General features: G+C 43.1%; 54 protein-coding genes and 1 other annotated feature (2 of these 55 only partly in view). Of the genes, 2 read left to right on the forward strand and 52 right to left on the reverse strand.

Going from position 1 to position 57,671, the window contains the following annotated elements:
- The 5 genes from fapR to D5F11_RS26005 form a co-directional block, all read right to left on the reverse strand.
- A protein-coding gene (fapR, locus tag D5F11_RS05470) for a transcription factor FapR (RefSeq protein WP_120115202.1) crosses the window boundary here: on the reverse strand, positions 1-500 show its 5' portion. 64 nt of this gene lie to the left of the window's left edge; only the first 500 of its 564 coding nucleotides appear in the window; its start codon is at positions 498-500; its stop codon lies beyond the left edge, outside the window.
- A gap of 97 nt (positions 501-597) precedes the next feature.
- Entirely contained in the window at positions 598-2,646 is a 2,049-nt protein-coding gene (gene recG / locus D5F11_RS05475; RefSeq protein WP_120115317.1) for an ATP-dependent DNA helicase RecG, read from the reverse strand.
- 31 nt (positions 2,647-2,677) lie between these two features.
- A complete protein-coding gene (locus D5F11_RS05480) occupies positions 2,678-4,336 on the reverse strand; it encodes a DAK2 domain-containing protein (protein WP_120115203.1) in 1,659 nt (552 codons plus the stop codon).
- 16 nt (positions 4,337-4,352) lie between these two features.
- Positions 4,353-4,715 carry an Asp23/Gls24 family envelope stress response protein gene (locus D5F11_RS05485; RefSeq protein WP_120115204.1) on the reverse strand — a complete coding sequence of 121 codons (363 nt, stop codon included), beginning with the start codon at positions 4,713-4,715 and terminating at the stop codon, positions 4,353-4,355.
- 228 nt (positions 4,716-4,943) lie between these two features.
- Positions 4,944-5,108: a hypothetical protein gene (locus D5F11_RS26005; protein ID WP_185830518.1), complete on the reverse strand. Its 165-nt coding sequence runs from the start codon at positions 5,106-5,108 to the stop codon at positions 4,944-4,946.
- Positions 5,109-5,395: 287 nt separating this feature from the next.
- On the opposite strand from D5F11_RS26005, the gene rpmB reads away from it, so the two are divergent.
- Positions 5,396-5,584 carry a 50S ribosomal protein L28 gene (gene rpmB, locus D5F11_RS05490; RefSeq protein ID WP_120115318.1) on the forward strand — a complete coding sequence of 63 codons (189 nt, stop codon included), beginning with the start codon at positions 5,396-5,398 and terminating at the stop codon, positions 5,582-5,584.
- A 352-nt stretch (positions 5,585-5,936) separates the two neighbouring features.
- Here rpmB and spoVM read toward each other — a convergent pair whose 3' ends face one another.
- The 16 genes from spoVM to D5F11_RS05570 all read right to left on the reverse strand — a co-directional run bounded on the left by spoVM (position 5,937) and on the right by D5F11_RS05570 (position 22,429).
- Positions 5,937-6,017 (reverse strand): stage V sporulation protein SpoVM, encoded by an 81-nt coding sequence (gene spoVM / locus D5F11_RS05495; protein ID WP_018705181.1) that lies wholly within the window; start codon positions 6,015-6,017, stop codon positions 5,937-5,939.
- Positions 6,018-6,120: 103 nt separating this feature from the next.
- A complete protein-coding gene (locus tag D5F11_RS05500; protein WP_120115319.1) occupies positions 6,121-6,771 on the reverse strand; it encodes a thiamine diphosphokinase in 651 nt (216 codons plus the stop codon).
- Positions 6,772-6,791: 20 nt separating this feature from the next.
- A complete protein-coding gene (rpe, locus tag D5F11_RS05505) occupies positions 6,792-7,445 on the reverse strand; it encodes a ribulose-phosphate 3-epimerase (RefSeq protein WP_120115205.1) in 654 nt (217 codons plus the stop codon).
- 2 nt (positions 7,446-7,447) lie between these two features.
- On the reverse strand, positions 7,448-8,329 hold the full coding sequence (gene rsgA / locus D5F11_RS05510) for a ribosome small subunit-dependent GTPase A (protein ID WP_120115206.1): 882 nt from the start codon (positions 8,327-8,329) through the stop codon (positions 7,448-7,450).
- Positions 8,330-8,351: 22 nt separating this feature from the next.
- Positions 8,352-10,310, reverse strand: coding sequence for a Stk1 family PASTA domain-containing Ser/Thr kinase (gene pknB / locus D5F11_RS05515; RefSeq protein WP_120115207.1), 1,959 nt, complete (start codon positions 10,308-10,310; stop codon positions 8,352-8,354).
- Positions 10,304-11,065: a Stp1/IreP family PP2C-type Ser/Thr phosphatase gene (locus D5F11_RS05520; protein ID WP_120115208.1), complete on the reverse strand. Its 762-nt coding sequence runs from the start codon at positions 11,063-11,065 to the stop codon at positions 10,304-10,306. Before D5F11_RS05520 ends, pknB begins: the two co-directional genes overlap by 7 nt.
- 53 nt (positions 11,066-11,118) lie before the next feature.
- Complete coding sequence (gene rsmB / locus D5F11_RS05525; RefSeq protein WP_120115209.1) at positions 11,119-12,456, reverse strand: 16S rRNA (cytosine(967)-C(5))-methyltransferase RsmB; 1,338 nt, start codon at positions 12,454-12,456, stop codon at positions 11,119-11,121.
- On the reverse strand, positions 12,449-13,399 hold the full coding sequence (gene fmt / locus D5F11_RS05530) for a methionyl-tRNA formyltransferase (RefSeq protein WP_120115210.1): 951 nt from the start codon (positions 13,397-13,399) through the stop codon (positions 12,449-12,451). Before fmt ends, rsmB begins: the two co-directional genes overlap by 8 nt.
- A complete protein-coding gene (gene def / locus D5F11_RS05535; protein WP_120115211.1) occupies positions 13,387-13,890 on the reverse strand; it encodes a peptide deformylase in 504 nt (167 codons plus the stop codon). Before def ends, fmt begins: the two co-directional genes overlap by 13 nt.
- A 22-nt stretch (positions 13,891-13,912) precedes the next feature.
- Positions 13,913-16,315, reverse strand: a complete 2,403-nt coding sequence (priA, locus tag D5F11_RS05540; protein WP_120115212.1) for a primosomal protein N' — start codon at positions 16,313-16,315, stop codon at positions 13,913-13,915.
- Positions 16,312-17,517, reverse strand: a complete 1,206-nt coding sequence (gene coaBC, locus D5F11_RS05545; protein ID WP_373316048.1) for a bifunctional phosphopantothenoylcysteine decarboxylase/phosphopantothenate--cysteine ligase CoaBC — start codon at positions 17,515-17,517, stop codon at positions 16,312-16,314. Before coaBC ends, priA begins: the two co-directional genes overlap by 4 nt.
- A gap of 122 nt (positions 17,518-17,639) precedes the next feature.
- On the reverse strand, positions 17,640-17,876 hold the full coding sequence (rpoZ, locus tag D5F11_RS05550) for a DNA-directed RNA polymerase subunit omega (protein ID WP_120115214.1): 237 nt from the start codon (positions 17,874-17,876) through the stop codon (positions 17,640-17,642).
- A 6-nt stretch (positions 17,877-17,882) separates the two neighbouring features.
- Entirely contained in the window at positions 17,883-18,491 is a 609-nt protein-coding gene (gmk, locus tag D5F11_RS05555) for a guanylate kinase (protein ID WP_120115215.1), read from the reverse strand.
- A 9-nt stretch (positions 18,492-18,500) separates the two neighbouring features.
- The gene (gene remA, locus D5F11_RS05560; RefSeq protein ID WP_120115216.1) at positions 18,501-18,758 is read right to left on the reverse strand and encodes an extracellular matrix/biofilm regulator RemA; all 258 of its coding nucleotides are present in this window, start codon (positions 18,756-18,758) and stop codon (positions 18,501-18,503) included.
- Positions 18,759-18,799: 41 nt separating this feature from the next.
- Positions 18,800-19,675 (reverse strand): YicC/YloC family endoribonuclease, encoded by an 876-nt coding sequence (locus D5F11_RS05565; RefSeq protein WP_120115217.1) that lies wholly within the window; start codon positions 19,673-19,675, stop codon positions 18,800-18,802.
- 81 nt (positions 19,676-19,756) lie between these two features.
- The gene (locus D5F11_RS05570; RefSeq protein WP_120115218.1) at positions 19,757-22,429 is read right to left on the reverse strand and encodes a calcium-translocating P-type ATPase, SERCA-type; all 2,673 of its coding nucleotides are present in this window, start codon (positions 22,427-22,429) and stop codon (positions 19,757-19,759) included.
- 213 nt (positions 22,430-22,642) lie between these two features.
- On the opposite strand from D5F11_RS05570, the gene D5F11_RS05575 reads away from it, so the two are divergent.
- The gene (locus D5F11_RS05575) at positions 22,643-24,376 is read left to right on the forward strand and encodes an Rqc2 family fibronectin-binding protein (protein ID WP_120115219.1); all 1,734 of its coding nucleotides are present in this window, start codon (positions 22,643-22,645) and stop codon (positions 24,374-24,376) included.
- A gap of 222 nt (positions 24,377-24,598) precedes the next feature.
- On the opposite strand, the gene pyrE is transcribed toward D5F11_RS05575, so the two are convergent.
- From pyrE to D5F11_RS05730, 31 genes are all read right to left on the reverse strand, one after another.
- Positions 24,599-25,222 carry an orotate phosphoribosyltransferase gene (gene pyrE, locus D5F11_RS05580; protein WP_120115220.1) on the reverse strand — a complete coding sequence of 208 codons (624 nt, stop codon included), beginning with the start codon at positions 25,220-25,222 and terminating at the stop codon, positions 24,599-24,601.
- A gap of 4 nt (positions 25,223-25,226) precedes the next feature.
- A complete protein-coding gene (pyrF, locus tag D5F11_RS05585; RefSeq protein ID WP_120115221.1) occupies positions 25,227-25,940 on the reverse strand; it encodes an orotidine-5'-phosphate decarboxylase in 714 nt (237 codons plus the stop codon).
- A complete protein-coding gene (gene carB, locus D5F11_RS05590; RefSeq protein WP_120115222.1) occupies positions 25,940-29,140 on the reverse strand; it encodes a carbamoyl-phosphate synthase large subunit in 3,201 nt (1,066 codons plus the stop codon). The genes pyrF and carB overlap by 1 nt, the downstream gene beginning before the upstream one ends.
- Positions 29,124-30,224, reverse strand: a complete 1,101-nt coding sequence (locus D5F11_RS05595; protein WP_120115223.1) for a carbamoyl phosphate synthase small subunit — start codon at positions 30,222-30,224, stop codon at positions 29,124-29,126. Before D5F11_RS05595 ends, carB begins: the two co-directional genes overlap by 17 nt.
- Positions 30,224-31,510 carry a dihydroorotase gene (locus D5F11_RS05600; RefSeq protein ID WP_120115224.1) on the reverse strand — a complete coding sequence of 429 codons (1,287 nt, stop codon included), beginning with the start codon at positions 31,508-31,510 and terminating at the stop codon, positions 30,224-30,226. The genes D5F11_RS05595 and D5F11_RS05600 overlap by 1 nt, the downstream gene beginning before the upstream one ends.
- Before the next feature lie 15 nt (positions 31,511-31,525).
- Positions 31,526-32,410 carry an aspartate carbamoyltransferase catalytic subunit gene (locus D5F11_RS05605; RefSeq protein ID WP_120115225.1) on the reverse strand — a complete coding sequence of 295 codons (885 nt, stop codon included), beginning with the start codon at positions 32,408-32,410 and terminating at the stop codon, positions 31,526-31,528.
- Positions 32,411-32,563: 153 nt separating this feature from the next.
- Positions 32,564-33,109: a bifunctional pyr operon transcriptional regulator/uracil phosphoribosyltransferase PyrR gene (pyrR, locus tag D5F11_RS05610; RefSeq protein ID WP_120115320.1), complete on the reverse strand. Its 546-nt coding sequence runs from the start codon at positions 33,107-33,109 to the stop codon at positions 32,564-32,566.
- A gap of 178 nt (positions 33,110-33,287) precedes the next feature.
- Positions 33,288-34,199 (reverse strand): RluA family pseudouridine synthase, encoded by a 912-nt coding sequence (locus D5F11_RS05615; RefSeq protein WP_120115226.1) that lies wholly within the window; start codon positions 34,197-34,199, stop codon positions 33,288-33,290.
- Complete coding sequence (gene lspA, locus D5F11_RS05620; protein ID WP_120115227.1) at positions 34,186-34,662, reverse strand: signal peptidase II; 477 nt, start codon at positions 34,660-34,662, stop codon at positions 34,186-34,188. The genes D5F11_RS05615 and lspA overlap by 14 nt, the downstream gene beginning before the upstream one ends.
- A gap of 372 nt (positions 34,663-35,034) precedes the next feature.
- Positions 35,035-37,794 carry an isoleucine--tRNA ligase gene (ileS, locus tag D5F11_RS05625; RefSeq protein WP_120115228.1) on the reverse strand — a complete coding sequence of 920 codons (2,760 nt, stop codon included), beginning with the start codon at positions 37,792-37,794 and terminating at the stop codon, positions 35,035-35,037.
- A gap of 60 nt (positions 37,795-37,854) precedes the next feature.
- Positions 37,855-38,087: a binding site (T-box leader), on the reverse strand.
- Between the two features lie 61 nt (positions 38,088-38,148).
- Entirely contained in the window at positions 38,149-38,664 is a 516-nt protein-coding gene (locus D5F11_RS05630) for a DivIVA domain-containing protein (RefSeq protein ID WP_120115229.1), read from the reverse strand.
- A gap of 87 nt (positions 38,665-38,751) precedes the next feature.
- Positions 38,752-39,528 (reverse strand): YlmH family RNA-binding protein, encoded by a 777-nt coding sequence (locus tag D5F11_RS05635; protein ID WP_120115230.1) that lies wholly within the window; start codon positions 39,526-39,528, stop codon positions 38,752-38,754.
- 353 nt (positions 39,529-39,881) lie between these two features.
- Positions 39,882-40,145 carry a YggT family protein gene (locus tag D5F11_RS05640; protein WP_120115231.1) on the reverse strand — a complete coding sequence of 88 codons (264 nt, stop codon included), beginning with the start codon at positions 40,143-40,145 and terminating at the stop codon, positions 39,882-39,884.
- Between the two features lie 5 nt (positions 40,146-40,150).
- Positions 40,151-40,594, reverse strand: a complete 444-nt coding sequence (locus D5F11_RS05645) for a cell division protein SepF (RefSeq protein WP_120115232.1) — start codon at positions 40,592-40,594, stop codon at positions 40,151-40,153.
- Positions 40,595-40,611: 17 nt separating this feature from the next.
- Complete coding sequence (locus D5F11_RS05650) at positions 40,612-41,286, reverse strand: YggS family pyridoxal phosphate-dependent enzyme (RefSeq protein WP_120115233.1); 675 nt, start codon at positions 41,284-41,286, stop codon at positions 40,612-40,614.
- Positions 41,287-41,378: 92 nt separating this feature from the next.
- Positions 41,379-41,654, reverse strand: coding sequence for a YlmC/YmxH family sporulation protein (locus D5F11_RS05655; RefSeq protein WP_120115234.1), 276 nt, complete (start codon positions 41,652-41,654; stop codon positions 41,379-41,381).
- 149 nt (positions 41,655-41,803) lie between these two features.
- Positions 41,804-42,586 (reverse strand): RNA polymerase sporulation sigma factor SigG, encoded by a 783-nt coding sequence (sigG, locus tag D5F11_RS05660; RefSeq protein WP_120115235.1) that lies wholly within the window; start codon positions 42,584-42,586, stop codon positions 41,804-41,806.
- A gap of 71 nt (positions 42,587-42,657) precedes the next feature.
- Positions 42,658-42,840, reverse strand: a complete 183-nt coding sequence (locus D5F11_RS05665) for a hypothetical protein (protein WP_126646508.1) — start codon at positions 42,838-42,840, stop codon at positions 42,658-42,660.
- Positions 42,841-42,910: 70 nt separating this feature from the next.
- On the reverse strand, positions 42,911-43,630 hold the full coding sequence (sigE, locus tag D5F11_RS05670; RefSeq protein ID WP_120115236.1) for an RNA polymerase sporulation sigma factor SigE: 720 nt from the start codon (positions 43,628-43,630) through the stop codon (positions 42,911-42,913).
- A 227-nt stretch (positions 43,631-43,857) separates the two neighbouring features.
- On the reverse strand, positions 43,858-44,784 hold the full coding sequence (gene spoIIGA / locus D5F11_RS05675) for a sigma-E processing peptidase SpoIIGA (RefSeq protein ID WP_120115237.1): 927 nt from the start codon (positions 44,782-44,784) through the stop codon (positions 43,858-43,860).
- Between the two features lie 252 nt (positions 44,785-45,036).
- Positions 45,037-46,173 (reverse strand): cell division protein FtsZ, encoded by a 1,137-nt coding sequence (gene ftsZ, locus D5F11_RS05680; protein ID WP_120115238.1) that lies wholly within the window; start codon positions 46,171-46,173, stop codon positions 45,037-45,039.
- Between the two features lie 37 nt (positions 46,174-46,210).
- Positions 46,211-47,503, reverse strand: coding sequence for a cell division protein FtsA (ftsA, locus tag D5F11_RS05685; RefSeq protein WP_120115239.1), 1,293 nt, complete (start codon positions 47,501-47,503; stop codon positions 46,211-46,213).
- Positions 47,504-47,877: 374 nt separating this feature from the next.
- On the reverse strand, positions 47,878-48,660 hold the full coding sequence (locus tag D5F11_RS05690; protein ID WP_120115240.1) for a cell division protein FtsQ/DivIB: 783 nt from the start codon (positions 48,658-48,660) through the stop codon (positions 47,878-47,880).
- A gap of 482 nt (positions 48,661-49,142) precedes the next feature.
- Positions 49,143-50,054 (reverse strand): UDP-N-acetylmuramate dehydrogenase, encoded by a 912-nt coding sequence (murB, locus tag D5F11_RS05695; protein WP_120115321.1) that lies wholly within the window; start codon positions 50,052-50,054, stop codon positions 49,143-49,145.
- A gap of 12 nt (positions 50,055-50,066) precedes the next feature.
- Positions 50,067-51,170 (reverse strand): undecaprenyldiphospho-muramoylpentapeptide beta-N-acetylglucosaminyltransferase, encoded by a 1,104-nt coding sequence (gene murG, locus D5F11_RS05700; protein WP_120115241.1) that lies wholly within the window; start codon positions 51,168-51,170, stop codon positions 50,067-50,069.
- Positions 51,171-51,318: 148 nt separating this feature from the next.
- A complete protein-coding gene (spoVE, locus tag D5F11_RS05705) occupies positions 51,319-52,419 on the reverse strand; it encodes a stage V sporulation protein E (RefSeq protein WP_120115242.1) in 1,101 nt (366 codons plus the stop codon).
- 49 nt (positions 52,420-52,468) lie between these two features.
- Positions 52,469-53,830 (reverse strand): UDP-N-acetylmuramoyl-L-alanine--D-glutamate ligase, encoded by a 1,362-nt coding sequence (gene murD, locus D5F11_RS05710; protein WP_120115243.1) that lies wholly within the window; start codon positions 53,828-53,830, stop codon positions 52,469-52,471.
- A 1-nt stretch (position 53,831) separates the two neighbouring features.
- Complete coding sequence (gene mraY, locus D5F11_RS05715; RefSeq protein ID WP_120115244.1) at positions 53,832-54,806, reverse strand: phospho-N-acetylmuramoyl-pentapeptide-transferase; 975 nt, start codon at positions 54,804-54,806, stop codon at positions 53,832-53,834.
- A gap of 3 nt (positions 54,807-54,809) precedes the next feature.
- A complete protein-coding gene (locus D5F11_RS05720) occupies positions 54,810-55,250 on the reverse strand; it encodes a hypothetical protein (RefSeq protein WP_120115245.1) in 441 nt (146 codons plus the stop codon).
- Positions 55,244-56,704, reverse strand: coding sequence for a UDP-N-acetylmuramoyl-L-alanyl-D-glutamate--2,6-diaminopimelate ligase (locus D5F11_RS05725; protein WP_120115246.1), 1,461 nt, complete (start codon positions 56,702-56,704; stop codon positions 55,244-55,246). The genes D5F11_RS05720 and D5F11_RS05725 overlap by 7 nt, the downstream gene beginning before the upstream one ends.
- Before the next feature lie 376 nt (positions 56,705-57,080).
- Positions 57,081-57,671, reverse strand: the 3' end of a protein-coding gene (locus D5F11_RS05730) for a stage V sporulation protein D (RefSeq protein WP_120115247.1). Its footprint extends 1,323 nt past the window's final position; the window shows 591 of its 1,914 coding nt (coding positions 1,324-1,914); its start codon lies off the right edge, out of view — the gene reads right to left on this strand; the stop codon is at positions 57,081-57,083.

A 57,671-nucleotide genomic window follows, 5' to 3' on the forward strand; every position in this document is an offset into this window, starting at 1 on the left:
TCAACATCCACGATTGTGCGTTTATCGTTTTTTTTATAAGGGCGCACCTTCGCTTTTGCCACTACCCTCTCCCCCACTTTTACAGACCGGTTAAAATGGATTTTTGCTCTAACGGTTAAAGCAAGCTCCTCATTAATCACCGCAACTGCAAGTGAGTTAGCTTGGGCAAACAAATGGTGGCCACGAGCGATGGAATTGCGGGTAAAAACATGCTCCTCCCGGACATCAAATATGGAAATCGCATTTTGATCCAGGTTGAGGTCTATCACTTCTCCGATCACTTCACTCATCGGAAGTGATTTCACCTCATTCTCCACATGTTTTTCTGCCACAGTTTTTATTCTTTCCCTCAATTCGGGTATTGCCAACTCCATACGATCCAGCCTGATTGTCTGCACGCTCACCATAAACTTTTCGGCGAGCTCCTCATCCGTAACAAAAGGGTTGGCCTCTATCGTCTCTATGAGCAATCTCTGTCTTTCCTTTTTCGAAGGCTTCATTTGATTCACATCATTTCCCGATATTAAGACTTGGTACTAATAGTAGTATATAAAATGCTCTGCCAGCTTGCAACTATTAAATCGGCAGCTATACTACTTAGTCAAGTTTTTCTTCGGACAGAGCTCCCGACTCTTCCAAATGGTTTCTTAACGAGGAAAATTGCTCATCTTTCCAAAAAGACTCGGATTTTATCAGCTCCACCGCATCATTTCTTGCGATCTCTAAGACACGGTAATCGTGAACCATATCAGCCACTTTAAATTCCGGAAGACCGCTTTGTTTTTTTCCAAAAAAATCACCCGGGCCCCTCAATTCCAGATCACGCTCACTTAAAACAAATCCGTCATTTGTTTCAGTCATGATCTGCATTCTTTCTTTCCCAATTTCCGTTTTCGGATCCGCAAGCAAGATACAATAAGATTGGCTACTTCCCCTTCCAACCCGGCCACGCAGTTGATGAAGCTGAGCCAATCCGAATCTTTCCGCATCATAAATCATCATAAACGTCGCGTTCGGCACATTCACTCCAACTTCCACTACAGTTGTAGACACGAGCAGCTGAATCTCATTTTTGCTGAATGCTTTCATGACATCATCTTTTTCGGCTGCAGGCAGACGACCATGCATCAGGCCTGTCTTAAAACGGCCTTTGAAATGATTGGACAGCATATCATAAACATCAATGGCATTTTGGACATCCAGTTTGTCGCTCTCCTCAATTAATGGACAGATGACGTAGGCCTGCCTTCCTTCACGAAGTTCTTTCTCCATGAAATCTAATACCCGATCCAGCATGTCATGCTTGGCCCAATACGTTTCAATCGGCTTTCTTCCTTTTGGAAGCTCGTCAATAATTGAAACATCCATTTCCCCGAACACTGTAATAGCTAATGTCCGAGGAATAGGCGTGGCTGTCATGAACAAGACATCCGGGCTTTCTCCCTTCTCCTTTAAGACTCGGCGCTGCTCCACGCCAAAGCGGTGCTGCTCATCCGTAATAACAAGGCCAAGATGATGGAAGTCTACATCTTCCTGTATCAAGGAGTGAGTACCGATCATGATATCTATTTCACCGTCCCGAAGACGATTTAATATGTCTTCTCTCTTTTTCCCTTTTACAGAGCTTGTCAGAAGTTCAATCGATAAATCCGTATGGGAAAAAATATTTTGAAGCGACTCCACATGCTGTTCTGCCAATATCTCAGTCGGCACCATGAGGGCCCCCTGGTAACCAGCAGTTACACTGGCAAAGAGCGCCACGGCGGCAACAACTGTTTTACCTGAACCGACATCTCCCTGGAGCAGCCGGTTCATTTTATAAGGGGATTTCAGATCAAAACAAATTTCATTCACTGCTTTTTTCTGAGCATTCGTAAGGGAGAAAGGAAGGGAAGATAGAAAGGTTTTCAGTTTGTGAATGTCGTAGTTTTGCCCGACACCCCGGGTACCTTCTCTCCTCTTCCTGCGAAGAGCTTGCATTTTCAGTTGGAATAAAAGAAATTCCTCGTACACGAAACGTCTGCGCCCCTGTTTCATTTCGGTTCCCGATTCCGGGAAATGCATAAACTTCAATGCATCAGCAATGCCAGCTAGCTTGTATTTTTCCAAAAAAGATGTAGGAAGGGGTTCCTCAATGTAGCCGTTGAAAGTTTCAAACCCCTCTTTAATAAAGCGGCGCAAAGCTTTCACCGTTAATTGGCCTTTTACAGCATATACCGGCTGAAAATCCTGAACTCCTTCATGGGGGCCGAGCACTACCTCATTGCAAGTGATGGTTTGGCGGTGTTTATCCCATTTCCCGGTAACAGTGATCGTACTTTGCAGCTGCAGCTTCCCTTTCAGGTAGCCGCGATTAAACATGACCGCTTTCACTAAATATCTTCCAACAAGCAGACGTACAGTCAGCCGATTACGTTTCCTTCCATAATAGACAAGGGAAGGTTCACTATGAACCTTCCCTTCAATCGTAATGCGCTCATCATGTTCTACCTCGGACAGATCACGCAGCCTCATGTCATCATATCGATAAGGAAGATAGTACAGTAAATCGCGGATTGTATGAATACCCAGGTCTGCTAGCTGAGCGGCGGTCTCATCGCCTATTCCTTTTAAAACTGTCACATCTTGATCCAATGGATTATTCATGATCTGCAAACTGCCCTCCTCAATCAGTAATTTATTCAACAGAAAAAATGTAGGTATATACCGGCTGCCCTCCATCATGAACTTCCACTTCAACGTCTTGAAAATTTTGATGAACAAACTCGACGAGCTGATCCAGCTCAGACTTGTCCGCATCCTCGCCATAAAGAATCGACAAAATTTCCGAGTCTTCATCAATCATTTCGTTCAGCAGGTTTTTAGCAGTATCCAATAGCTGGGGGCCAGACGTTACAATTTTGCCATCTGCTATTCCCATATAATCATCTTTAGAGATTTTTACCCCATCAATGGTGGTATCTCTCACTGCATAGGTAACCTGCCCCGTTTTTACATCCTCCATTGCTTCCGTCATACCGTGTTGATTATTTTCAAGTGAAGCGGTCGGATTAAAAGCAAGAATCGCTGCCATTCCCTGAGGCAGTGTCTTTGATGTAACAACGACAACATTCTCTTCCGCAATTTCAGCAGCCTGCTCGGCAGCCATAATGATATTTTTATTATTTGGCAGGATAATGATGTTTTTTGCATTTACCGATTTTACAGCTTCTACGATATCTTCGGTGCTTGGGTTCATCGTTTGACCGCCTTCAATAACAGCAGAAGCTCCAATGCTTTTAAGCAGTTTCTTGATGCCTTCTCCCATGGAAACGGTAATAATGGCATACTCTTGTTTTTCCTTCACAGGAGCTTGTCCCGCCGGATTTTCTTTCGTGAGGGCGCTATGTTGTTCCCTCATGTTTTCAATCTTCATGTGGATCAAAGGGCCGTATTGCTGTCCGTACGATAACACCTCGCCGGGACGTTCCGAATGAATATGGACTTTCGCCACATCATCATCTGAAATCACAAGAAGGGAATCACCGAACTGGCTAAGGTCCGAGCGGAATTCATCTTCATCATAAGGCCGTTTGCCATCTTCCAGCCGCACCATGAACTCGGTGCAATACCCGAATTCAATATCTTCTGTATCCATAAAGCCGTGTACACTTTGATGATGCTGTGCGTTGACCAGCTCTTCCATTGATGGGACGGCCGGCCCTGGTCCGGGAAGTTCCTTCCCTGTAAGGGATGATAAAAAGCCTTCATAAACGAATACAAGTCCTTGGCCGCCGCTGTCTACGACTCCAACTTCTTTCAGTACTGGCAGAAGGTCCTGCGTTCGTTCCAGCGACTTTTTTGCCTCTTCTAATGTTCTTTCCATGATTTCTATGAGATCATCCGTTTTTCCAGCAGCATGAACAGCTTTATTCGCAGCATCCTTGGCCACTGTTAATATGGTACCTTCGACAGGTTTCATGACCGCTTTGTAGGCAGTTTCCATGCCAGCTTTCAATGCATGGGCAAATTCCACTCCTGTGATGGTTGACTTATGCTCTATATCTTTAGAAAATCCCCTGAAAAGCTGGGACAGAATGACACCCGAATTCCCCCGGGCCCCCATCAGCAGACCTTTGGCAAAGGATGCACCAACCTTTCCTATATGGTCCTGCTTATTCGCCTGGGCCTCTTTTGAACCGGAAGTGATGGATAACTTCATATTCGTACCCGTATCACCGTCCGGTACGGGAAAAACATTTAGAGCATCAACGATTTCAGCATTTGCTGACAAATGATTCGCCCCGCTTAAAATCATTTCAGCAAAGCGGTTCCCATCCAAAGATGTTATCGACACAAACTTTTCCTCCTCATTACGGATTCGTCACACGAACCCCCTGAACATAAATATTGACTGTATCGGCAGACATTCCGATAGTTTTTTTCAAAGTATATTTGACTTTTGATTGTACATTAAAGGCCACTTCAGAAATTTTCGTTCCGTAGCTCACAATAATGTACATATCAATATGCAGTGCATCTTCTTCCTGACGAATGACAACTCCTCTGGAGAAGTTTTCTTTTCTAAGAATTTCGGTCAAGCCGTCACGAATCTGGTTTTTAGAAGCCATCCCGACGATACCGTAACAATCGATGGCAGCTCCGCCGGCAATCGTAGCAATCACTTCATTGGAAATATCAATTTGGCCAAATTTTGTTTTCATTTCAATGGACACAAAATATCCCCCCTATTTTAATGATCACGTACCTTTTTGTTCCTTTTAGTGCGTGTTCAAAGAGCAAAACTCAGAAGCAAGAAGGTCGTGCAGCAAAGTTTCAAGCAGCTGACTTCCAGCGGTTATGGTGACTTTCAGTGCCCCACTGGACGTGGGTGTTTTTAGGGAAGTTCTCCCTGTTAAATACATGAGTAACACAGAAATAAGCCAACGAAAAGATGGCGTTTATCATTTAGTGACTTTATCAAATGCGCCTTGGCGTATTTGCGCCCAGATTTTATCGAGCTCCTCTCGATAAATTTCCTCTGAAAATCTGTGGCATCCGCCGGAGGCTTTAACTTTATTCAGCCGGGGTTTGTACCCCCACTGAATGGAGTACCAATATCCATTCATCTCACCACTTGCAGAAGTGGGAGACTTCTGCTGAATGAAGTTAAATATCCATTTTTGTGCTAGAGCTATGATTATATTACTATAACGGGTTCCATTTTAAAAGCGGAAACACAGAGGCAATTTTCAAGCCGGTAGCTGCTGTCAAGGAAAGAGGCATGACAGAGTTGAATGATTTGTTGCATTGCGGGCCTTTCTATGATAAATTATTAAAGTATCTTTTCATAAAAAAGGATGAAATAATCATTCGATTATTTATGGTAATGCCAGTGACAGGAGGGGAATCATCAATGCCTAAAAAATGTGTTATTACAGGACGTAAAACAAGCACAGGCAACAAACGTTCACACGCAATGAATGCCAATAGACGCACTTGGGGTGCAAACCTTCAAAAAGTACGCATTTTGGTCGATGGAAAACCAAAGCGTGTATGGGTTTCAGCTCGCGCTCTTAAATCAGGTAAAGTCGAAAGAGTATAATACAAAAGTGTAAACCATTCAGCCTTAGGCGACAATCAAGACGAATTGTGAGCAGGTACTTAATCACTTTATGTGAAGCATCCCTATTGCTTGCATGATCCTTGTGCTGGCCTGAAGCTGAACGGAACTGTCAAAAAGAAACCTAAGTTTAGAACACAAAAGAGGCACCTTCAGAACAGGTGCCTCTTTTCCTTTCCAAACTTATTTGCAAGAAAAATATAGCATTCAGCCTAACTTACATCCAGCTTCAGCGCCTATCGACTAGCAGACTTCGTGCCGTGTTTCTTTTATCTCGTCGCAGGTACTCCAGTCTGTACGTGTACGCCGATGAACAGGCGCTCACGCTTTTAAATTAATCTTTCTTAAACGTTCCTAGCATTGCCCTCACAATTCCCCCTAAAAACCTCGGAAGCTTGATTGTATAGAACTTCATACAGGTTCCCTCCTCATAACTATCAAGAAACTGACATTTTCTCACTCATATCATATTCATGATCTATACATAAGTACACATGCCCGATTCATTCAAACCAATATTAATCCTTGCTTCTTATCATCATAAGTATGCCTTTTTCGAATGAAAAATGACCAGTTTCCTGAATAAGTTCATTGCTGATGCATAAGGAGGAACCGACTGGAACGTAATGATGATTGAGGGGATATTTGAATCCTTCCAATGTCACTCCGGATACGTCTGAAAAAACCGGTATGAAGGAGACAAACTTCTTCCTATCCTGTTTTATTTCATAACTGCCCGGCAAATACACCGAAAGATTGTTTTGAACATCAATCATTTCAAAATGGATATCAGGATGAACCTGCTTGAATTTAGCCAACATCAACGCATTAGCCATGAAATGATCAAGACGGCCTCCTGTTCCTCCGAAAACTTTCACAGTAGATGCGTTCATTTCCAATGCCCACATGATGGCTAATTCCATATCCGTCTCATCTTTCTCCGGCTTAAACCGTCGTAGTGACGCTACTTCACGTTCAATCTTTTCCCATTCTTCTTGACTAATCGAGTCAAAATCGCCAACAGCCAAATCCAGATAGAGACCCGCACGCATAATCGTTTGGACTCCCCTGTCAACACCAATCCATACGATGTTTTCATTTTTGTTTTCCGATAAATCCGGAATTAATGGTTCCGGTCCTCCGGCAACGATATGAATTGTTTTTTTCAATTGACCCGCACTGCCCGTCATCATTGTCCCAGTTGCTTTCGAATGTCTGCTATCGCTTTTTTTCGATCAGTCTGATTAAAGATGAAAGAACCGGCAACAAATACATTCGCACCTGCTTCCTGACACAAACGGGCAGTTTCGGAATTGATTCCTCCATCCACTTCGATTTCCAAATCCAGTCCTTTCTCATCCGCCATCTTTTTAATTTCTGTTATTTTAGGAAGGACTGATTCAATAAATGACTGTCCACCAAAACCCGGGTTGACCGTCATTAATAAAACCATGTCGATGTCTTCCAAAACATATTTGATGGATTCGGCTGGAGTGGCTGGATTCAATACAACCCCCGGCTTGACACCGTGTTTTCGTATCTCTTGGAGCGTCCGATGAAGATGCGGATCGGCTTCAACATGGATTGTTAAATAATCCGCTCCTGCTTTGGCAAAGTCTGCTATATACTGATGGGGATTGTCTATCATCAAATGAACATCAAGCGGCAGATCCGTCACAGATTTGATGGCAGCAACAGTACCGGGCCCCATCGTGATGTTTGGAACAAAATGTCCATCCATGACATCAATATGAATATAATCCGCTCCCGCCGCTGCCACTTCCTTTATTTCTTCCCCTAGTTTCAAAAAATCTGCTGCTAGAATCGATGGTGCTATCTTCATCGTTAATACCTCGGCTTTCTATTCTTTATTTCATAATAAAAGTCCTGATAATGATCATAGCGATATTGGCGAATTTCTCCTGATTCGACTGCCAGCTTCACCATACAACCCGGTTCATTTATATGCAGACAACCCCGAAATTTACAATTTTCTCCGTATTGTTGTATTTCCGGAAATGAAAACGGCAAATCGGCTGCTTCCATCTCTGGAAACTCCAATGAACTAAATCCCGGGGTATCGGCCACGAGGCCTCCCCCTATTTGAAGAAGCTCAACATGGCGCGTCGTATGCTTACCTCTGCCAAGATGATCGGAAATGTCCGCTGTCTTTATTTCCAATGAAGGATGCAGCGAGTTGAGCAGAGAAGATTTTCCGACACCTGATTGTCCAGCCAACACGCTGATTTTCCCATTAATTAATGGGTCTAACTGTTTCAGCCCATCTCCGGTCACCGCCGACAACTGAAAAACCTCATAGCCGATCGACCGGTACCCATCAATGTACCAGTCGATCTTTTCCTTCTCCTCCTTAGATAGCAAATCCATCTTAGTAATGCAAATGACAGGAGTAATGTCATTCGCTTCAATGACTGCTAAAAAACGGTCCAGAAGCAGCGAACTAAAATCCGGCCGAGCTGCGGAAAAAACCAATATCGCCTGATCGATGTTGGCGATCGGGGGACGGATGAGTTCATTTTTTCTCGGCTTCACTTCCATGATGTATCCATCCGTTTCATTTTCAGATTGAAAAACGACATAATCCCCGACAAGAGGAGTCACATTTTTTTTTCGGAAAACTCCTCTTCCACGACATTGAATAATACTCTCACCAGAAAGCACATAGTAAAATCCGCTCAATGCTTTAATAATCTTTCCTTCTGACATGGCATCCTTCCTTTCTAAATGATTAGTCGTCCGAATACGGAACTTCTTCATCCAATATGACCGTACTATCCCTTACAACTTTATAACCGGCTTTCTTGCCCTTTTCAATTGTAAATTCCAGTTGTTTTTTCACAGTTGAATCAATTGTGAATGTTTCTGCTGGTACTGTCATACTGTGATTCATGTCTTCAATAAAGATTCGGACCTCCTGAGGCTTGCCCTCCTCCTCTGGTTCATATGGTATGGTGATCTCTTTGTTCACTTTTCCAGGTGGAATTTCTTCCTGCCCTTTTGACATGGTCACTTTAACGGTAGAACCTTTCATTACCTCAGTACCTGGAGCGGGATCCTGTCTTATGACTAGCCCCTCTGGTACATCATCTGAGTATTCCTCCTCAGAAAAATCAATCTTCAATCCTGATGACTCCTCATAATTCTCGAGTCCCTTTTGATTGTTGCCTGATAAGTCTTTCACTGTAACCAATTCTTCACCGAGGCTCACTTTAAAAACGAGTGTGGTTTCAGATGGGACCACTTTAGTGCCTGGAGAAGGATCTTGCGCGATGATTGTACCCGGAGCGGCAGAATCATATTCTTCTTCTTTATCAATAACGAAGTCTTCTTTTTCAAGCTGTTCCACAATTTCATCATAGTCCCGACCCTTGTAATCGGAAAGTTCAAATGTTTCCTTGCCGGTGCTTAAATAGATATTGATCAAACTTCCTTTTTTCACTTCCCGGCCGGCTTTCGGGCTTGTCTTAATCACTTCACCCTCCGACACATCTTCATCTGAAATTTCAATGGTTTCACCGATTACAAATCCTTCTTGCACTAGGCTTAAAACAGCGTCTTCATACATTTCCCCACTCACATCAGGCACCTTGACTACTTTGGCCCCCATTAGTGATGGCATCAGAAAAATGAGCAATGTAGCGGCTATTGCCAGAATAGCTACTATCCCGACAATCCAGGGCCACTTTTTTCTTTTCTTTTTAAGTTCACCATTGTCTTCCTTGTCTGGCTTCACTATATCCTTGTTATCTATTTGATGGATCATCGTGTCGTCATCGAGTGATTCAACATGCTCATCCGTTATAACTGGAATGGCCTTTGTTGCTTCATTATCTTCAGGAATAATGAACTTGGGTTCTTGCAGACGATCGGGATCAAGAGACGTTTCCAAGTCTTTTTCCATTTCCTCAATGCTGTTATAGCGGAGAAATGGATCCTTCGCCGTTGCCTTCAGCACAATATTTTCCACGCTCTGCGGAATATCGGGGTTCCATCTCGTCGGCGGCGGAGTTTCCGATTGCAAATGCTTTAGGGCTATAGAGACAGCAGACTCGCCGGAAAAAGGAAGCCTCCCCGTCAACAGTTCAAACATGACTATTCCCAGTGAATATATATCCGATTTTTTGGTCGCCATTCCCCCCCGTGCCTGCTCAGGGGACAAGTAGTGTACAGAACCAAGCACAGCATTTGTATGAGTGATAGACGTGGCACTCAATGCCATAGCAATACCAAAATCCGTTATTTTCACATTTCCGTCGTGGTCAATTAAAATGTTTTGAGGTTTGATGTCACGATGGATGATATGGTTATAATGGGCGTGTTCAAGAGCGGAAGTCAACTGTTTGACAATATCAATCACTTTTTCGACCGAGATGGGATAATAGTTTTGTATGTATTGTTTTAAGGTCATTCCATCAACATATTCCATGACGATGTAGTAAATATTATCTTCTTCCCCTACATCGAAAACGTTCACGATATTCGGGTGATTGAGGCTTGTCGCTGACTGGGCCTCCCTCTGAAACCGGCGAATGAACTCTTCTTCATCCGCAAAATCCAACCTTAATATTTTCACCGCAACATCGCGGTCCAATATCATATCACGGGCAAGATAGACGTTGGCCATTCCGCCGCCGCCGACCATTTTGATGATATTATAGCGCCCGCTGATTCTTTTACCGCTTAGCATTCGTTGCACCTGCTTTCATCGCAGGTTCCATATTCTATTAAGGCAAGTGATATATTATCTTCTCCGCCGTATTGATTGGCCAACACAATCAAGCGTTCAGCCTTCTCTTCTTTTGCCAAAGATGCTTTTAATATTTCTTCCATTTCAGCTTTGCTCACTTTATCGGACAAGCCGTCCGAACAGAGCATTATTTTGTCCCCTTCTTCAAAAGTGATGGTTTTTATATCTATTTCTACTTCCTCTTGTGTCCCGGCCGCTTTTAATACGATATTTTTCCTGGGATGATGCACAGCATCTTCTGGTGATATTTGGCCAGTTTTGACAAGCTCGTTTACAAATGAATGGTCTTCCGTCAATTGATTATAACCTTGATCATTCATGACATAACAACGACTATCACCCACATTCGCTACAGTAGCAAACCGATCAGTGCAGATTGCAGTGACAATCGTTGTCCCCATTCCTTCACACTGTAGATTTTCTTTCGAATGATCAAAGATTTTTTTGTTGACTTCAGTTACATGGTCCTGAAGCCACTGTTCCGCTTCTGCAGGAGAAAGCGATGTGTCGACTTCTTGCCAATGCCCCTTTAATTCATTCACTGCAATTCCGCTCGCCACTTCACCTGCTTTGTGTCCCCCCATTCCGTCAGCCACAATCGCAAGCATTTCCCCCTGCCCATTGATGAAGATTCCACCATTATCTTCATTGTGCGGTCGGACCTTTCCCTTATCTGTTTTAAAAATCGCAAGCATTTCCAATCACCTCACCCTTCAATACACAGTCCGCTACTGTCATTATTTCCATCCTATGATCCTTTTTTTCTGAAAGAGGCTATAAAAAACCCGTCTCCGCCGAAATCCTGCGGGAAAATTTGCAATGAAAATTCATCATCCTTCAGAGTGAGTGCTTCCGGCATTTGGAGAACATTCGGTTCAAATTCAGGGTGTTGTTCCAGAAAACTGGCGGCCGTTTCAACATTTTCCTCTTTATCGACAGTACATGTACTGAAGACAAGCAATCCGCCTTTTTTTACCAGCTTGGACGTTTCATGCAGAATATCCATCTGTACGCTTTTTAGTGCATAAATATCTTCTTTGGTCTTTGAATATTTGATGTCAGGTTTCCTTCTCAATACGCCTAGCCCAGAACATGGGGCATCAACAAGGACTCTGTCAAATGACTCTGCTTCAAAGACCTCCCCTGCCCTCCGACTGTCCATGCTCTTGGCCTCCACATTCTCCAAATGGAGCCTATCGACCTGGTCCATTATCAGTTTCAGTTTGTGGGGATGGAGATCCAAGGCTGTCACTTGTCCTGTGTTATCAAGTATTTCTGCAATGTGAGTTGTCTTCCCTCCTGGAGCTGCGCATGCATCCAGTACTCGCAGATCGGGTTCAAGCTCCAAAGCATAAGCCACCAGCATGGAGCTTTCATCCTGGATCGTAAAGAGCCCTTCCTTATACGCTTTTGAACGCGCAAGGTTTCCTTCCACTGCCCGGATCGCGGTTGGCAGAAATGGACTCGGAATTGCTGTAATCCCCTCGTCCTCTAATCGTTTAATGACCTGGTCCCGGTGCGCGCGAGTCCCATTCACTCTGGCTGTCTGTACAGGGGCCAGGAGATTTTCTTCACACATTTTTTGGGTATGCTCAAAACCATACTGACTGATCCAGCGTTTGATCAACCATTCAGGATGACTTGTTTCGATGGAAAGCCGAGCCGCTGGATCTTTTATTTCTTCAAGGGAGGGGATTCCCTCTCTTTGAACGGATCTTAATACCCCATTTACCAGTCCTGCTATCCCTTTATGGCCGCGCTTTTTTGCAATTTCAACCGCTTCATGGATGACTGCCCGGTCAGGTATTTTGTCAAGAAACACCATCTGATAAACGGAGATCCTTAATAAAAGGCGAACCCAATGCTCCACTTTCTTTTTCAGGAAGGGAGCCAGATAATAATCAAGCGTCATTTTTCTTTGAATTGTACCATAGCTGATTTCGGTTAACAGTGCCGCATCCGGTCCTGAAAACTGATGCTTTTTTATTGTTTCATTGAGAAGCAAGTTACTGTATGATTGATTCTTTTCAACCGCTTCAATGATATCCAGTGCTGCTTCTCTCACGTTCTTTTTATGTTTACTCATCATAACCGCCCAATTTCAGCCCTGGTTCGATGAACGAGCCGGCTCCCGTTAAAAACTGGGCGGCGGCCATTCTTTTCTTGCCGGCAGGCTGAAGCTCCATAATCTTTATAGCTGTATCGTCCCCTGTAGAAACAGTGAACCCGTCTTTTTCGACTTGTACAATCGTTCCCGGTTCCTCAGCTTGTCCGGCCTGTTTTTGTGCTCCCCAAATTTTTACCACATCGTTGTTGAGTTTTGTATAGGCTACAGGCCAAGGTCGCAACCCGCGAATCTGATCATAGATTTCCTGCCCTGTCTTGTTCCAATCGATTTTCTCTTGTTCACGTTGAATATTCGAAGCAAATGTGGCTAGTTCATCATTTTGTGGAATTCTTTCCGCTTCACCCAAGATTAGCTTTGGAACTGTTTCAGAAAGAAGCTTTGCGCCCGCCGAACTCAATTTATCATGAAGAGAACCGACATCATCCTCATCTTCAATCGGGACTTCCACCTGACTAATCATATCCCCCGCATCCAATTTCTCAACCATATGCATAATGGTAACGCCGGTTTTATCTTTCCCTTGTAAAATCGCATAGTGAATAGGCGCTCCTCCTCGAAGCTCAGGAAGGAGAGAAGCATGCACATTGATGCAACCAAGCTTTGGATAATCCAAAATTTCACTTGGCAAAATTTGTCCATAGGCTGCCGTAATGATCAAGTCAGGATCAATTGCCAATATTTTCTCCAATTCTTCAGCGGTACGTATTTTTTCTGGCTGAAAAACAGGTATGCCAAGATTGACTGCTTCTACCTTTACAGGTGGAGGGGTCAGTACTTTTTTTCTTCCAACAGGGCGGTCAGGCTGTGTGACGACCGCTCTAACATCATATCCGTCATCAACAAGTTTTTTCAAAATGGGCACGGAAAAGTCAGGCGTGCCCATGAATATTACCTTTGTAATTGTTCTTCACTCCAATCCGCCAATTCCGATTCATTGACATACTCAACCACTTTCGTTGTAAAAAGAACCCCTTTTAAATGGTCGACTTCATGCTGGATGGCTCGCGCCAAATAGCCTTCCGCCTCCAGAATATATTCCTCGCCGTGCCGATCGCTTGCTTTGATTTTAACCATTTGTGCCCGGGGGACTCTTCCATAAACACCTGGAAAGCTCAAGCATCCTTCAACGTCAATAACAGTGCCTTTTTCCTCTAAAATTACCGGGTTGATCATTTCAAACAGTTCTGATTCTTCCCCTTCACCAATATCTACTATGGCAATTTGGCGGGGAATGCCTACTTGCGGGGCCGCAAGGCCGACACCATCTTCAGCAATCATTGTGTTATACATATTATCTAACAAACAATGAAGATCCTTATCAAAGTTTTTCACCTGTTCACATTTCGTTTCAAGAATTTCATTTGGGTGATGAACAATGGGAAGTATAGGCAAAGTTGTCCCTTCTTTCTATTCGCTACATCATGTTATATGGATTTATATCAATCGTGATGGATAATCCGTCTCGAGAAGCTTGCGGATTATAATGTTCCAGTATTTTTCTCAATGCTGAAAAAAGGTTTGGTTCACGTTTGTATTTTATCAGACATTGATAACGATATCTATTATTGATCTTTGGTATAGGTGAAGCAACAGGTCCCAACAGAATCGCTTCTCTGGAGACATTTGACTTCAGGAAATTTGAGATTTTCTCGGTAACGGTCACCGCCTGCAGCAAGTCCTCATGAATAACGGTCACGAGCGCCAAGTAATAAAAGGGCGGGTAAGAACCGATCTTTCTCATTGACATCTCTTCGTTGTAAAAACGTTGGTAATCCTGCATGGCCGCCAATTGAATGCTATAATGTTCGGGAGTATACGTTTGAACAACCACTTCTCCTAACAGTTCATGCCTTCCCGCCCTTCCGCTAACCTGAGTAAGAAGCTGAAAAGTTTTTTCTGCAGCCCGGAAATCCGGCAAATGGAGCATCGTATCTGCACTAAGCACTCCTACAAGAGTGATATTCGGAAAGTCTAGGCCTTTGGCAATCATTTGTGTACCTAGTAATATGTCAGCTTTACCAGATTGAAAGTGTTCAAGAATCCGCTCATGTGCCCCTTTTCTAGTCGTTGTATCCACGTCCATCCTAACGATCCTTGCCTCAGGAAGCAGCTTTACTAGCTCTTCCTCAACCTTTTGCGTACCCATCCCGAAATATCTGATATGATTGCTGCTGCACTCGGGGCATTCTGTTGGAACGCCTGTCTGGAAACCGCAATAGTGGCACTTCATTTCACTGGATGAACGGTGATAGGTCATGGAGATATCGCAATGAGGGCATTGCATGACATACCCGCAATCCCTGCACATGATGAAAGTGGAATGGCCCCGCCGATTCAGGAAAAGGACAGTCTGCTCCTCTTTCTGAAGACGGTCCTTAATCTTTTCAAACAGCTCTGTTGAGAACATCGACCGGTTCCCGCCCCGGAGTTCCTCTCTCATATCAACAACTGATACAGGCGGCATTCCTCTGTCATTCATCCTTTTTGAAAGGGTGAGTAAATGATATACCCCTTTTTGAGCTCTCGCAAATGACTCAAGCGAAGGTGTGGCACTGCCCAAAATAACCGGACAACGATGGTATTCCCCTCTTTTGATGGCAACTTCCCGTGCATGATATCTCGGTATCTCTTCCTGTTTATAACTAGACTCATGCTCTTCATCGATAATGATAATGCCCAAGTGTTCAAAAGGTGCAAAAACCGCAGACCTTGCACCGACAACCACCTTTACTTCCTTCTTTTGAATCTTTCTCCACTCATCATATTGCTCTCCTATTGAAAGCCTGCTATGCAGAACGGCAACATCGCTTCCGAATCTTCCCTTGAACCGTTCAACCATCTGGGGAGTTAATGCGATTTCAGGAACAAGGACAATCGCTTCTTTTCCCTGTTTAATCACTTCCTGGATCGCTTGGAGATAAACTTCTGTTTTCCCACTTCCAGTTACACCATATAGCAGAAATGTCTCATGAGACTGATGCTCAATAGAATGCAAAATCGGCTTCATCGCAGCTTGCTGTTCCTTTGTGAGCGGGAGAGGGCTTGTTCTTTCAAAGTTCTTATGCTCATAGGGATCGCGGTATTCCTCCACCATATGCTCCGAAAGAACACCCTTTTTGATCAGAGCCTTTATGGTAGATGCTGGAACCTCAGCTTTCTTGGCTAAATCAGCCGCTTCAATCATACCCTGATTTGATTTTAACAAGTGATATACAAGCTTTTTTTGGTTGAAGGCATTAGAGGGAAGTGCTTGAAGCATCTCCTCCATTTCATCTTTCCGCACTATCGGTTCAACGACCCTTTTCAACTTTTTCCTTGCCCTGTCTTTCACAAAATAAATCACTTCGGCGTTGCCGCTTTGAATTTCTTTATACAGTGCTGGAAGGAGGTTCCGTTTTTCAGCTTCCTTCCATGAAATCTCCTGCTTGTTCTTAAGTAATTCCTCAAGAAGCAGAGGTGCGCCGTCTTTTTTTCTGATCATTTTTTCATATTTGGCTTTCATAGCAACTGGGAGCATCGCATGAAAAACAGATACTTTGTAAGATATGGTTTCCCGAGCCATCCAGTCTCCTAGTTGAAGCAGTTCTTCATTCAAAACAGGAGTCAGATCCAGCGGCTGGATAATATCCTTTATTTTTCCTATATCTGTATGATCAATCAACCTAATGACAAAGCCCTGTATGGACCTCGGACCGAACGGAACAGCAACGCGCATTCCCGGTTGAATCATGCCATCCCACTTTTTCGGAATTCTATAATCGAATACCTTGTCTGTTCCCAAAGAAGGGACATCAACAATGACCTGTGCTATCGTCATAAACGGTGATCATCCCCCAACTTTTCCGAAATCTCCAATAGAATCCTTCTTGCTGTTTCCTTTTTGCTCAACAGCGGAAGCGGAGTGCTCGAAAGATCCTTATGAAAAATCGTCACGATATTCGTGTCCCCTGCAAACCCTGCCCCCTCTTTCGTTACATTGTTTGCCACGATCATATCCGCATTTTTTCTGATCAGCTTGTCCCTGGCATACTCTTCCATATTGTCAGTTTCCGCTGCAAACCCAACGAGAAATTGGTGCTTTTTCTTTTTTCCCAGCTCTAATAAGATGTCCTTCGTCCTTTCCATTTCAATGGCTACATTCCCCGGCTGCTTTTTCATCTTTGAATCAAACACCTGCTTGGGTCTGTAATCTGCAACTGCAGCACTCTTGATAATCACATCGGATTGATCCAGATTGGCCATAACCTCATCGTACATATCCGCTGCACTTTCAACATGAATCACTTTGACTCCCTTAGGGTCCGGCAGTGCATTTGTCCCTGAAATCAATAAAACATCAGCTCCTAATAAAGCTGCCTGCTCAGCCAGAGCATACCCCATTTTGCCGCTGGATCTATTGGTGAAATATCGAACAGGATCGATTTTCTCTTTTGTCGGTCCTGCTGTAATTAAAAATGTCTTGCCTTTAAATAACAATTCCGTTTCAAAATGGCCTTTTACCCTTTCCAATATTTTTTCTGGTTCTTCCAGTCTCCCTTTTCCGACATAGCCGCAGGCCAAATACCCTTCTCCTGGCTCAATGAAGTTACAGCCCATCTGCAACAGTATGTCAATATTCCTTTTGACGGCCGGATGGCTGTACATATGGACATTCATGGCTGGAGCGATCCAAACAGGGGCAGTCGATGCCAGCAATGTGGTGGTGATCATGTTATCGGCTATCCCGCTTGCCAGCTTGCCAATTGTGTTAGCCGTTGCTGGTGCCACCAAAATCAGGTCAGCCCAATCAGCAAGATCTATATGAGCAATCACCTCAGGATCATTTTCGATAAAGGTATCTATATAAACTTCATTCCTTGATAAGGCCTGAAACGTCAGAGGAGTGACAAACTTTCTTGCAGAATCACTCATCATCACTTTCACATTAAAGCCTGACTGTACAAGCTTGCTTGTCAAATCAGCCGCTTTATAGACCGCAATGCCTCCTGTGATACATAATAAAATATTCTTTTTCGCCACAGTCAATATCCCCTTTTTCATACTAGTTCGTTCAACTCTTTTAATTTCTATTATGAATGATTTCCGTTCCTTATAAAAGAAAAAACAACCTATCTTGTCGACAGGTTGAATTTGTTGAATGATTATGCCAAATCTTCTTTGATTTCATCTTCAGGCTCATCGCTTGCCAATTCTTTCATTACCAAGACACCGCTATGGATCTCTTCCAGCGATTTTCCGACAAACTTATGTGATTTGTACTTTTCAAGCTGCGGATTATTCTCTTCCTGCAACTTGCGCGCCCGTTTGGCAGCAATCGTCACAAGCGAGTATTTTGAATCAATGACATTCATTAATTTATCAATAGAAGGATATAACATGCTATTTCACCTCTGGATCCTGATATATTTATCTATGACACGTTCAGTGCGGCAATGCTCAGCTTGAACTATCGCATTGATTTTGTCAACTGCCCGCTCAACATCATCATTTACAACAATATAATCATACATACTTGTCAATTCAATTTCTTTCCTTGCCGCTTCCATGCGATTGTTAATCAATTCCTCCGACTCCGTTCCCCTGCCGACAATCCTGTTTTTCAGTTCAGCAAGGCTTGGAGGCATCAGAAAAATGAAGAGACCATCAGGGAATTTTTCCCGGACCTGTTTGGCACCTTGGACCTCAATCTCCAAGAAAACATCCTTCCCGGCTTCCAATGTTTCCTTTACATAATCGACAGGAGTGCCGTAATAATTCCCTACGTATTCAGCATATTCAAGGAGCTTCCCTTCTTCAATCAGCTGTTCAAACTTCTCTTTTGACTGAAAAAAATAGTCGACTCCGTCTACTTCCCCTTCACGAGGCTCTCTCGTCGTCATGGAAATAGAATATTCAAATTTGGCATCCGGCCGAGAGAAAACCGCCTTTCTGACGGTGCCTTTCCCTACTCCTGATGGGCCGGATAGCACAATTAATATCCCTTTATCACTCATCTAACAATCCTACCCTTCTTCCTGGCCATTCGATATTAAACGTTGAGCAACCGTTTCAGGCTGCACCGCTGAAAGAATGACGTGTTCACTATCCATGATAATAACTGCACGCGTCCTTCTTCCATAAGTGGCGTCTATCAACACTGCACGCTCTCTGGCATCCTGAATCATTCTTTTGATTGGGGCAGACTCAGGGCTCACAATGGATATGATACGGTTTGCAGAAACAATATTTCCAAATCCTATATTTAAGAGCTGTATCGACATGCTGCTCCTCCAGTCAACTTAGGCTGCTAAGCCTTATTCATTCACTCAATATTTTGTACCTGTTCACGCAACTTTTCAATCAACACTTTCATTTCAACCGCTATAATGGCAATGTTTGAATCACTCGCTTTGGAACCGATCGTATTCACTTCCCGATTCATTTCTTGTATGATGAAATCCATTTTTCTTCCAATTGGTCCACTCGCAAGAAACGCTTCCCTAAATTGGGATATGTGGCTTATAAGTCTTGCCATTTCTTCACTTATATCGGCCTTTTCAGCAAAGATTGCAGCTTCGGAAACAATCCTTGCTTCATCTATTTTGTCCCTAATCATTTCAGATAATTTGGTTTGAAGCCTTTCAAAATATGTTTTTTGAACTAATGGGGAAAGTTCCTTTATCCTCTTAACAAGTTCTTCCAAGGAGTTTATGTAGGTTTCCAATTCAATTGATAATGAGTTGCCTTCCGTTTCCCGCATTTTCAATACTTGGCAGGATGCATCATCGGCAGCACTCAATAATAAAGAAAAAACATCGCCATCAATATCGCCTGTTTCTCCAACCATGATGGCGCCTTCCATCCGCAGCAAGTCTGATAACACTGCTTCTTCGGGCAATTGATATCTCTTCTTTGCTTCCTTTATAAAATGATAATAACTGTCCATCAAATTCCAGTCAATATGCAATTCTTTGGTTGGTGAGATGTTACCTGACAATTTGACATTCAGTTCAACCCGCCCTCTGTTAAATTGCTTGCTGAGCCGGTTCCGAAGCGGGATTTCAGCTTGGGAAAGCTGTGGAGGCATTTTTATGTGGAATTCGCGGAAGCGATGGTTTACAGTTTTGATTTCGACCTGCACCATACATTTTTCTGTCTGTTTAACGCACCGTCCAAAACCGGTCATGCTCATTACCATATGAGTCACCCCGTTTACGTCACTATTGAATGAAGAAAAAGGCAATAGATTCCTCTATCACCTTGTTGATTATAACATACACTATCTTCTTTTTCTTGAAAAAAAAGTCCCAGCCAGCAAAAAAGTGGGAACTGCACTCAATCCAAGGATCAACAGCCAGTCTCTTGGCTCAATTGCCACAGTATGGAAAATCGGTTGGAATATTGGAACATAAATGACCACAAGCATCAATAATGCAGAAGAAACGACCGCCCAGACCAAATACTTGTTTCCAAAAGGATTCCGGGAAAAAATCGATATTTCGCTTCGACAGTCAAATACATGTATGAGTTGAGCCATGACAAGTGTGGCAAATGCGATTGTCTGTGCATATGGCAAATCACTTGGATCGCGATGAAACACAATGACAAAAGCAGCCAAAGTGACCACTCCGATCAAAAATCCACGCGAAAGAATTTTCCAGCCAAGTCTGCGGGCAAAAACTCCTTCTTTTGGATGCCGCGGATTCCTTTGCATGACATTTTCCTCAGGCTGATCCAATCCCAAAGCCATGGCTGGCAATCCATCAGTAACTAAATTGACCCATAGTATTTGAATTGGAACGAGCGGCAAGGGCATTGACATCAACATGGCAAACAGCATGACAAGTATTTCTCCCACATTCGATGCCAGCAAATACCGGATAAACTTCCGGATATTTTCGTAAATATTTCTTCCCTCTTTGATTGCAACCTTAATCGTCGCAAAATTATCGTCCAAAAGTATAAGGGAAGATGCTTCCTTTGCCACGTCCGTTCCAGTAATCCCCATCGCGATTCCAATATCGGCCGCTTTGATGGCAGGCGCATCGTTGACCCCATCCCCTGTCATCGCTACAATATGTCCTTTGTTTTGCAGGGCATTGACTATTTTCAATTTATGCTCTGGAGATACTCTTGCAAAAACGTGTATATTATCCACTACGGATTCAAGCTCTTTAGCAGAGAGTTCATTTAGCCTGCGCCCATCCATGACTGCCGAATCTCCCTCATCTTTTGCTAGAATGCCCAGCTGTTTAGCAATGGCACATGCAGTATCCACATGATCACCAGTGATCATCACCGTCTTGATACCTGCTTGTTTACACTCGGCAACAGCGGCTTTTACTTCCGGACGTGGAGGATCGATCATTCCTTGTAGGCCAATCAATGTCAAATTTTGCTCAATTTCTTCGGCCCTTTCTGGAATGGGGCCTTTCAAAGGCTTATAAGCAATGGAAATGGTTCTGAGTGCCATGGATGCTAATTGCTTTATAGCTCCGTTAACTTCCTGTAGCAGATGGTCGCTTAAAGCTTTTTGTTTCCCTTCCCATAAAATGGTATTACTTTTCAACGACAGCACATCTGGTGCTCCTTTAGTGATGACGAAACGATCTCCTGATGGACCCTTCACTATAACGCTCATCATTTTGCGGGCGGAATCAAATGGATATTCTTTTTCAACGGAGAACTGTTTCTCCAGCAGAGCTTTTTTATCTATCCCGGCCTTTGCCCCTGCAAGTAATAATGCTCCTTCTGTTGGATCCCCTTCTACAAGCATTTCTTGACCGGTAATTTTTATTTCAGCGTTATTGCACAGGGTCCCAAAAGTGAGAAGCTGGTAAAGTGTTTTCTCCTTATCAACTTCAATATTCTTTCCCACAGTGGAGAATTCTCCTGTATCTGTCACAGTCCATGTTTTACCACCGCCCCATAAATGGGTGACAGTCATTTTGTTTTGTGTCATCGTTCCTGTCTTGTCCGAACAGATGACAGAAGCGCATCCGAGTGTTTCAACAGCCGGAAGCTTTCGGACGATGGCATTTTTACGGATCATCCTTTGGACGCCAAGGGACAAGGCAACTGTAACAATGGCTGGCAAACCTTCCGGGATAGCCGCTACTGCAAGAGATACTCCTGCCAAAAACATTGTATAAACGTCATGACCATGAAAAATACCTGCCAATACGACCGCCACTGTTAGCAGCAGTGCAACCGTAATTAGAATTTTGCCAAGTTGATCAAGCCTTCTTTGCAACGGGGTCATAATCGTTGCGGCAGTTTGGATCATCCCGGCAATTTTCCCCATGGCTGTGTTCATTCCGGTTGCGGTTACGACGCCTATACCATTACCACGGGTGACCAATGTTCCCATGAATGCCATATTATTTAAATCCCCAAGAGATGGATTTTCATCTAAAATGGGATCTGAATGTTTTTGTGCAGGTATCGATTCCCCTGTCAGAGCCGACTCTTCTATTTCCAAGTCGTTGGATACGATGATCCGCATATCGGCACCTACACGGTCACCGCTTGAAAGCTTGAGAATATCGCCCGGCACCGCATCTTTTGAATCCAGCTTCATCCAGCGCCCGTCCCTGAGAACAGTGATCTTTGGTGCTGACAAATCCTTTAATGCCTGCAAAGATTTTTCCGCTTTCCTTTCCTGAATGAAACCTAAAAATCCATTGATTAAAACAATGACCATGATGGCGACCGCATCGATATATTCCCCTAGAAGGCCAGAAATTAATGTAGCCGCCAATAACACAAGCACCATAAAATCCTTGAATTGACTGAAGAAAAGAAGGATGGCAGATTGTTTTTCCCCTTCCGACAGTTCATTTCGGCCAACCTTTTTTCTTCTCTCATCAGCCAGCTTGGTGGACAAACCTGTCTTTATATTTGTTTGAAGCGATACTGCCGCATCATTTTTATCCATTTGATGGTATATCATTGCACACCGCCTTCCCCTAAAACAAACAATAGTTGTCCTTATCATTGCAAGCTTATTCAGGATGAAGAACATTCATGATATAATTTTAAAAGAAAAACTCAAGACGCTTGATTGGCGAAGTACGGACTAGACGAATCCTAATTCAGCATGAGGAAGAGGAAGTCCACCGCTTAAAAATAGCGTACTATCATTTTAAAGTAGAGGATGTTTTCAATGGCTTTTGATGGACTCTTTACCAGAGCTATGACAAATGAACTTTCTAATAGATTGATGGGCGGCAGAATCAATAAAATTCAGCAGCCATATAAAAATGAAGTGATGATAACTGTCCGGGCGAAAGGGAGAAATCATAAACTTCTTCTTTCCGCACATCCCAGTTATTCTAGGGTTCAGCTGACTCAGGAACCATCTTCCAGCCTATCCGAACCCCCAATGTTCTGCATGATGATGAGAAAACACCTGGATCGCGCGATTGTTCAAAACATTTATCAAGCTGATCTTGACAGAATCATCATATTCGAATTGAAAGGAAAAGATGAGCTTGGAGATGAATCCATCAAGCTTTTAATCACAGAGATTATGGGAAGGCACAGTAATATTATTCTTGTGGATAAGACAAATAATAAAATCATCGACAGCATCAAGCATATCCCTGCTTCCGTAAACAGCTATCGGACCGTTTTGCCTGGTGGCACCTATATTTATCCGCCCGCACAGAATAAATTGAATCCATTGGAGGCGGATACGGATGATATTTTAAGGAGTATCGATTTTAACAGCGGGAAAATTGACCGGCAGATAGTTCAACATTTCGCAGGAATTTCTCCTCTTCTTGCCAAAGAAATCACCTTCCGTTCCGGCATTACAAATCGAAGCACCTTACCTCCCGTTTTCATTGAAGTCATGGAACAACTGAAATCACAACAATATAGTTGTTCTATAATGACTAATAAAGACAAAAGTGCTTTTTACTTGCTTCCGCTCACGCACATGAATGCAGAAGTCAAATCTTTTTCAACTTTAAGCGACATGCTTGATAGCTATTATTTTGGCAAGGCTCAGAGGGACCGGGTCAAACAGCAGGCGATGGACCTGGAGAGATTGATGAAGAATGAGAAAGAAAAAAACGAAAAGAAAACCATCAAACTTGAGGCAACGCTGGAAAAAGCGGAACAAGCGGATGAGTACCAACTATTGGGTGAACTTTTAACTGCAAATATGCATTTGGTCAAAAGAGGGATGAAGAACATATCCGTCGTAAATTATTACAGCCCTGAACAGGAAATGATCAACATCACGCTCGATCCAAGAAAGGGGCCGTCAGAAAATGCACAAAGTTATTTCTCAAAATACCAAAAGGCAAAAAATGCCATTGGTGTAGTCAAACAACAGATTCAGCAGGCTAAGGAAGAAATCACTTATTTTGATGGACTGCTGCAGCAATTATCCTCTGCATCAGTAGAAGATATCGATGAAATTCGGGATGAGCTGACTGAAGGAGGCTACATTAGACGTCGGCAAAACAGAGCAAGAAAAAAGCCGTCAGGTAAGCCTTCTATTGATAAATACGAAGCAAGTGACAAAACCGAAATCCTAGTCGGAAAAAATAATACTCAAAATGATTTTTTGACAAACAAATTGGCACGAAGGGACGAAATCTGGCTCCATACAAAAGATATACCGGGATCACATGTCGTGATCCGTAGCACCGAGCCGGATGATGCCACGATTCTGGAAGCAGCCATGCTCGCCGCATACTTTAGCAAAGCAAGGGATTCTTCCTCTGTACCCGTTGATTACACGAAAATCCGCCATGTTAGAAAACCGAATGGCTCAAAACCGGGATTTGTTATTTATGAAGAACAAAAAACGGTGTTTGTCACACCAAATGAAGATTTGGTCAGGTCCATGAAGGTTGATCAGAAAAAGCAAAGCGCGAAGCCTTGATGGCAAACACAAGACGGGTTGTCTGGGAGGCAACTTTTCAGCTATCACAGTAATTTGGCCGACTCAAAGTGCCACGTCTTGTGGCGTCGTCGGTACTAGGATTTTTTGTCCTTCAGAGCTAGACATATCACATCATCAATCTGTATAGAAGATATTGGTCCTCATTCCTTACCTTTAACAATCAGAAAAAGGCTGCCTTGTCAGACAGCCTTTTTCCATGAACTATTTTCCCCAGTCTTCGGGATTTTCGCGCCAACTGCGCAATGTTGCAAGATCTTCTTCTTTAATCAGGTCATTTTCGAAGGCTGTTTCAATCAAGTCCGAATAGCCCGTTAGCGAAAAGGCTTTGATGCCTTCTTCATCGATAGATGTCTTCGCTTTGTCCAGCTCATAAGAAAAGATGCTGACAACTCCCAAAACATCACAGCCTGCCTCTTTAAGTGCCTTGACAGCAACGATTGAGCTTCCTCCAGTTGAAATTAGGTCTTCAACCACAACAACTTTCTGCCCTTTCGAAGCTTTTCCTTCTATCTGATTGCCTTTTCCATGAGATTTGGCTTTTGATCTTACATAGCACATGGGTAGCTCAAGAATATCACTTATCCATGCTGCATGCGGAATGCCTGCAGTAGCGGTCCCCGCAATCAGCTCCGCTTCAGGAAAATTAGTTTTAATCAGCTCCGTTAGGCCTTCGGCGATTTTCCTTCTGACATCTGGATAAGACATCGTTAATCGATTATCGCAATAAATGGGCGCCTTCATCCCAGACGACCAAGTGAACGGATCGTTCGGCTGTAAAAAGACAGCTTTTATATCAAGTAAATGTTTAGCGATTGATTGGCTCATCACTTTACCTCTCCCATTCTGTCAACACTTTTTTATAGGATAAAACCGAATCGCCCGCTTGTGTAACTGGACGACCGATTACGATCATCGATGATCCCATTTCGCGAGCATCCGAAGGGGTCACGATTCGCTTTTGATCATCGCTTTTGCTCCCCGTCATCCGAATCCCTGGAGTCACTCTCAAAAAGTCTCCTCCTGCTTCCTTTGCAATGGAGGCTGCTTCAAAAGCAGAGCAAACAACCCCGTCGAGGCCAGATTCCTTGGCAAGCAATGCATAATGGAGGACGGATTCATCGATTGAGCGGTCTATCAATTGCTCTCGCTGCATTTGTTCTTCGCTTGTGCTCGTCAACTGTGTGACAGCGATCAAAGCAGGGCGGGTTTGCCCCGCCTTTGTCCCTTCTTCCAACCCGGAAAGAGCTGCTTTCATCATTTCTGTTCCACCAGCTGCATGGACATTGACCATATCGATCGAAAGTCCAGCAAGAACTTTCATTGACCGATGAACCGTATTGGGAATATCATGAAGTTTCAAGTCAAGAAAAATCCAATGTCCTTTTTCTTTCAAAGATTTGAGCAGATTTGCTCCCTCTTGATAATAGAGCTCCATCCCAACTTTCACAAATAACTGTTCTCCGTCAAATCTGTTCAAAAAATTCCATGCTTTTTCACTATCCGGAAAATCAAGTGCTATAATCGGCAAATTTTTTTCTGGCATTATTGAGCCGCCTTTTTCCCAGACGGCATTGCTTCAGCGGAAAGGACCATTGATTCAAGGACGTCGAGGATGGCTTTTGCTGTATCCAACGATGTTAAACACGGTATACCATTTTCAACGGATTCCCTTCTGATACGGAAACCGTCTCTGCGTGGCTGCTTTCCTCTTGTAAGTGTATTGATGACAAGTTGTGCATCACCCTGTCTGATCGTATCAAGCAGATTATGTCCGGACGCCCCAATTTTATCGACCGTTTGAACCTTAATACCTGAATCAGTAATAGCTTTCGCTGTACCGCTTGTAGCCATAATCTGGTAACCAATGGCAGAGAACCGCTCAGCGAGCTTCACCGCTTCGTCCTTGTCTTTATCCGCCACTGTGATCAATACAGTACCATGTGTCTTGATTTCTATTCCGGAAGCTACTAATCCTTTATACAGTGCTTTTTCCATCGTACTGTCTTTCCCCATGACTTCCCCAGTGGATTTCATTTCAGGTCCCAGAGTGATATCTACCCTTCTCAGCTTGGCGAATGAGAAGACCGGCACCTTGACATAAACTCCGCTCATTTCCTGGCTTAGTCCGGTTTCATAGCCAAGTTCAGGCAGTTTCTTGCCCAAAATAACTTTCGTAGCAAGATTTGCCATTGGAATCCCTGTGATTTTGCTTAAAAATGGCACTGTCCTGCTTGAACGCGGATTTACTTCGATGACATACAATTCATTATTTGAAATGACATATTGGATGTTCAACAATCCGATAATCTCAAGACCTCTAGCAAGGCGGATAGTAGCATCTTCAATCTTCTTGATCATTTCCGCACTGATATTTTGCGGCGGGTAAACTGCTATTGAATCCCCAGAGTGAACGCCCGCTCGTTCAATATGCTCCATGATGCCTGGAATCAACACATTTTCCCCATCGGAAATCGCATCGACCTCTATTTCTTTTCCAGTCAAATAACGGTCTACAAGCACCGGGTGTTCAGGATTAATTTTCACTGCATTTTCCATGTAATGAAGGAGTTCTTTTTCTTCATATACAATTTCCATCGCTCTTCCCCCAAGGACGTAGGAAGGGCGGACCAATACTGGGTAGCCGATATTCGTAGCAATTTTTACAGCTTCGTCTACTGAAAAAGCTGTCTTCCCTTTTGGCTGCGGAATATTCAATTCGGATAGAGCCTGCTCAAATTGTTCTCTGTCTTCGGCTCTGTCAAGACTTTCAAGAGAAGTCCCAAGAATATTGACGCCGCGTTCGGAAAGGCCTGATGCCAGATTGATTGCTGTTTGTCCGCCAAATTGGACAACGACACCGAGTGGTTGCTCCAAATCAATGATATGCATGACATCTTCGAGCGTAAGCGGCTCGAAATACAGCTTGTCTGAAATACTGAAGTCTGTCGAGACTGTTTCAGGGTTATTGTTGATGATAATCGCTTCATATCCCGCCTGCTGAATTGCCCATACACTGTGTACCGTTGCATAGTCAAACTCAATTCCCTGTCCAATGCGGATAGGCCCGGATCCTAGTACAATAACACTTTGTTTGCTGGTACGTTCTGATTCATTTTCCTCTTCATAAGTTCCGTAAAAGTACGGAGTTTCGGATTCGAATTCCGCAGCACACGTATCTACTTTTTTATACACTGGCACTAGCTCATTGTTTTTGCGCCATTCATAAATTTCTTTCTCATTGCTTTCCCACAATTTTGCAAGAGTGATATCCGCAAAGCCCATTTTTTTCGCTTGAACTGCCAATTCAGCATTAAACGGTTCTTTTATCAACCTATTTTCAAGCTCAATGATTTTATTTAATTTGTGTAGGAAAAATAGATCGATCTTACTCCAATCATGGATAGTCTGTATTGAAATTCCTCTTCGTAACGCTTCTGCCACAATGAAAAGCCGTTCGTCAGTAGCATTTTCAATTTCGGACTGCAATTCGGACTCTTCCATCGTTTTAGCTTCTTCATTTTCTAAATGATACAAGCTGATTTCGAGGGAACGTACCGCTTTTAACAACGATTCTTCGAAGCTGCGGCCAATCGCCATGATTTCGCCTGTCGCTTTCATTTGGGTTCCAAGACTTCTGTTCGCAGATTCAAATTTATCAAAAGGCCATCTTGGAATTTTAGTGACAATGTAATCAATGACAGGTTCAAAGCAGGCATAAGTTTTTTCTGTCACAGGGTTCATAAGTTCGTCCAATGTATATCCAGCGGCTATTTTTGCAGCCAATTTCGCAATCGGAAATCCTGTTGCCTTGGAAGCAAGCGCAGATGAACGGCTGACACGCGGGTTCACTTCGATGATATAGTATTGGAAACTCTCTGGGTCAAGAGCAAGCTGGACATTACATCCGCCCTCTATCCCAAGGGCACGGATCAATTTCAAAGAAGTGTTTCTCAGCAGCTGAATTTCCCTGTCGCTCAATGTTTGGCAAGGAGCCACTACGATGGAGTCACCGGTATGAACACCAACCGGATCCACATTTTCCATGTTGCATACGACAATCGCATTGTCATTTGAGTCTCTCATTACTTCAAATTCTATCTCTTTGTATCCAGCGATGCTTTTTTCAATCAAGCATTGGTTGACAGGGCTATTTTTTAAACCGTTGGACACAACGGACTCAAATTCCTCGCTGTTGTTACAAATACCCCCACCTGTTCCGCCAAGTGTATACGCAGGTCGAACAATGACAGGAAATCCAATTTCTGCTACGAAATCTGTCGCTTCTTCCAGCGTGTGTACGATCGCACTTTCAGGCACCGGTTCATTCAATTCATTCATCAAGCTTCTGAATTGATCCCTGTCCTCCGCCTGTTCAATGGCTGAAAGCTTTGTACCAAGTATTTCGACATTGCATTCTTCAAGGACTCCTGCTTTAGCCAACTGCATAGCAATGTTCAATCCGGTCTGTCCGCCAAGTGTTGGCAGAATAGCATCTGGCCGTTCTTTTCTGATAATGCGGCTTACAAATTCAAGTGTCAGCGGTTCGATATAGACAGCATCTGCAATCTCGGAATCTGTCATAATTGTCGCGGGATTTGAATTTATTAGGATGACCCTGTAGCCTTCTTCTTTCAGAGCTAGGCAAGCCTGGGTGCCAGCATAGTCGAATTCAGCAGCCTGTCCAATTATGATAGGGCCTGACCCCACTACTAAAATACTATTGATATCAGTTCTTTTCGGCATGGTCATCCGCCTTTCTTTTATTTTCATCCATTAATCTCAGAAATTGATCAAATAAATACTTAGCATCTTCTGAGCCTGACGCGCCTTCCGGTTCAAATTGTACGGAGAAGGCTAAATGATTTTGATGGGACAAACCCTCGATGGACCCTTCGTTCAATTCCATATGTGTGATGGTCAGATTATTTCCATCCACCGATTGTTTATCGACTTCATATCCATGGTTTTGGGAAGTGAAAACTACTTTTCCCGTTTCAAGATCCTTTACTGGATAACTTCCACCTCGATGGCCGACAAACATCTTCTTCGTTTTGCAGCCATTCGCGAGGGCAAATAATTGATGGCCTAGTCCAATTCCAAATAAAGGAACTTTCCCCTGAATTTCACGAATCGTCTCAATTGCTTCGGGAACATTTTCTGGACTTCCAGGACCATTAGACAAGATCACACCGTCCGGCTGCAAGGAAAGAATTTCTTCTGCGGATGTTTGGTAAGGAACAACCGTTACATCGCACCCCCGCTTAGTAAGCTCGCGCAAAAGTCCATGCTTCAAACCGAGATCGATGACGATGACACTGTTTCCCCGTCCCGGTGCCGGGAATGGTTTTACAGTTGACACCTGCTTGACCTGATCAGGCAAACTTTCGACAGCGTGCAGGCGGGAAAGATGCGTTTCAATACTTTCTCCAAATCCGCATATGACTCCCTTCATCGTTCCTTTCGATCTGATAATCCTAATCAATTTTCTAGTGTCAATACCAGTGATACCTGGGATATCCTTTGCTTGTAGAAATTCACCAAAAGAGATGTTGCTGCGCCAGTTTGACGGGTAGTCTGCGGCCTCCTTAACAACAACTCCTTTAATGACTGGCTGGATGCTTTCAAAATCGTCACGGTTGATTCCATAGTTTCCAATTTGCGGAAAACCGAAAACGATGATCTGACCATAATTCGACGGATCCGAAATGATTTCCTGGTAACCAGTCATACTTGTGTTAAAAATGATTTCACCAGTTGTCTCCTTTTCACTACCGATTGCTTCACCTATAAAAACTGTACCATCTTCTAGAATGAGCTGGCGTTTCATCAATTGTCACGTCCTTCCGACCATTTGATCTCTCCATTGACAAAGGTGGCTGCAGGCCATCCTTTGCATGTCCATCCGCTAAACGGAGTATTTCTTCCTTTAGATAAAAACTTGCTTGGATCTATTTTCTGCTCTTTTTCCAAGTCGATCAGGGTAATATCTGCAGGCCTTCCTACATTTAAAGTTCCAGAATCCAATTTAAATGTGTTAGAAGGAGCGACTGTCATCCAGTCAACCAATTGTTTCAATGTGAAATGGCCTTTTTCAACAAAGTGCGTATAAAGAAGTGGGAAGGCTGTTTCAAGGCCGACGATTCCAAAAGGAGCCTCCGTCACTTTCTTTGCTTTATCCTCTGCTGTATGCGGGGCGTGATCCGTTGCTATGAAATCGATGGTTCCGTCAAGCAATCCTTCAATCAAAGCTTCACGGTCTGCCTTTGCTCGAAGGGGTGGATTCATTTTAAAATTCGTGTCATTGGCATCTGTGATATCTTCATCACATAAAATCAGATGATGCGGGCTGACTTCCGCTGTGACTTTAATACCTGCTCTTTTCGCATCCCTTACTGTCCGAACAGACTCTTTTGTACTAATGTGGCAGACATGGTAATGACAGTTTGCCGCTTCTGCGAGCAGCACATCCCGTGCAATATGGACAGACTCGCAAATGGACGGAATTCCTGGAACTCCCGATTTTCTTGAAAACTCTCCTTCATGAAGGGCACCGCCATAAATAAGCGAATTATCTTCACAGTGTGCGACAACCGCCATATCAAGGTTTGCTGCTTGCTGCATAGCTTCATACATTTTTGCTGCAGTCTGTACACCGTAACCGTCATCCGTAAAAGCGAATGCACCGGCTTCCTTCAGAGCTTTAAAGTCAACAAGTTCCTCTCCCTGCTGGCCAACGGAGATGGCTGCATAAGGCAGAACTTTCACTTTGCCTGTTTCTTCGATGCGGTTCACCAGCCATTCCATCTGTTCGGCATTATCAGGGACCGGTCTCGTATTCGGCATAGGCGCCACAGTAGTGAATCCTCCTCTAGCAGCAGCCATCGTTCCTGTTTCTATCGTTTCTCTTGTTTCACCACCCGGTTCACGAAGATGAATATGCAAATCCACTAAACCAGGTGTGACAAGAAGCCCCGCTGCATCATACTCTTGCTCTCCATTGTTTTTGAGATGACTGCCAACTTCAGCAATAAGGCCATCTTTCACTCTTATATCCATCTCTTTCAATTCACCATTATCTCGCAGCATCTTTCCATTTTTAATCAGCCAATTCATGCGGGATTCCTCCTTTTATTTATCGAGAATGTTTCTTAAAACTGCCATTCTTGCGTATACACCATTTTCCATTTGCTTAAAAATCCTTGATTTGCCGCTTTCTACAAGACTGTCTGCTATTTCAACGCCTCTGTTTACAGGTCCAGGATGCATGATAATGCTTCCCGGCTTCATTCTTTCTTCCCTTTTTGGCGTTAAACCGTATCTTTCATGATATTGCTCAGCACTCAGATCCATCATTGTATCGTGTCTTTCATGTTGGATTCTCAAAAGCATAAGTACATCCGAAAACTCAATCGCTTCATCAATATCCACGTAATTTTCGGCATTTCCAGCGTCACCTACAAACCATTCAGCCGGCCCCGAGTAAAAAACCTCAGCTCCCAACGCAGTTAAAGCTTCTGTGTTGGACCGCGCAACCCTACTATGACTCAAGTCGCCCACAATTGTCACTTTCAAGCCTTCAAACTTTCCAAATTCCTGCTTGATTGTCAATAGGTCGAGTAATGACTGCGTCGGATGCTGGCCGCATCCATCTCCCCCGTTGACAATTTTCATTTGAAATTTTCCTGCAAGTGATTCATAGTAAGCATCCTGCTTATGGCGGATAACAGCAAGATCTACACCAATCGATTCAAGTGTTTTCAGTGTATCCTCAAGCGTCTCCCCTTTTAAAATGCTTGAGGATCCTGTTTCAAAAGGGATGACATCAATGCCCAATTTGCGTTCAGCTATTTCGAAGCTTGTTTTTGTTCTAGTGCTCGGTTCAAAAAACAGGTTAACAGCGAAGGTTTGTTTTGCGGGGGTCCAATTTTCTCCCTTTGCAAACGATTCGGCTGTATGCAATATTTCATGTATTTCCTCAGTGGATAAGTCCTTCATGGTAAAAAGATTGTTCATGACAGCTCACCATTCTTCCTAAAATTGTCAAAAAGAAAACCCTCTATGCCTTTTTGCCGGAAAAGAGGGTTTGCAAAACAAAGCCTGGCATCGTCTGCCAGCTTCACATTGAAGCCCCCTTTGCCAGTCTCACAGGACTGAATTAAAAGGGTATTATTCACTTTCATAAATTCCTACCTGGTCATGCTCATCTGTTTCCATAAGTTCAACAACAATTCTCTCAAGACTTGAAGTAGGAATGTTTTTCCCAATAAAATCTGCCCTTATCGGCAGTTCTCGATGGCCTCTGTCAACCAAGACAGCAAGCTGAATTTGGGAAGGGCGCCCGATATCGACCAAAGCATCCATGGCGGCTCTTACTGTTCTGCCTGTATACAAAACATCATCCACCAATATGACTTTTTTATTATTGATGTTGACGGGAAGGCTCGATCCCTTAACCTCCGGTTCTGCGCTTTCCGTTTTAAAAGTCAAATCATCCCTGTACAGCGTGATATCCAATTCACCGACAGGTATATCCTCGCCTTCAATGCGTTTAACCCGATCGGCTAATCTCTGCGCGAGATAAATTCCTCGTGTTTTGATTCCCACTAGCACACAGTTTTCAATCCCTTTGTTCCGTTCAATAATCTCATGAGCAATTCTTGTCAATGCCCGATGTATTGCTTTCTCATCAAGAACAATCGCTTTTGGATCCACCGTTTTCACCTCATTTTCATGAAAAAAGCCCTCCCGCGGCTGGGCAGGAGGGCAGAAACGATGACCATAGAACAAGTTGCACTTTAATGCAGCTTTGCCGTACCTTCCCGGCCTCACGGGACCGATTTAAAGGTTCAATATTCAACTATTATCAATATAGACTTCTTCTCAAAGGTTGTCAATGATTTTGTCGTAGTCTATGTAACAATTCGGTGAAATAATCCGGCAGCGATGCGTTGAATTCCATGTACTCTCCCGTTCGCGGATGCTGAAATCCGAGTATTCCTGCATGCAAAACCTGTCCATCAGTGGAAAGGGTATTGCGCGGACCATACTTTGGATCTCCAACGAGCGGATGCCCAATATACTTCATATGGACCCTGATTTGATGAGTCCTTCCGGTTTCTAGGACACATTCCACAAATGTATAAGGTTCAAGCCGCTCCAATACAGTAAAGTGGGTGACTGCCGATTTTCCTTTATCGCTCACGGCCATACTTTGGCGTTCAACCGGATCTCGGCCAATCGGGGCATCTATTGTTCCATGGTCATGGGGAATCACTCCATGAACGATGGCAAAATATTTCCGCGTTACTGTTTTATCCACAAGCTGCTGAACAAGCTTTTCATGGGAAATATCATTTTTTGCTACCATTAAAAGACCTGACGTATCTTTGTCAATCCGGTGGACGATTCCGGGTCTCAGTACCCCATTGATACCCGATAAATCCTTGCAATGAGCCATCAGCCCGTTCACTAACGTCCCTGAAAAGTGTCCCGGTGCCGGGTGAACAACCATTCCTCTTGGTTTATTGACAACGAGCACATCCTGGTCTTCATAATAAATATCAAGCTCCATTTCCTCCGGCTCTACATCAAGAGGCTCTGGCTCCGGTACCTCTATGACAATGAGATCATTAGGGCTGCATTTATAATTCGCTTTGATTGATTCGCCATTTACAGTGATATGTCCATCTTTTATCCATTGCTGGACTTGAGAACGTGACCAGCTTTCGTCAATACCAGCAACCAGTCTATCAATCCGCTCCCCACTCTCTTCTTCCCTTATCTGGTAATCAATTTTTTCCATGTGCATTCACCTTTTCCTTCCGTTCTTCTTTAAACACTTGGATAAAAAGGAGGATAACACCAATCGTTAGGGCTGAGTCGGCAATATTGAAAATTGGAAAATTATATCCAAAAATATAGGTATCCAAAAAATCAACCACTTCTTTTCTAAACAACCGATCAATGAAATTGCCGACAGCGCCTCCCAAAATAAACGCCAGACTTACTTGAAACAACGGCTTGCCTTTAGCTTGCGTCTGCATATAATAGATAATTCCTGCGGCAACGACGAGCGTAATAATATAAAACAGCCACATTTGGCCTTCCAGCATTCCCCAGGCTGCCCCTTTATTTCGATGGGAGGTGAGGTGAAAAAAATTGTCGATAATCTTAATACTCTCTCCGATTTCCATATTTCGGACAACTGTCCATTTCGTAATCTGATCCAACACTAGGACAAACAATGCAATCAAGTAATATCTCACGCGTAAACCCCCGAATCGTAAAAGTCGTTCTTTTGAATTTTAGCATAAAGCTCAAAGGAATTGTATTAAGAACAGTAGAAAGCGCGCAGCCTTAAGCAATAAACACTTCAGATAAGGGAGCTTTTTGGTCTCATGATCCAGTATCTGAATAATGGCATTTGAATTTATTTCATGCCGCTTTGCTATGATGTTCTGCAGGCTTTCTCGTATAGCTCGCTTAAGGAGCATATTTTTTTAAAGTAAGCTGCCCTTTCGACTGATTTTACAGCAACAGTTCTCCGATGCGTAGCAATCAGACCTCTATCATTCAAACAATGTTACACTTTCAATGAAATGAGATAAGCCCTCCGCTTTGGAGGGCCCAGTTCTTACTTATTTAAGTTGTTCAACAACAGATGCGCAACGCGGGCAAATCGTAGGATGCTCCTCTACTTTTCCCACTTCAGGCGTTACGACCCAGCAGCGTTCACATGTTTCGCCATCGGCTTTTTCAACAACAACGGCCGCTTTATCAAGTTTCAAAGCTTGCTCCGGCGCTTCGTCATATGCTCCGGCCACTTCGAAACCAGAAACGATAAACAGCTGTTTCAAGCTTTCAGATATACTGTTGAGCAAACTTTTCACATCTTCATTGACATATAATTTTACTTTTGCAGTCAATGATTTGCCAATCACTTTTTCATTCCTTGCTTCTTCCAATGCTTTTAAAACATCGTCTCTGACGAGAAGGAACTCTTTCCATTTCTTCTCAAGTTCTGAACTATTCTCAAACTCTTTCACTTCCGGCATATCAGTAAGCTGCGCACTCTCTTCCTGAACTCCCGGAATATGTGACCAAACTTCGTCCGCCGTATGAGGTAAAATTGGCGTTAATAGTTTTGCCAAAGAAACGACACAATTGTACATGACCGTCTGCATTGCTCTTCGTTCAAAGTTGTTTTCCGCTTCAATGTAAAGAACGTCTTTTGCAAAATCCATATAGAACGAACTCAAATCAACTGTACAGAAATTATTGACAGCATGGTAGATATCAGCGAACTCAAATTCGTTATACGCGTTAAGGGATTCTTTGACCAAATTGTTTAATCTGATCAACATAAATTGGTCCACTTCCCGAAGTTTTTCAAACGGAACTGTATTTTCTTCCGGATTAAAATCAGCCAGGTTGCCAAGCAAAAAGCGGAATGTGTTTCTGATTTTGCGATACACTTCACTGACCTGCTTTAAAATGGCATCTGAAATTCTTACATCTGATTGATAATCAACAGACGATACCCATAGACGAAGAATTTCCGCTCCATACTGGTTTGTCACCTTGGCGGGAACAATGACATTACCAAGAGACTTACTCATTTTATAGCCCTCGCCGTCAAGAACAAATCCATGGCTCAAGACACCTTTATAAGGAGCTTTTCCTGTAACGGCCACAGCAGTTGTCAATGAAGAGTTAAACCAACCGCGGTATTGGTCCGAACCTTCTAAATATAGATCTGCTGGGCGTTGTAAATCATCTCTTTCCATTAACACTCCCTGATGTGAGGAACCGGAATCAAACCAAACGTCCATGATATCCGTTTCTTTTGTAAAGACCCCATTCGGGCTTCCTGAATGAGAGAATCCTTCTGGCAATAACTCAGAGGCTTCTTTCTCAAACCAAATGTTTGATCCATGCTTACGGAAAAGCTCTGATACATGAGAAATCGTTTCATCCGTAATAATCGCTTCACCATTTTCAGCATAAAATACTGGAATCGGCACTCCCCATACCCTTTGGCGGGAGATACACCAGTCTCCACGGTCTCTGACCATATTATAAAGCCTTGTTTCTCCCCACTCAGGAACCCATGCAACTTCATTGATTGACTCTAGGAGCTCCGCTCTAAAATCTTTGATGGATGCGAACCATTGAGGTGTAGCTCGAAAAATAACCGGTTTTTTAGTCCGCCAGTCATGCGGATAGGAGTGAGTGATAAAATCAAGCTTCAATAAAGCGCCCACTTCTTCTAGTTTTTCGGTAATCGGCTTGTTGGCTGCATCATAAAACAGCCCTCCAAATCCCGGAGCTTCTTCTGTCATATAGCCTTTGTCATCAACAGGGCTTAAAGCATCCAGGCCATATTTTCGACCAACATGGAAGTCATCTTCACCATGCCCTGGTGCAGTATGGACGCACCCAGTACCGGAGTCCATTGAGACATGCTCTCCAAGAATGACAAGTGAATCTCTGTCATAAAACGGATGCTTGGCAACTACATACTCAAGTTCCGCTCCCTTCAATGTTTTAACAACCTTGGCATTCGGCCAATCGAATACTTCCTTCAAGTTTGAAACGAGCCCTTCTGCAGCTATATATTTCTTTCCGTCCTGTTCAATTACTGCATAGGTTATGTCAGGATGAACAGCAATAGCCAGGTTAGCAGGGATTGTCCAAGGAGTGGTTGTCCAAATGATGATATTGGTTTGATCTTCTACGGCACCTTTTCCGTCTGTTATTGTGAAGGACACATAGATGGAAGGTGATCGTTTATCCTTATATTCGATTTCCGCCTCAGCAAGAGCTGATTCACTGGAAGGTGACCAGTACACAGGCTTCTTTCCTTTATAAATATAGCCTTTTTTAGCCATCTCTCCGAACACTTTGATTTGTTCCGCTTCATACTCGGGCTTTAAAGTAATATATGGATTTTCCCAATCCCCTCTAATTCCAAGACGTTTGAATTCAGTTCTCTGATTGTCAATTTGTTCATAAGCATATTGTGCACATTTCTCTCTGAATTCTGCCACCGACATTTCCTTGCGGTTGACTCCTTTTTTAGTAAGCGCATGTTCAATCGGAAGTCCATGTGTATCCCAACCGGGAACATATGGGGCGCAAAATCCCGCCATTGATTTGTAACGGACGATAAAGTCCTTCAATGTTTTATTAAGAGCATGGCCCATATGAAGATCACCGTTTGCATATGGCGGTCCATCGTGCAATACGTAAAGCGGCCTTCCTTTCGTTCGCTCTTGAACTTTTTGATAGATCTTTTCTTCTTCCCATTTCCCCTGCATTTCCGGCTCTCTTTTCGGCAAATTTCCACGCATTGGAAAGTCCGTTTTCGGCATGAGCAGCGTATCTTTATAATCCAAATCAGTATCCTCCTTGTATTAAAACATATTGTCCAAAAAACAAAATCCTTCCCGCCCCACAAAAGGGACGAGAAGGATTTTTTCCCGCGGTACCACCCAAATAGACAATTACACAGTGTAATCGCCCGCTCATAAATCCGTATCGTGGATGAATCGCTCTCTTCTACTTGCTAGGCTTTCGAATCAAGTACTCAAGGGTGATTTTCCAAATCCCTTCCATTACTAGGCTCTCACCATCCCCAGCTCGCTTTCAACAGAAAATGAGATTGTACTCTCCCTCTCATCGTTTAACAGATATAAATAATTTTATTACATTATATGAGAATCGCAAATGCAGAGTCAAGTTTCGAGTTTTTACTCTAATTCTTCGACTTCTTCCAGAGAATTCAATTCTGTTGCATCCAGTTCAAATCCCATGAGCTGGTCCCAATCGTCATTATTAATCAAGTCAAGCTGGGCTTCAATCAGCATTCTAAACCGCGTGCGGAATACCTTCGACTGCTTCTTTAATTCTTCGATTTCAAGCGCAATTCTGCGTGCCTTGGATAACGATTCATTGACGATCCGGTCGGCGTTTTTCTCCGCTTCTCTGATGATAAGTTTCGCTTCCTTCATTGCGTTGCCCTTGACTTCCTCCGCAGCTTCCTGAGCTACCACAATTGATTTATTGAGCGTTTCCTCAATGGTGCTGAAGTGCCCAAGCCTCTCATTCATCGCGGCAATTTTCTCTTCAAGTTCCTCTTTTTCTCTAAGGACTAGCTCATAATCTTTTATGACCTGCTCAAGGAATTCATTGACTTCATCTTCATCATATCCCCGGAACCCTTTGCTGAATTCCTTATTATGTATATCGACCGGTGTTAACGGCATCTTGCCACCTCCATTACTATATAAGTCTATTCTTCATATTATACTCGAATTTCGTCTAAAGTTGGCGGGTTTCTTTATTATTTAATATTATTTTAATAATCCTATTTTCAACCGTGATTTGCTTTTCTTAGTATAGCCGAGCAGCTCGATGATTTTGCATCTGCCAAGCCTGCGTGCTGAAATCAGGTCTCCCTCCATACATTCAGCAGCAGGATTTTCAACTGTTTTCCAATTTAATTTAACAAGCTTTTGTGCAATCAAAGCTTGAGACTTTTGTCTGGATAAATTGAAGGCTGCAGAAATGATTGCATCAAGTCTCAATGATGCTGCCGATATTTCCAGCTCTCTCCATTGTTCTGGCTCTTGGATCGCTTCTTCAAACGGAATCCTTCGAAGATGGACTGATGCGCGCCCTATTTCTCTCAATTCCGTCATTAAAAATGATTCAATCTCTTCGTTTGAAAAAAATTGAATTCGATCTTCATTTACCAGAATATCCCCGAACTTGTCCCTCCTTACTCCCAAGGACATTAAAGAACCTAAAACCATCGGGTGTTCAAGCTTCATAAATTTCCGAGGATATTCTATTTCGTATAGACCAACAAGAAAATCCTTTTCTTCAGGCTGAAAATATTCCGGATACAATAGGGCCCTTTTTCGCTCGCTTTGTGCCCTTCCTCCAAAAAAGCCACACCGGACATCTACTCCATCTCCAATGATGGACTGCAAAATAAACTGTTGGCGAGGATCCAGAAAGTCGGTCAACTTGGGTGCATATGTATTTTCAACTTGTTCTTTCCAATCCAGGACCGTATCAATGAATTGTTTTTCTTCAGGCCTGAAATGCTGATAGATTGATGACATTTGGATACAACTCCTATAGCAAAACAACGGGGAAGCGCTTCTTAATCTGCATCAATCTAGACAAGCTCTGAAGAAGGTGTCGTTTGCCTGCGTTGGCTTAAATCCTTGCAATGGCCTCGGCGCCACATACTGTGGCTTCGGTTGGCATTAGGACCTCCTATACGTCGTCAGACTCAAATAACGACTCCCTGTTACTTCACTTACACTAGTCTTCCTGTACGTCAGCGGCACTAGACTATTCTACCCGTCGGTGCCAGACCTAACATCATTTTGTTAAATAATATTTATCAATCTGAGCTAGCCTTTATCCTTCTTAGGCGATAAAAAAAGGAAAGCTGTACAGCTATCCTCTTTTAGCTTACCCATCTGGAGATTTCCCACAGACCCGCTGTAGCCAGTTTAAGGACTAAAAACGCAACAATCGGGGAAATATCAATCATTCCAAGCGGAGGGACAATTCTTCGGAAAGGTTCCAAATAAGGTTCACATATCCTTCCTAGAAGTTGGCCTATCGATGATTCCCTGGCATTTGGAAACCAGGACATCAAAATATAAATAATCAATGCCCAAGAATACAGGCTTATCAGTTGTACTATAATCGCTATTACAAAATTCATACCGTTTATGACCACCTCGGATCTTCATAATTCTCATTATCAAACATTTCGGTAATGTTCCCGGATACTTCCACATTATCCGGGGTGCAAAGGAAAATATCCCTGCCGACTCTTTGGATATCCCCGCCTATCGCATAAACCGTACCGCTTAAGAAATCTACAATTCTCACTGCCTGGTCATGCTGGATCCGCTGTAGGTTGACTACAACTGCACGGCGATTGCCAAGATGATCGGCAACTTCCTGTGCTTCTGCATACACTCTCGGTTCAATCAGGACAACCTTTGAAGCTTGCTGTACACTTTGAAGGCTGACAACATTTTGTTTTCGGTTGGCTGCTGTCTTCATCGGTTCTTTTTCTGCTTGAGGTTCAACTTCATTTTTTTCTTCTTCATATTCATATTCATCTTCTAATAGGAAAAAATTTTTGAACTTTGATTTAATGCCCATTTTTGGCCTCCTCAGCATCATTCTCCGACAAGGGCAGAACCTATTCGTACGAATGTTGCCCCTTCTTCAATGGCTATTTTAAAGTCATTTGACATCCCCATCGATAACTCATGACATGGCGCATGCTTTAATCCCATCCCTTCAACTTCCTCTTTAAGGCTTCTTAAACGGCGGAAGCATGTCCGCAATACTTCTTCGTCATCCGTATGCGGGGCCATAGTCATCAAGCCGACGACCTCTATATTTTCATAAGCCTCAAGCTGTCGTATAAATTCTACTGTATCCTCAGGCTGGAGGCCATGTTTGGATTCCTCACCCGAAACATTGATCTGAATAAAGCATTTGATCTTTTTGCTGGCACGTTTATTAATTTCTTTTGCCAAAGACAAGCGATCGAGTGAATGGATATACTCCACTTTATCAATTATATTTCTAACTTTACGAGATTGAAGGGTTCCAATAAAATGCCATAAGGGCCTGTCCTTCAATACCTCCCACTTACTCAATAAACCTTCGGCACGGTTTTCTCCAAGATTCTGTATGCCGGCTTCCAAAGCTTCGGCAGCTCTTTCAACCGATACATATTTCGTAACCGCCACGATATGAACATCTTCCGGATTACGGCTTGACCGTTCGCATGCTTCTGCTATCTGACCTTGAATAAAAGCTAAATTTTCTTTTACATCTTTCACGTTGATTACTCCTATTGTATCTTCTTGTTTATCCTAAGAAAAGACATTTTCTTAAGTGTACCACAAAAATATGCGAACGGCACCCGAATTATCTAGTCTTTTGGTGTTCCAAGCTGCTGCTGTGTATATTGGGACCCGCTGTACCTGACCAGAATGACATCCTCTCCGATTTTAATAATTTGGTTCCATGGGATGACCACTTCATCCTCTTTTCCGAAAAAACCCAATAACTTTCCTGCAGCGCTTATAACAATTGACTCTATCCTACCTGTATCCAAGTTTATCTCAATATCACTTATATTCCCCAGCTTTCTCCCATCTGAAATATTAACAACGTCTTTTATTTGGAACTCCGAAATTCTCACCATACTCATCCCCCGCTTCCGTCATTCATTTAGACAGGAGCACACTCCTTCTTAATCCATTATATGCTGTTAGTCCCGCCATTCATGATATAGAAAAGAGCAGGGGTCAGACCCCCTTTACTGTAGTAAAGGGGGTCTGACCCCTAAAAACTTTATTGAATATTAATATTCTTATTCATTTGTTTGATGGCAGCTTTTTCGAGACGGGACACCTGCGCTTGTGAAATCCCAATCTCCTCCGCCACTTCCATCTGTGTTTTACCTTGAAAAAAGCGCTTTCGAATGATCATTTTTTCCCTATCATTGAGCCGCTGCAGCCCGTCATGTAAAGCAATTTCCTCGATCCACTGACTGTCACGGCTCCTCTCATCACTCAATTGATCCATGACGAATATCGGATCGCCGCCGTCATTATAAATCGGCTCAAATAATGATACAGGGTCCTGGATAGCGTCCAGCGCAAAAACAACTTCTTCATGCGGTATTTCCAATTCCCTCGCAATTTCTGCCGCTGTGGGTTCTTTGGAGGTTTTTGCCATGAGGCGTTCCCTTACATGGAGTGCTTTATAAGCGATATCGCGCAATGACCGTGAAACACGGATGGGATTGTTATCCCGCAAATAACGGCGGATTTCTCCTATAATCATCGGGACGGCATAGGTGGAAAACCGGACATTCTGGCTTAGATCAAAGTTGTCGATTGATTTCATCAAACCGATGCAGCCGACCTGGAACAAGTCGTCCACATATTCTCCCCTGTTGTTAAACCGCTGAATAACACTTAATACCAGGCGGAGATTCCCATTGATCAGTTTCTCTCGTGCTGTCAAATCTCCCTCCTGCATTTGCTTTAAAAGTTCCCGCATTTCCACATTTTTAAGGACAGGTAGCTTTGAAGTATCCACACCGCATATTTCTACTTTATTTCGCTTCACTTATTTCCCTCCTAGCAGGAGCTGCTAGAAATAAGTATCTCCGCAGAAGGAAAATATATGCATAGCTAAACTCATGGAAATATGAAAAAAAGCATGCCGATCCGATCAAATGCGCCTTGGCGTATTTGCGCCCAGATTTTATCGAGCCCCGCTCGATAAACTTCCTCTGAAAATCTGTAGCATCCGCCGGAGGCTTTAACTTTATTCAGCCGGGGTATGAATCTCCACTGAATGGAATGCCAATATGCATTCATCTCACCATTTACAGAAGTGGGAGACTTCTGCTGAATGAAGTTAAACTGTCCAGATATTAAACAAATCGAATTATATCATTTTGTTAAATTCCTTTCGAAGCCGTTTGATGATCCTTTTTTCAAGTCTCGATATATAAGACTGTGAAATACCTAAAATTTCAGCCACATCTTTCTGCGTCTTCTCTTCCTCTCCAGCCAGGCCAAATCGTAATTCCATAATTTGTTTTTCACGTTGAGTAAGTTTTTGAAGGGCAGTCAGCAAAAGCTTCTTGTCGACATGAGCCTCTATATCCCTTGTAATAATATCATTATCAGTCCCCAAAACGTCTGATAAAAGCAGTTCGTTCCCATCCCAGTCAATATTTAATGGCTCATCAAAGGATACTTCAGACCTGATTTTATTATTTCGTCTCAAATACATTAATATTTCATTCTCAATGCATCTTGATGCGTATGTAGCAAGCTTTATTTTCTTTTCCGGGTTGAATGTGTTGACCGCTTTGATCAGACCGATTGTACCAATGCTTATTAAATCTTCAATATTAATACCCGTATTTTCAAATTTTCTCGCAATATACACTACCAGTCTGAGATTTCTTTCAATCAACATGGATCTCGCCGTCTTGTCTCCATTTGGGAGCTTCTTAAGCAAGATCGCTTCCTCTTCCCGAGAAAGAGGCGGAGGTAACGCTTCACTCCCTCCTATATAATAAATTTCATCAGATTTCCATCCCAGTTTCTTAAGCACCTTATACCAATAATAGGTAAGATGCAGGCGAATTCTTTTCACTCAATCTCCTCCTCTCAATCAAATGCGCCTTGGCGTATTTGCGCCCAGATTTTATCGAGCTTAAGCTCGATAAATTTCCTCTGAAAATCTGTGGCATCCGCCGGAGGCTTTAACTTTATTCAGTCGGGGTTTGAACCCCCGCTGAATGGAATACCAACATGCATTCATCTCACCACTTACAGAAGCGGGAGACTTCTGCTGAATGAAGTTAAATTTGAAACATGTATCTAAGAGGCTGTTTGCACAACAGCCTGTTCCACTATTGCGGGGTGAACAATGCATTGGAAGCGGCCGTCACTGGATAATTCTTGGTCTGTAAAAATAATCAGGGCCTTCTGGGCTGCCTTCCGTTCGTCCTCCATTTGAAGATATATAGCTTCAGGCTTGAATGCGCAAAGCAATTGATTATTCGTTCCAAGTGTTTTTGCAGGAATCAGCCTCATTCTTTCACTCCAAGCTTCTGGAATTTTATCAGCCAGTTCGATAGGATTGTTGTTCTTGTCTGCCAACAGTAGAATCTCTGCCGGCAATTGATTCTTTAAATTTGATACCGCAGCAATCATTACAGGAGTTTTGGAAATAGGGTCATACAATTGATTTCCGCTATCAATCAGTCCTTTCACCTGTAGATTGAGTCCATTGATTTGAATGGTAACATCTACAAGGACATCGTATTCAATAGAAGATATGGTTAAGTCCTCAACTCTCTTCTTCGAAAAATGCCAAGCGATCGGAAACACCGCTGCCACAAACAGCCAACTGACTGGATCTCCGAATCCCCGGATGCTTTCCAATGATACTGCTGTGCTAATCTTAAAATTGTAGGTGACAAAATAATGAGTGCCAAGTAAAATTCCGCCCATAAGAAATGTTGAAAAATAAAATGTCAGCAAACAGGAAAGAAAGGATTTGACTCTCTTAAATCCAAATACTGTCAATATCATACAAATAGATGTACCCATTTTGATGACTGGATGGCTTGCAGCAGCGGCCAATGGGGTAATAGCGAACAGGATCAAGCCTGAGCCCATCAACCCACCCACCAGGACTCTCCATGTCTTCACCTGTCTCTTTAAAAAGATTGCTGTAATCCAAAGTAGCAAGCTGTCTACAAGGAAATTCAAAAACCAAATGACATCCATGTAAATGATCATGATTTTTAAAAGGCCCCCCTCCAAAGAGGCTAAGAATTTCAGAATACCTTGCTATTTCTATTAATGATTAGTATAACGGACGCCAAAAATGGAATGTGTCACTTCCTGTATGTGAATTTATAGAAGTTTTCACAATTTACATCGAAGAATGACTAATGAGGGAGAGAAACTGGTAGGAGTAAGTTTATGATCGACCCAGCGAGGCAGAAACAACAAAAAACCAGGTGATTTACCTGGTTTCTTGTTACGTCATTATCTTCTTCTATTTCTATTTCTAAGAAAAGTCGGGATATCAAGTGTATCTTCAAGAGGCTGCTGTTGGGTGGCTCTTGCTGGCTCCTGTACCTCTTCCCTTTTCTGGTCACGGTTCGGAACCTGATTTTGCTGTTGTCTCTTTTGCCCAAACATTGGGCTCTGTTGCTTATTTTGTGGTTTCGTATCGTTGAACCCGGTTGCTATAACCGTTACAACAATTTCTTCTTTCAAATTGTCATTTATAACAGAGCCAAAAATCATATTTACTTCTTGATCGGAGGCTGATGCCACAACATCAGCCGCTTCCTGGACTTCAAAAAGACTTAAATTGGCTCCCCCAGAGATATTCATTAAAACACCTTGTGCACCGTCAATGGAGGTTTCCAAAAGTGGGGAAGAAATAGCTTTTTTGGCTGCTTCCACCGCACGATTTTCACCGGTTGCAACCCCTATCCCCATTAAGGCAGACCCTTTATTGGTCATGATTGTTTTGACATCCGCAAAATCAAGGTTGATCAAACCAGGAACAGCAATCAACTCGGAAATCCCCTGAACACCTTGCCGCAATACATTGTCTGCTTCTCTAAATGCTTCCAGCATCGGAGTACTCTTATCAACAATTTCTAAAAGTCTGTCGTTAGGAATAACGATCAAGGTATCGACAGACTCTTTCATTGCGTCTATTCCGCCGCCCGCCTGGGTTGCACGTTTCCGCCCTTCAAAAGTAAATGGCCTTGTGACAATTCCGACCGTCAAAGCACCCAAATCTTTTGCAATTTGAGCAATTACAGGCGCTGCACCTGTTCCGGTACCTCCGCCCATTCCAGCCGTGACAAAGACCATGTCAGCCCCTTTAAGAGCCTCCTCAATTTGTTCTTTGCTTTCTTCAGCAGCTTTTTTGCCGACCTCAGGGTTGGCACCTGCTCCCAAACCTCTTGTCAATTTCGCACCAATTTGCATTTTTATTTCAGCTTTAGATAAGTTTAAAGCCTGGGCATCGGTATTTACAGCAATAAATTCAACACCTTGCACTTCATGTTCAATCATACGGTTAACAGCATTGTTTCCCCCACCGCCAACTCCGATTACCTTTATAGTTGCCAAAGAATCAATATTCGTATCGAAATCCAACATGACATGTCCTCCTGTTCGTTTTATTCAATCGGCTGGCTTATTCAAAAAAGTAGCCAAAAAACTTTTTAACTTTAGTCGATATTTTCTTTTCCGGGTCTTTTTCGGACTTTTGCCTTTCGGATTGATGTGGATCTGCAGCTGCGCCGTGATCAGGTTCAGTTGTTACTTGAACCGGAGAGGCACTTACACTTCTTCCTTGCAATCTCGCATTCTGATAGGAATATTTGATCAATCCTACTGCAGTTGTATACTGAGGCTCACGGACACCGATATAATCCGGAATAGCAACCCTGACCCTGCTTTGGAAAATCATCTGTGCCAGTTCGACAACACCCGGCATATTCGCTGAGCCGCCAGTCAATACGAAACCTCCCGGAAGATCAGTGACACCCACTTCATTCAATTCATCTTGAACTAACTCAAAAATTTCTTCCATTCTGGCCTCAATGATATCCGAAAGCTCTAATTGGTTAAATTGCTGATGCTGGTCACTTCCAATTATAGGAACACTGAAAACTTCTTCTTCCGATGCATGATCATAAAATGCATGTCCATATGTAACTTTGATTTTCTCCGCATCTTCTGTAGCTGTCCTAAGACCAATAGACAGGTCTTTAGTGATATGTTCCCCGCCTACTGGGATGACACTGACATTTTTGATGCTTCCGTTTTCAAATACAGAAAGCGTTGTTGAACCGCCTCCCATATCAATTAAGGCAGTGCCAAGCTGCTGTTCGTCCTTTGATAAAGCTGCAGCAGCCGCTGCAAGCGGCTGTAGTACGATATCTGTAATATTCAAACCCGCCCGCTCAACACACCGAAGCGTATTATGTAAAATCGTTTTGGCCCCGGTAATGATGGTACCTTCCATTTCAAGACGGACACCAATCATTCCACGTGGGTCCGTGATTTCATCCAATCCATCTACAATAAATTGCCGTGGAATCACATTGATGATCTCTCTTTCCGGCGGGATGGAAATGACTTGGGCTGCATCCATTACTCTTGCGACATCATCATTTGTTATTTCTCTATTTTGACTAGATACGGCTACCACTCCATGGCAAGGCTGTAAAGCGACATGGTTGCCCGCAATCCCGACAATCACATCATTGATTTTCATTCCAATCATTCTTTCTGCCTGTTCAACCGCACTCTTAATCGAATGAACCGTTTCATCTATATCAACAATAGACCCTTTCCGAATTCCTTTGGCACTAATATTTCCAACTCCAATTACATTTAAGGAATCGCTGCCCATGGAACCGATGATCACCTTCACTGTGGATGTTCCTATATCGAGACTGACATACATCTCGTTATTATTCATTCCGCGGCACCTCCTTCAACTCTATCTTTATCTTCAGCTTGATATATGGAAATTTCATAAATAACCATCCTTGACACGGTAATTACATTTATGTATTCGGCAAATTCAGGTAATTTCCTTTTAATCTATTGAATTATTTATGAGTTTCATTCGTTAATTTTCTTGGTTGCCGGCTTCTCCATTCAACAAAATTCTACATTTACCGTCATATTTTTATAGAACCTGCCAAAACCGCCACTAAGTATAAGTCTACACTAAGATGGAGCCACAGAAAAGCCAAACTTGTGATTAGAAAAAGTTTATAGAGTAATCACAGTGAAAAATCCCTGTAGAACTTTGTCACTAAGGCCTTTATTGGTAAAAATTGAGAACTATTATTCCTGCTGCTCTCCTTCTCCACTCGCCCCTTTAGTTTCGTATGCTTTAAAAAATGAACCGACTTCCATGTCAATAACACCTTTGACCTTAGGGTCCAGTTGGCTGACAATAGAGGGATAATGCACCATCTTTTCTGAGAAAGTCAGTATAGTTGCACTCACTTCGAAACCATCATTCATAAAAAGAGTGATATGATACTTGTCCGTTTTCTTCGGTGTATAATGGATTTCCGAAATGACATTTACGATTTCAGGCTTCAATTCCTTCAATTCCTTGGCCATATTTTCCAAGATTGCATCTTCTTTAAAATTGGATAATATTGGCGCGTTAACTGGCACTCCACCCTTCGGGCTGCTTTCAACAATCAGACCATTTTCCAAGATCGGATGGAACTCCGTTCCTGTTAAGACATAAGCAATTGTCTTGTATTCTTGTATTTGCAAGTATACCGTATTAGGAAAAGCGATCTTAACTTTCGCATGCTTCACTTCTTGATGGTCTTCAAGTTTTTGAACTGCTTTCTTCTTATCCAATTTCCAAATGTTGTCTCCGCTTTTAAGACCGCTTCTTTTGATAATCGTTTGATCCGGTACTGATTCATTTCCTTTTACTTTGATTTCACTCACATGGCTTAAAGGTGATTGGAAATAAATCACTAACAGGATCAGAAGGAAAAACAAAGAAATAAGGAAGATGAGCCGCCGGTTCGCCTTGCGTTTTCGATGTTCTTTTATTTTGGGAATCCTGTCTTCCAGGGATAGAACTTTTTTTTGATCCACAGTCATCTCCCCTTTTACCTAATTTTCTCCGGTCTGGCTCAGGCATCCAGCTTCAAGAGGCTATAATCCTATTTCCTGTGATGACTGAAAAACTGTCTGCTCGGGATTGCCTAATTTGCTCGTGCTGATCAAAACACTTACGCTTTTCTATATTATCCAGCTGAAGTGCCTATCGACTAGCAGACCTCACGCCTCCTCCTACGACATCGGCTCCGACGTACAGGAAGTACTAGTGCAGGCGATGCGACAGGACGTCGCTGCTTGAGACTGCCGACGTACAGGAAGCTCTAGTGCAAGCGATGCGACAGGACGTCGCGTTCTGAGCCTGTCAACGCCTAAACCCTCGAGGGTCATAAACCAATTCCCTGTGGCGGCTGAGGAGCGCCTCCTCGGGAATGGGCTTATGCTTGTCGAGATTAAACATAGTGCTCTTCGCGTTTCAACTTAGTCTATAGGTCAAAGGATAGGCGCTTACGCTTTTCCTATTCCCGGTTGCCCTCTACTATTTCCACTTCTGTATGCATTTCAATGCCGTTTCTTTCAAGAACCGTTTCTTTCATATGTTTGATCAGCGCCAAAACATCCTCTGCTTTTGCCGACCCATTGTTGACGATAAAATTCCCATGTAGCTCGGATATTTGTGCCCCGCCAATGGAATATCCTTTCAGGCTGGCATCCTGAATCAGCTTCCCTGCGTGTTCTGGCAGCGGATTGCGAAATACACTTCCACAGCATGGTTTAACGGGCTGGGTATCCCGTCGATATGTCCTGTGTTTCTTCATATCGGCGGCAATCACCTCGCGGTCCCCTTCCTTTAAATCAAAAACGGCTTCAAGAACAATTCCCGGGCGCTTCTTCTGAAGGACTGAAGTCCGATATGAATATTCCATTTCTTCATTGGTGAGCCATTCTACAGTCCCGTCAGGGAAAAGCACTCGTGCTTTTTCCAATATCTTTGAAATATCAGAGCCGTGTGCACCTGCATTCATATAAACAGCTCCACCCACAGATCCTGGGATACCGCCTGCAAATTCAAGACCGCTTAATCCTTTTCTCCCTAAGGCGTTGGCAAGGACAATGAAAGAATAACCTGCCCCTACCTGAACTTTCGTTCCTTCTATTTCAAGAGCGTCCATGCCTTTACCGAGCTTGATGACCACCCCTGCGATCCCTTTATCTGAAACGAGCAGGTTAGATCCGCGCCCAATTACTCTCCAAGGCAGTTGGTATTTTTGAACAATGTCCATCGTCTTTAATAATTTATCTATAGAATCAGGCTCAACAAAAACTTCCGCCGGTCCCCCGACTTTAATTGTTGTATGGTTAGCCAACGGCTCATTTTCCTTCACTTTTCCAACATTGTTTGCTCGCAATTCTTCCATAATCTTTTCCATTTCCATACCCCTTTAACTCCTTCCACGTTCAATCATGCTCAAAAGCACATCATATAACCGGTCAGATGCATCGGGCATCCCCAGTTTCTTCGAAGCTTCGCTCATATTTTGTCTCTTTTTATCATCCAAGAGGATCTCATCAAGAGCAGCCATTAGCCTTTGACTGGACAAGTCCTTTTCCTGGAGCATAATCGCGGCGCCTGCTGATGTAAGAACAGAGGCATTTTTTTCCTGATGGTTGTTCGTTACATACGGGCTTGGAATAAGTATTGACGGAAGACCAAGCGCCGTAATTTCAGCAAGTGACGTAGCCCCTGCCCTGCCTACCACAACATCTATCTCAGTAAGCACTTCTTCCATGTTATGAATAAAAGGAACCACCACTACATTTGGAGAAGCACCGATGAGTTCCACTTCTTTCTTTACATCTTCGAAATGAACTTCCCCAGTTATGTATAAAACTTGATACGGTTTATTGGTAAGCTGTGCCAATGACTTTATTACGGCTTCATTAATCGGCCTGGCTCCTCTGCTTCCTCCCGTAATGAGAGCTGTAGGAATGTTTTCCTTCAGACCCAGCTTGACCAATTCCCCGCGGCTTTCTTTACCGACCACCTCTGAAGCACGTGGATTTCCAGTAAGAATCACTTTTTGGGCAGGAAAAAACTCCTTCGCCGAATCAAAACAGAGCGCCACTTTTTGTACATACTTGCTTAAAAATTTATTCGTTAAGCCCGGTACACTGTTTTGTTCGTGAATCACTGCCGGAACCTTCTTTTTAGCCGCAGCATATACAACAGGAGCCGATACGTAGCCTCCAGTCCCAATTACAGCATCCGGTTTAAAATCATTGATGATTTGTTTGCTACGTTTAACACCCTTTAAAAACCGGAGAACCGTTTTAATATTTTCAAAGGAGAGCGAGCGTCTAAAGCCAGTAATTTCCACTGCTTCAAATGGTATATTCTCTCTTCGAATAATATTTGATTCCAATCCTCTTTCGGTTCCAATGTATAAAAACTTTGTATCCGGATGTTTCTTTTTGATTGTACGGATTAAGGCAAGGGCCGGGTAAACATGTCCTCCGGTTCCACCGCCACTGACAATTATTTTCATAATAACACCTCAATTAGTGTACTCCAATTAATAAACCAAACTCCTTAATTATCTTATTTTACTATATTTTATACAAGAAAAATGTGTTCATTGTAGATTGTTGTTATTTTGAAATAAAAAAGAAACCCAAATGTTATTGAGTTTCTTTTCAGACTCTTGCATAGCGGCTTATATTCAGCAGTACCCCCACTGCCATTAACATGATTGTCAATGAGGACCCCCCATAGCTTAAAAAGGGGAGAGTAATTCCAGTAACTGGCATCAGTCCAGTCACAACACCGATATTAATCATTACCTGAATAGCGATCATGGAGATGATTCCGACAGCGAGGAAGCTGCCGTATAAATCAGGCGCCCCAAGGGCAATTTTTATCCCTCGCCATAGAAGCAGGGCAAATAGCAGAATGACTAAGCTTCCTCCAATAAAGCCAAGTTCCTCCGAAAGGATGGCAAAAATGAAATCAGTCTGCGGCTCCGGCAAGTAAAAGAATTTCTGCCTGCTCTCACCGAGCCCTAATCCGAACAATCCACCTGGTCCGATTGCGTATAGCGATTGGATAATCTGAAAACCGCTATTTAAAGGGTCCTTCCAAGGATCAAGAAAAGAAGTGATCCTGGCCATCCGGTAAGGAGCGGATAAAATCAGTCCGACAAACCCCGCAAGCCCGATCAACCCTAGTACAGCAAAATGGAAAATCCGGGCACCGGCTATGAAAAGCATCACGATACAAGTGCCTACCATTACTGTTCCTGTCCCGAGATCAGGCTGTAGCATAATCAGTCCAAATGCAAGAAACACCAATGCTAAGGAGGGTCCGAGACCCTTTTTCACGGTTGTAATATACCTTTGCTTTTCTGAGAGGAATTTCGCTAAAAAAGCAATCAGTGCAAGCTTGATGAACTCGGACGGCTGGATGGAAAATGCCCCAACACCTATCCAGCTTCTGGAACCGTTCCTTTCCATTCCAATACCAGGAATCAAGACCACGAGCAGCAATATAAAACAAACAATCAATATGGGCTTGGCCCACTTTCGCCAAGACCAATAATCGATGTTCATCATCAAAAACATGGCAGCAAAGCCCAGTCCCGCAAACAGAAGCTGCCTTTTTGCAAAGAAAAAGGAATCGTTAAATTTGTAGTTTGCCCAAACGGCACTGGCGCTGTATACCATGATCAGCCCAATGGCCAACAATGTCAGGGTTACGAGAATCAAAATAAAGTCGGGTGTAGATTTTTTCAAGGGCAACAGTCAGCACCTCTGCCTCCACTGTATTTAAGCCTGTTCCATACACCTATTATTGGCTCTCCTTCAGTTTATGCACGGCTTGTACAAAAATATTACCCCGTACTTCAAATGTCTTATACTGGTCCCAGCTTGCGCATGCAGGAGACAGCAAAACAACATCACCAGGTTCAGATACTTTAAAAGAAAGAGGAACAGCCTCTTCCACATTATCGACGTGATAAATGGATTGTATTCCTGCTTCCTTTCCAGCTTCCTCCAACTTGTCGGCTGTTTCACCGAATAGGATGAGGGCTTTTACACCTGACAAGTATGGAACCAGTTCGAAAAAACCGTTTCCTCTGTCCAATCCCCCCGCAAGAAGAACGACAGGCGCCTGAAAAGCCTCCAAAGCACTCTTGGTGGCCAGTATGTTCGTAGCCTTAGAATCGTTATAAAATTTTCTTCCATTAATGTTCGAAATGAATTGGGTTCTGTGTTCCACCCCTTGAAAAGAGGTCAACACATTTTTAATAGCATCATTTCCTACACCTAGGAGCTTTACTGCCGCAATGGCCGCAAGGATGTTTTCTTGATTATGCTTTCCGGGAAGAAGAATCTCCTCAATGTCAATGACCTCTTCGCCAAAATAAATTATTTTTCCTTCCTTGATGGATACACCTCTTTCTATATAGCGCTTTGTTGAAAAAGGAATGAATGCAGCTTTTGAGAAGCTTACCAGTTCAAGCAGCTCCTCTTGATCGGCATTCACAATTAAGAAATCGTCCATGGTCTGGTTTACTGTAATATTCGCCTTGGCCCTTGCATAATTTTCTTTCGTCTGATGGTAATCTAGATGTGCTTCATATACATTCGTAATGACAGCTATATGTGGTCTGAACTGATCCACCCCCATCAACTGAAAAGAAGACAGTTCCACGACCATTTTGTTCTCACTTGATGCTTCCATTGCCACATCCGAGGCCACAGTACCGATATTCCCGGCAATCATTGGATGTTTTGATGCTTCTTCAAGCATCTTGAAAATAAGAGTAGTCGTTGTTGTCTTCCCATTTGATCCGGTGATACCAATAATGTCAGCTTCTGACACTCGATATGCAAGTTCAATTTCCGTAATAATGGGAATGTCCATTTCCAATGCTTTTGAAACCAGTGGATTTGTATATGGAATACCCGGGTTTTTAACAATCAACTCGAACCCCTCATTAAGCAGTTCGGGGGGATGACTGCCGCAAATAACTGTAATACCTTTTTCAAGTAGGCCTTGTGCCGCGGGATTTTCCTCAAATGGTTTTTGATCGTTTACTGTGACAAATGCGCCCAGCTCATGTAAAAGAGTGGCAGCTGCAATGCCGCTTTTTGCTAATCCTAGCACGAGTATTTTTTTATGTTGATAGTCGGTAATCTTCTTCAATTCACACCCACACCTCTATGTAAATTCCTAAAATGGCAAAAAGCAGGCCCACAGCCCAAAACGTGACAACTACACGCCACTCTGACCATCCGACAAGTTCGTAATGGTGGTGCAGAGGACTCATTTTGAAAATCCGCTTGCCTGTCAATTTGAAAGAAATTACTTGTAAAATGACAGACAATGTTTCAATTACAAAGATCCCGCCGATTACCAATAAAATGATTTCTGTTTTTGTAAGAATGGCCACTGCGGCAATCGCTCCACCCAGAGCAAGAGAACCAGTATCCCCCATAAAAACCTTTGCCGGATGGGCATTGAAAACCAAGAAGCCCAATACTGCTCCTACAACTGCCACCGAGAACACAGCCACTTCATATTGCGACTGGCTCCACGCTAAAATAGCAAATGCCCCAAAAGCGATAGCTGCAGTCCCGGAAACAAGTCCATCAAGGCCATCAGTTAAATTGACTGCATTCGAGAATCCCACAAGCCAAAATATGATGAAAAAGGCATACAACGGTCCCAGTTCAATAGATATATCTGTCAAAGGGATTGCGATAGCCGTGGAGAAATCAAAGGCCTTGAGTACAAAATAAAACACAAGTGCTATCAAAATCTGGCCAAGCAGTTTTTGCTTGGATGTCAGTCCAAGATTCCGCTTAAGGGCGATTTTAATAAAATCATCCAAAAAGCCCAGCAGACCGAAGCCAAACGTGACCAAAATAAGCAAATATGTATCTGATCCCGGTTCTGTGTATTTTCCGGTCATGAGCAGCGTTGTGACAATGATTGAAATGATAATCAAAATCCCGCCCATGGTCGGAGTACCACTTTTCTTTTGATGCGATTTTGGACCTTCATCACGGATGCTTTGACCGAATTTCAGCCTTCTCAAAAATGGGATGAAAAGGGGAGATAATAAGACGGTAATCAGAAAAGCCATGATGATTGTAAATAAAACGACTCTTTCCATCATTTGTTACCTCACCCCGTTCCTATCAACACAATTTTCGTCAGATTGGATCAATTGTTTCATTTTTTCAACCAGGTCATTTGGCTCTGCATGATCCTTTGTTTTCGGAAATAGGACCCATGTCTTATGATTCGCCTTTTCAAGGCTCACCTTGTGGCAGTTTTCCTCTAGTATCTTAACAGCAGCAGACAATGTCCCACCTTTTGCAAGAAAGACAGGAAAATGATTCGGCGTGTAAAAAGGCAATTCCTTTTCTGAAGGCCAGACAGCAGCAATTGCACCGTTGGAAATAGCAGCTTGAAGGTCTTCGTCCTCTCCATTTTGAATAAATAAGCCTTTCGGTTGTTCTTCATCACTGGTAAAAGCAATGCTGGCAAACGACATGCCTGCATCCTTGATACCTTTTGATTCAGGTAAGATTTTTTCAATTTCTTCGTATGTCAACATTTTCTTAACTCCTTAATGGCATTGCTCGCAACGAGGCGGTCATCAAAATCAAATACCTTATCCCCGATGATTTGATACGTCTCATGTCCTTTCCCTGCAATCAACACTACATCTCCTTCCCGGGCAGCATTGATAGCTGCAGTAATGGCCTGTTTCCGGTCAGAAATGACTTGATATTGCTTTCCTTCTACACCTTTTTCCATATCTTTCAAAATGGCAATCGGATCTTCCGTGCGAGGATTGTCGGAAGTAAAAATCGGATCAGTTGCATATTTACAAGCTGCTTCGGCCATGAGCGGGCGCTTTGTCCTGTCCCTGTCTCCTCCACATCCGACAACAGCAAAAATTCGTTTTCCAGCAAATTCCTTTATAGTTTTCAAGACGTTTTCCAAACTGTCAGGTGTATGGGCATAGTCAACGATAACAGAAAAATCCTGCCCTTCGTCTACACCTTCAAAGCGGCCGGGAACTCCCTGAACAGCCTCCACTGTACGGATAATGGAACAAAGTGGGACATTCGAGACATATGCTGCCGCTATTGCCGCCAAAGTATTGTAGACACTGAACTTCCCCATTAACTTTAAAGAAACGTTGTTTTTCCCTTCTGGAGAAATAAGCGTAAACGATGTTCCACTTCTGCCCATTACGATATTTTGAGCCATAAAGTCGGCGGAATGATCAATTCCGTATGTGACCACATGTGCGGATGTATCGAAAATATACTGTTTTCCTGCCGGATCATCCACATTGATGACAGCAAATTTCGGCTTCGTATATGTATTTCCCAGTTTTGTAAACAGAAGTCCTTTTGCTTTCTTATATTCTTCCATTGTTTGGTGATAATCCAAGTGATCCTGTGACAGATTGGTAAAGACAGCCACATCAAAGTCGCACCCATCTACCCTTCCTTGTACAAGTGCATGCGAAGAAACCTCCATGACTGCAGCGTCAACGCCTTCACTAACCATTTCGGCAAAGGTTTCTTGAAGCACAATCGTGTCGGGAGTTGTGTTTTTTGTCTCAATTACCCTGTCTCCAATTTTCATGCTGATCGTTCCAATCAGCCCAGTCGCAAGGTTGGCTTCTCTAAAAATCTCTTCGACCATGAAACTTGTTGTTGTCTTCCCATTTGTACCAGTGATGCCAACTAGACGCATCTTTTCAGTTGGATGGCCATAAAATACATCAGCCAGAACTGCCATAGCATGTTTCGTATCCTTTACAACCACTATTGGGACGGAAAGCGGCAGGGGCTTTTCGGATACGATGGCTGCCGCTCCCTTTTCGGCTGCTTCTTTTGCAAAATCATGGCCGTCCACACGGTGACCTTTAATACAAATGAACATCGAGCCCGGCTCTACTTTTCTATGGTCATTTACAATCGCAGTGATTTCTGTGTTTTCTAAGGTTGGCTTTACCAACGGCAAAGCTTTTAAAAGTGTATGAAGCTTCATCGTTACGATCCTTTCTATTTCATTAAATGGCTGTTAAGCATTCAAAAGATTTCAAGCGGGAGAGATCTCCCGACTGTATAACTCTACTTGATTCGCAATTATTTTACCACATCCAGCATTCATAATATACCGCGATAGGCAAGCAGATGGAAAGCGAAATCCAAATTTTTTAAGGTATTTCCGATATATTACAAACCATTTTCCTAAGCACAACGGTAAAATAAATTTAAAAGCACCGTTATCATCTATATGCTGGTTCGGAAATAAGTTCCCAATTTTTTCAATCTTAAAAATCTACCCTTTAAATCATTAGGGTAGATCTTTGCTTCGTTCCTTTTAACTTTTTCATACCCTGTTTTTGAACAAGCAAGTTTACCTATCTCATATAAACCCTTATGACAGATCCCGCTTCAACCTTTACGCCCGGATCTGGAGCCTGCTGAATCACCTTTGCTCCATCACCGCTGACTTCAAGCTTCAGGTCCAACATTTGCTGAAGGAGTTCTTTTCTTGTAAAACCTTTTAGGTCTGGCACAGTGACCATTTTCGGATCATTCCAATTCGTCTTTTTTTCAATCTGATTTTTTCTCGGTTTCACATCAAGGGCACGCAAGGAATCCTCCATAATTTTTCCTACAATAGGCGCTGCGACAGTTCCCCCAAATTGAATAGTTCCTTTGGGATTATCCACTGCAACATATATAACAAGCTGTGGGTCATCTGCAGGCGCGAACCCGATGAAAGAAACGATATGATTATTCTCAAGATATCTTCCATCTTTGGCTTTTTGGGCAGTTCCTGTTTTGCCGCCAATTCGGTAAGTATCAACAAAAGCATTCCGCCCCGTCCCTTGGGCAACGACACTTTCGAGAGCATGGCGAATTTCTTTGGAAGTTTTTTCCGAAATAACCCTCCTTTTCGCCACTGGCGCCTTTCTCATCGCTGTTGTCCCCGTAACAGGGTCAAC

The organism is Siminovitchia terrae (assembly GCF_003605405.2).
GTDB lineage: Bacteria > Bacillota > Bacilli > Bacillales > Bacillaceae_C > Siminovitchia > Siminovitchia terrae.

Excerpts from the sequence above, each read along its gene's own strand:
- recG (WP_120115317.1), bottom strand. The coding sequence starts at position 2,646 with ATGAATAATCCATTGGATCAAGATGTGACAGTTTTAAAAGGAATAGGC.
- D5F11_RS26005 (WP_185830518.1), bottom strand. The coding sequence starts at position 5,108 with ATGAATGGATATTGGTACTCCATTCAGTGGGGGTACAAACCCCGGCTG.
- rpmB (WP_120115318.1), top strand. The coding sequence starts at position 5,396 with ATGCCTAAAAAATGTGTTATTACAGGACGTAAAACAAGCACAGGCAAC.
- spoVM (WP_018705181.1), bottom strand. The coding sequence starts at position 6,017 with ATGAAGTTCTATACAATCAAGCTTCCGAGGTTTTTAGGGGGAATTGTG.
- rpe (WP_120115205.1), bottom strand. The coding sequence starts at position 7,445 with ATGAAGATAGCACCATCGATTCTAGCAGCAGATTTTTTGAAACTAGGG.
- rsgA (WP_120115206.1), bottom strand. The coding sequence starts at position 8,329 with ATGTCAGAAGGAAAGATTATTAAAGCATTGAGCGGATTTTACTATGTG.
- pknB (WP_120115207.1), bottom strand. The coding sequence starts at position 10,310 with ATGCTAAGCGGTAAAAGAATCAGCGGGCGCTATAATATCATCAAAATG.
- D5F11_RS05520 (WP_120115208.1), bottom strand. The coding sequence starts at position 11,065 with ATGCTTGCGATTTTTAAAACAGATAAGGGAAAGGTCCGACCGCACAAT.
- rsmB (WP_120115209.1), bottom strand. The coding sequence starts at position 12,456 with ATGAGTAAACATAAAAAGAACGTGAGAGAAGCAGCACTGGATATCATT.
- priA (WP_120115212.1), bottom strand. The coding sequence starts at position 16,315 with ATGACGATAGCACAGGTCATTGTTGATGTCCCTTCTTTGGGAACAGAC.
- rpoZ (WP_120115214.1), bottom strand. The coding sequence starts at position 17,876 with ATGTTATATCCTTCTATTGATAAATTAATGAATGTCATTGATTCAAAA.
- gmk (WP_120115215.1), bottom strand. The coding sequence starts at position 18,491 with ATGAGTGATAAAGGGATATTAATTGTGCTATCCGGCCCATCAGGAGTA.
- remA (WP_120115216.1), bottom strand. The coding sequence starts at position 18,758 with ATGTCGATACAGCTCTTAAATATAGGATTTGGAAATATTGTTTCTGCA.
- D5F11_RS05565 (WP_120115217.1), bottom strand. The coding sequence starts at position 19,675 with ATGGTAATGAGCATGACCGGTTTTGGACGGTGCGTTAAACAGACAGAA.
- D5F11_RS05570 (WP_120115218.1), bottom strand. The coding sequence starts at position 22,429 with ATGATATACCATCAAATGGATAAAAATGATGCGGCAGTATCGCTTCAA.
- D5F11_RS05575 (WP_120115219.1), top strand. The coding sequence starts at position 22,643 with ATGGCTTTTGATGGACTCTTTACCAGAGCTATGACAAATGAACTTTCT.
- pyrE (WP_120115220.1), bottom strand. The coding sequence starts at position 25,222 with ATGAGCCAATCAATCGCTAAACATTTACTTGATATAAAAGCTGTCTTT.
- pyrF (WP_120115221.1), bottom strand. The coding sequence starts at position 25,940 with ATGCCAGAAAAAAATTTGCCGATTATAGCACTTGATTTTCCGGATAGT.
- carB (WP_120115222.1), bottom strand. The coding sequence starts at position 29,140 with ATGCCGAAAAGAACTGATATCAATAGTATTTTAGTAGTGGGGTCAGGC.
- D5F11_RS05595 (WP_120115223.1), bottom strand. The coding sequence starts at position 30,224 with ATGAAACGCCAGCTCATTCTAGAAGATGGTACAGTTTTTATAGGTGAA.
- D5F11_RS05600 (WP_120115224.1), bottom strand. The coding sequence starts at position 31,510 with ATGAATTGGCTGATTAAAAATGGAAAGATGCTGCGAGATAATGGTGAA.
- D5F11_RS05605 (WP_120115225.1), bottom strand. The coding sequence starts at position 32,410 with ATGAACAATCTTTTTACCATGAAGGACTTATCCACTGAGGAAATACAT.
- D5F11_RS05615 (WP_120115226.1), bottom strand. The coding sequence starts at position 34,199 with ATGGAAAAAATTGATTACCAGATAAGGGAAGAAGAGAGTGGGGAGCGG.
- D5F11_RS05630 (WP_120115229.1), bottom strand. The coding sequence starts at position 38,664 with ATGCCGTTAACACCGGTCGATATACATAATAAGGAATTCAGCAAAGGG.
- D5F11_RS05635 (WP_120115230.1), bottom strand. The coding sequence starts at position 39,528 with ATGTCATCAATCTATCAGCATTTCAGGCCTGAAGAAAAACAATTCATT.
- D5F11_RS05640 (WP_120115231.1), bottom strand. The coding sequence starts at position 40,145 with ATGAATTTTGTAATAGCGATTATAGTACAACTGATAAGCCTGTATTCT.
- D5F11_RS05645 (WP_120115232.1), bottom strand. The coding sequence starts at position 40,594 with ATGGGCATTAAATCAAAGTTCAAAAATTTTTTCCTATTAGAAGATGAA.
- D5F11_RS05655 (WP_120115234.1), bottom strand. The coding sequence starts at position 41,654 with ATGGTGAGAATTTCGGAGTTCCAAATAAAAGACGTTGTTAATATTTCA.
- D5F11_RS05665 (WP_126646508.1), bottom strand. The coding sequence starts at position 42,840 with ATGAATGCATATTGGCATTCCATTCAGTGGAGATTCATACCCCGGCTG.
- spoIIGA (WP_120115237.1), bottom strand. The coding sequence starts at position 44,784 with ATGATCATTTACATGGATGTCATTTGGTTTTTGAATTTCCTTGTAGAC.
- ftsZ (WP_120115238.1), bottom strand. The coding sequence starts at position 46,173 with ATGTTGGATTTCGATACGAATATTGATTCTTTGGCAACTATAAAGGTA.
- ftsA (WP_120115239.1), bottom strand. The coding sequence starts at position 47,503 with ATGAATAATAACGAGATGTATGTCAGTCTCGATATAGGAACATCCACA.
- murB (WP_120115321.1), bottom strand. The coding sequence starts at position 50,054 with ATGGAAAAGATTATGGAAGAATTGCGAGCAAACAATGTTGGAAAAGTG.
- murG (WP_120115241.1), bottom strand. The coding sequence starts at position 51,170 with ATGAAAATAATTGTCAGTGGCGGTGGAACCGGAGGACATGTTTACCCG.
- mraY (WP_120115244.1), bottom strand. The coding sequence starts at position 54,806 with ATGATGGAAAGAGTCGTTTTATTTACAATCATCATGGCTTTTCTGATT.
- D5F11_RS05720 (WP_120115245.1), bottom strand. The coding sequence starts at position 55,250 with ATGTTGACATACGAAGAAATTGAAAAAATCTTACCTGAATCAAAAGGT.
- D5F11_RS05725 (WP_120115246.1), bottom strand. The coding sequence starts at position 56,704 with ATGAAGCTTCATACACTTTTAAAAGCTTTGCCGTTGGTAAAGCCAACC.